The following is a 57,671-nucleotide window of genomic DNA, read 5'->3' as shown; positions in this document are numbered from 1 at the left end:
TCGAAGTAGGCGTAGACCTTGTCGGTGGAGACCACGCTGGTCAGGATGGTGGTATCGGCGGTGACCAGGTTGCCAGCGGTGATTTCCGCGCGGCTGACGCGACCACTGATGGGCGAAGTGACGCGGGTAAAGCTCAGGTTCAGCCTGGCCAGGTCCAGCTGCGCCTGGATCCCGGCCATGGCGGCGCGGGCTTCCTGGGCGGCGGTGGTGCGCGAGTCGGCCAGTTCGGCGGAAATCGCGTTGCTCTGGCGCAGGCGTTCGCCGCGCTGAGCTTCGTTTTCACTGCGGGTGGCGGCCGCCTTGGTTTGTGCGAGCTGGGCTTCAAGACGACGCACTTCAGCCTGGAAGGGGCGAGGGTCGATCTGGAACAACAGGTCGCCTTTCTTGACCAAAGCGCCTTCTGTAAAAGCGACTTGGTCAATCTGGCCCGAGACCCGAGGACGAATCTGCACGGTTTCCGGCGCCTCGAGGCGCCCGGTGAATTCGTCCCACTCGTTGACCGGCTGCTCCAGTACCTTGGCTACGCTGACCTTGGCCGGGGGCATGGCGGCCGCTTGATCCGGGGTCTTGCCGCACGCGCTCATCACCACCACGGCCAGGATCGCCAAGGGGAAGCGCAAATGTTTGAGTGACTGTTCCATGAGGTGCATCCGCCAATGTATTTGAGATGGGCGGATCATGCGCGGCGAGGCGGTATGTCACGAATCGAATGAAGCAAAGGTAACTATCATTCGGAATGATATAAGCGCGCACTTAGCCCTCTAGCATGGGGGTTTCGTTAGGGTGCTATCAATGGGCGTGATGACAAAAGACTATTGCCGAGCGTGCAAGGAACCTTTGCGGCCTTTGGTCTTCCGCTTTTCTGCACGCCAACGCTGAGAATGGAGCGGGTGCGGTTGTGGAGCAAGGTCAAGAGCCAGACTTGACTGAGTCGGCTGCATCGAACGCCTCGCCCAGGAAGTCGATCAAGGACCGCACCGAGGGCATCAGCCCACGCCTGGACGCAAAGACGACGGTAATCACACCTTCGGCGGGCTGCCACTCAGGCAGCAACGCAATCGGGCGTCCATCGGCGATCTCAGCGGCCACGGCGGCGGTCGGCAGGTTGGCGATGCCAACACCGCGCAGCCCCGCCGTTTCCAGGGCCTCCTTCTCAGGAATGCTCTATCACCATCACCGCCGTGGTATTCGCCTCGAGTGCTTCGAACACATGCGGCACATTTGCCAGGTAGCTGATGTAGTCGCCAGCGTTCAGCAATACAGGCCCGCTTGCCGGGCCTATATGGGCGCTGCCACTGCACAACACCACGTGCTCTATGGTGCCCGAAGGGTGAGGCTGAGACAGCCGCACTTCGCCGGGCTGCACCTTCAGCCGGTAGATGTCGCGCTGTACCCCCGCAGGGCAATCGGCAAGCAGTGTCGCTGCGTAATTGGCCGTCTCGGCATAGGCGGTCATGCCCTCGTTGGCGCGGATCACCCGCAGCGTCTGCTGGGGTTGCTCGAAGAACCGGGTGACTTGCAAACCCATTGCCATCGCCAGCGCCCATAAGGTCTCGATGCTGGGGTTACCGATGCCCGACTCCAATTGAGACAAGGTCGACTTGGCTACCCCGGCGCGTTTCGCCAATTCGGTCAAGGAAAGCCCGGCGGCCAGGCGTTCGCGTTTGATTGAGAGTGCCAGCAGGTCGATTCGGCTCGGAGTGTTTATGGTGTTCGGTATGTCGGTCATTTGTTTTATAAATCATCCTTTAATGAGTTGACGCTTTTGAACGCCTTGTTCAGTATAGCGTTCGATAGTTCATTATAAAGTTCAACTTTGCGGCTGGGCTGCCTATGGCGGCTCAGGTTACTGCAATGTCGAGAGCAAGGAAGCAGTGAGTGATGAAGGCGCAAACGCGCGGAACCCTCGAAATGATCTCGGCCATGGTGATCTCCGGCACAGTGGGCTGGTTCGTCGTCATGTCGGGGCAGAGCCCGGAGGCCGTGGTGTTCTGGCGTTGCGTGTTCGGCGCCATGGCGATGCTGATGGTGTGCCTCGTGCTTGGGGTGCTGCGCCGCTCTGTGATCAGCCTGCGGCAATTCATGCTGGTGTGCCTGGGCGGGCTGGCACTGATCCTCAACTGGGTGCTGCTGTTCAGTGCCTACAAACACTCCTCCATCGCCGTTGCCACGGTGGTCTACCACGTCCAGCCGTTCATGCTGGTGGGCCTGGGTGTAGTGTTTTTTGCCGAACGCCTCAGCGCCGCCAAGGTCGGGTGGCTGCTGTTGGCCTTCGCCGGCCTGATGCTGATCGTTTCCGCCAAGGGCAATGGCCAGGCCACGGGTGCCGACCACGTGCTGGGCGTCTGCCTGGCCCTGGCTTCAGCCTTCTTCTACGCGGTGGCGGCAGCGATCACCAAACGCCTCAAGGACCTGCCCGCGCACCTGATCGTGCTGATCCAGATGGTGGTCGGTGCGCTGGTCCTGGCCCCGTTCGTGGACGTGGGCAGGGTCGATACGGTGGAGGGCGCCTGGACGTACCTGATCATTATCGGCGTGGTTCATACCGGGCTCATGTCCACCTTGCTGTACAGCGCCATCCAGAAAATCCCCACGGCGCTGGTGGGGGCTCTGTCATTCATCTATCCGATCATGGCGATCCTGGTCGACTGGGTTGCCTTTGCGCATCCGCTCAGCGTCCTGCAAGTGATCGGAGCGAGCGCCATCCTGCTGGCGGCCGCTGGGATGAACTTCGGTTGGTCGCTGGGCCGCGCTCCGCGTCAGGAAGTGACGTAGGGGCGCACTGAGGCCCTCACGGCATCAGCTGAGTGTTGGACAGCCCGTATTCCCCCAACGAATACAGCAAGCTTCCATACCCCAACTGATCGTAGCCACCGCTGTTCGGCCCGTAATCTCCGCCACCACCTTCCACCTGGGCCTTCTGCGCGAAGGCTTTCACGTACGGCGCCTTGAGGCCTTTAAGCACGACGTAGTGGTTGTAGAGCAGTTCCCAGATCGGACGGATGTCGCCGCGATGTTCTGGCGAGATAACGGTTTGCTTGAAACCGTTGTTGATAAAGGGGGTGAAAGGCACGTCGTGGCCCAGGTTGTACTTGGCCACGTACTCGGCGCCTTGTAGCACGCGGTTGTTCTGGTAACCGAACAAGTCCTCACCCTGACTCCAGGCCATTTGGCAGAAACTGCCGAGCAAGGCGATATCAAGCAATGTATGCGCCTGGTCACGCCCGCTTTCCTGGACCTGGCCCAGGCCATTGCCGTAGAGCTTCCAGACCACGTGCTCAATGGCACCGTTGCCAGCGCCATGTTTGAAATAGTTGACCGCTTCATCATAGACATCGCGGCGGTCGGTCAGTACGCCAATCGCCAGCATCGAGTTCATGTTGGCCAGGTCCCAGTTCGCCCAATAGTGGTCGACCAGCGCGTTATTGTGACGTACCAGGAAATCATGATTCATCGGGTAGAAGACCGTGAGCATCATGCGCTGGAATTGATGAAAGTCCGCAGCCGTCCACCTTGAATAACCGCGCAGTAACTCTGCGGCATTGGCGAGTTGATAACCATACAAACCGGATGCCAGGAAACGTTCCGATGTGCCTTCAATCGCCGTCAGGGTGGTGGACCATTGGTTCAACATCGCTACGGCTTTGTCGGCATACGCGGTATCGCCCGAAAGCTGCCAGCGCAGGGCCAAGGCGTACGCGGCGGCAGCATCGTTGAATAACCTGGCGTAGTTTTCCGGATGTCGACCATCCGCCCCCCGATACACCACCGCAACCGGGCTTGGGTTCCAGGCCAGGGATGCGTGCCGGTTGGCGATCAGCTTCTGCCAGCCGGCCAGCCACGGCTGGTTATGGTTGGCCAGTTTTTCGCGGATGCGTATGAAGTCTTCCTCGGTCTGCAACAGGCCCGGATGGACGAACGCGGAGGCTTGGGCACCGATACTCAGCGACAGCGCGCCGAGCATCAGGAGACGGCCCCAAGCACGGAACAATTGTGCAAAACCCTGCATGCCTGGCGCCTCGTTATCAGAAGATGTAGTTGATGGCGAACATGCCCAGGCCGGCGCTCTCACGCCGGACCAGCGGGCTGTTACGGGCCTGGTCGGCGTACTGGGTCAGCGTCAGGCTGACCAGCGTCGACCAGTGTGCGTCCAGGCTGTGCTGCCAGTTCATGGTGGCGGAGTAGGCGTAGATCCCGGCATCGGCGCTGTATTTGCCATAGAGCGAACGCTGGCTCTGTGCCTGGGTGACGCCGAAGAAGGTTTGGTTGTAGCGGCCATCGCCGGCATGGGCGTCAATGTCCAGAGCCAGGGTGTCGCTGTCGGTATGAACCAGGATGCCTTCCAGGCCAAAGCGGTAACGGTTGCCACGGTGCTCGCCGGCCATGCGCAGTTCGGCTTCGCCGCTGACCGACAGCCAGTCAAGCAGTTGCTGGCTGAGGGTGAAGTCGGCGACGGTGGCGCCGTTGACATCGCCCATGCCGTTCAGCTCGCGGTCGCCCGGGCGGCTGGCGCTGTCCTTCTCCTTGCGACCCAGGTCGTAGTTGATCGCCGCGCTGGCGCCAAAGCCGCTGTCGGATTGATATTGCAGGCCCAGCCCACGGGTGGTGTCGGCGAACAGCACGCCACGCTGGATACTGAACATCGGCAGCACAAGCGCGCGGTAGCGGTCGGCGCCCATGTAGCGCGGCGTGATCCCCATGCCAAGGCCCAGGGTAGTGGTCGTTTTGTCGGCTGCCGGGCTGGCGTCGGCCGCCTGTGCCGGGGCCGCGAGCGTGCAGGCCATCAATGCGGCGGCGCCCCATAGCACGGTACGGGTAGGAGGAGTGGTCAAGTTCATGGTGAAACCCTTTCAGCGGAGGAAAATAGCGGTGCGCCGGACAGCGTGGCGACCCGTAGCAAAACCGCGCCAAGACGTTCAGGCAGCTGGATAGGCTTGGACAGCGATGCAGTGGTCGGCATAGGATCGGCTCGCGAAAGCCGGGCGTAGGGCAATACTGCCCGCGGACTTTCAATAAACCGTTCGTGAATTATCAAGGTTTCATCAAGAGGCTTCTTTGTGTCAGGAAAACGTATCCTCATCGTCGAAGACGACGCCGACAGCGCCAACATTCTCGAAGCCTATCTGCGTCGGGACGGTTTTGAGGTGGCCCTGGCCGAAGATGGCCAGCGCGGTCTGGACCTGCACAAAAGTTGGCGGCCCGACCTGATATTGCTCGACGTAATGCTGCCGCGCTTGAGTGGCACCGAGGTGTTGTCTGCGGTGCGGCGCAGCAGTGACACGCCGGTGATCATGGTCACGGCCATGGGCGACGAGCCGGAAAAACTCGGCGCCTTGCGCTATGGCGCGGACGACTATGTGGTCAAGCCCTATAGCCCACGCGAGGTGGTGGCGCGGGTGCATGCGGTGTTGCGGCGTACCACGGGCAGCCAACCGGTGGAACAGTTACTGCGTCATGAAAACCTGCGAGTGGACCTCATCGCCTTTACCGCGGCCATTGAACACCGCGATGCGCCGTCGCAGTTGCTGGACCTGACGCCGACGGAGTTCAAACTGTTGGTCAGCTTGCTGAAGACTCCCTCCAAGGCCTTCACCCGTAATGAGCTGCTGGAAATCTGCCTGCCGGAAAGCGAAGCCCTGGCCCGCGTTGTCGACGCCCATGTGCACAACCTGCGGCGCAAGCTCGAAACCCATGGCATCGTCGGGGTACTGGTGACGGTGCGCTCCATTGGCTATCGGTTCAGGTGAGCACCATGCTTGAGAACTCACGGGTCAACGACAAACCCCTGTGGCGCTGGGTCGGCATGCGCATGAGCCTGTTGGCGATCGGCGCGGTGGTGGTGATCGCCATCTGCATGTGGATCAACTTCAGACTGTCGGACCAGTACTTTTTGCGGCACCTGCCGCCAGCGGCGCGCGAGGAGTTGCTGCAGTTGCGCGTCGAGCCGCAGCTCAATGAGACACGCTTGCGCCAACTGGTTGCCGAATACTATCCGGTGGAATTCTTCCTGCCGGACATGGCCAACCGCGACTGGCTGATTCTGGCTTGCCTGGTGCTGGCGGCTATTCCGATCATCATCGCCTGTGGCTTGTGGTTTTCGCGGCCCTTGTCCAGCCAGTTCTCGGCGATTGCCCAGGGCGCGCGACGGGTTGCCGGCGGTGATTTCCTGACGCGCCTGCCGGTTCACCGCGACGCACCCGATGAGCTGCAGCGACTGATTGGCGACTTCAACAGCATGACCACGCAACTGGAGCGCTATGAGCGCGATGTACGCGAGTCCAGCGCGGTCATCGCCCACGAACTGCGCACGCCATTGAACGCCGCCATGGGCCGGGTGCAGGGCATGCTCGATGAGGTGTTCCCCAGCGATGCCGCGCAGTTGGGCATGGTCAAGCGCCAGCTCGATCAACTGCGAAAACTGGTGGATGACCTGCACCTGTTGTCGATGGCCCGGGCCGGCCGGTTAGTGCTGGAGCGCAGCGAATTTTCCCTGGCGGCCCTGGTCGCCGAACGACTGGCCTGGTTCCAGCCGCAACTGGATGAGGCCCGCGTGCGTGCGCAGGTCAGCATTGCCGATGGGTTTCGTCTGCATGCCGATCGCGATCGCCTGGGCCAGGTGATCAATATCCTGGTGGATAACCTGCTGCGTTACGCGGCTAGCGGGGGCGAATTGAGCGTCATGGCGCATAGAGTCGAAGACCGGGTGGTGTTAGAGATCGGTGACCGCGGCCCAGGTATCGAGGTTCAGCACCTGGACAGCGTATTTGACCGCTTCTGGCGGGCGGAGCGCTCCAGGGCGCGTTATTCAGGCGGCAGCGGGCTGGGCTTGTCCATCGCCCGCGCAATCTGCCAGGCCCATGGCGGAGCCATTACCGTCAGCAATCGCGCCGAAGGGGGCACGCTGATCCGGGCGGAGTTTGCGCTGTAGTTTTTTCGGGCTATATGTCTGTGGCTGGATATAGGTAAATATGCCGTCGATGGCAGTCATTCGAGCGCCTGCATTGACGGGGCATTGTGCGTGGAGAGGAAAACGTGGTGCGGGGCGGTAGGGGACGTCGGTGGGGGCAGCTTTTTTTAAGGAACCGGAATTGCCCCCCCCAATCAGATGAGACGTGGAGGGCATTGTGATGAAAGGCTTCGGCGGCTCAAGCTTCATGACATGGCTACAGCGCATCGTTTGTACCGCAGAAATATCATTTTATGCTCCCAGCTTTGCTCGGTAGTCTGTGCGGTCGACTTGCGATTTTGTTGCAGAGGGCACGATGCAGATAAGAAGTGAGCGGGCGGCCACTATGTGCGGTTTGGTGGCAATCCTTTTGTGGAGCACCGCCGCCGGATTGATCAGAGGCGTCAGCGAACAGTTTGGTCCGCTGGGCGGTGCCGCGATGATTTGCAACATGTCGAGAATTAGCTGCATCGAGCTCCCCCCTCGCATGCAGCGCTAGATACCAGCCGACCCACGACAGAGGTGCGGCCTCGGATTTCTTCATTATCGGGGCTGAGTCCATGGGCTTGTATTACGCGTAAAACGTTGGTGGCAGCTCGACGAACCTGTATAAGGGGATAGGTTATACCGCACCAATTCCCCGCCATGCGCCTTTTAGTCGTATAAGTCGGTCGGGAAATGCTCTCTCGTAACAGAGCGCTGCACTGAGGACGTCTGAGTCCGCTCCACGTGATCCAATGATTTGCAAACCAATTGGCAGCCCCTCTTTGCTCAAGCCACATGGCACAGAACAGGCTGGCTGCTGACTGAGATTGATGGGGAAGCTAAATGAGCACCATTCAGTCCAACTTTTTGCATCGCTGGACCGAGGAACGTCTTTACCCACCTCAAAGGGAAGGATTGGGACGGATGGAGACATGATAAAGTCGAAATCAGAAAGTAAATTATCCATCGCCGAGCCATATCTGTTCCGCCAAACCTCTGCCTCCAGCCTCTCGACCCCACTGTATCTGCGCCCAACGATAGCGGCCCGGAGGAGTCCTGGGTCAAGATTGGCATGGTTTCGCGTGCTGATTGATGTCAGAAGATTTGCCGCCCCGATATACCAGTGTCGGTTGTACATCTCGAGGAGCTCATCCTGATAAGGGAGCCGCATCTCAGTCACCGACGCCCCTGCCGCTTCCAAACCTACGAGTGTTGCTTCAATAGCCGTGGCCACTTGGCCATCCACGTTTCCGATGCAGGGTGTACGCCAGTATCCGATTCGTTTGCCTCTCCATGTGAATGGCGCCAAAGAAACGTTCGGGAACGCCATCGGCGGTTGCGTCCAATCACGTAAATCTCGACCTGATAGAACCCGAAGCATCGCCGCAGCGTCAGCGACAGTACGCGTAATTGGACCGATGTGCGCTACTGTGCCGAACGAACTAGGCGGGTAGACAGGAACGCGGCCGTGACTGGGCTTTAGCCCAAAAACTCCGGTGAAGGACGCTGGTATCCGGATGGAGCCACCACCGTCCGTACCGAGGTGTAACACACCCGCCCCGCAGGCCGCTGCCACAGCCGCCCCTCCCGAAGAGCCACCTGGTGTACAGGTTGGATCCCACGGATTACGCGTTACACCGAACGCTGGGCTGTCAGTAACCGTTTTCCAGCTGTATTCCGGAGCGGCAGTTTGGCCGATGAACACTGCCCCGGCTTCGCGCAGCCGAGAAACGGACGGTGCATCTTGGTTGTTCGGCGTTCCCGGCGTTGTCATACTTCCATAGCGGACGCTCCATCCCTCAACGTGGAAGATGTCCTTAAGGGTCGTCGGGATACCATCGATAAGCGAAAGCGGCTTCCCATTCCGCCAACGCTTTTCAGATGCCTTGGCTGCTGTCAGCGCACCATCGAAATCAATATATGTAAAGGCGTTCAACGCATCTTGAACTTTTATGCAACGATCAAGCGCCGCACGCACAACGTCAACAGGTGACAGATGCCGACTTTTATAAGCTGCCAATAGCGTCGCGCTGTCCAGCTCACACAGATCCGGCCAATCAATGTCCATTCTCAAATTCCCGTACTCAAATGCTTCTTTACGCTTCGAGCGCACGACCCTCACCCATTTGGGAGGGGCAAAAAACTTAATACATTCTGATATTGGCCTTGCATGGCATTGGTGTTTTGGCACGAGCCAGTATGCGCAATTACTTCGGCACTACAGCCAGCACTGGAAACCTATAAAGTTGATTACCTGGTCGATAAGTACAGAGCAGCCTTTGAGTCTCGAATTGAAGCGCCCCGTTAACAGATGACTTTAAGAGCGCTTGAGACACTGCCCTGTCTATTATCAAATGATTACGCCAAATGCGCTTGCCAACGATTGATAAATTCCAAAGTAAGCTTATTAACTTCGTTGGGGTTCGTGGCGCTCAAAAAATGGTGTCCACCTTCTACAGAAGCCAGTTCTGCGCTGCGCGAACGAGAGAACATCTTGATTTCCTTCTCAGCATGCGAGACAGAGTATACGACGTCGTTTGTGCCATGCAGCCACAAGACTGGGCAAGTTATCGAATCCAGACGACCACGCAAACTATCTCGGTCGCGCAAGTTGATTGTGCACATGCGCAGGCGCGCTCTACCATCGTCGCCATTGTAATTCTCTTTCAAGCGAGCCGTCCAAAATGAACGCATCTGCGCATCTACGGTTGCGCCGAACGCTGGATCAATGAGGTCATTGCAGTATTGGTCGGACAACGTCCAGTCAGTATCGACTTGCTCAGCTAACTCAGATATCCACGGACTGCAGAATTGATCTGCGTTCCAGCAGCCGATCTCTCGACTTTCGGCGCTTTCATAATCCATCGAGGTGCCAAGCAAAATAATCCCGTTGATTTTGGTTGGCGCGAGCAGTGCCATGCGCGCCGCAATCCATCCGCCCTGCGATGTGCCTAGGGCAAACGCTGAGCGAATTTCGAGGTTTTCCAGAACTTGAAGGTTAGCGGCTGCACTATCCCAATAGGTGAACTGCTCGCTGTTTGTACGAGTCGCTCCATGTCCATAAGGCTCAATGGCGAGCAAGTTCGTGCTGCCGCTCAAGCTACTATCTGAAAACTGCGCGCAAAAAAGCTCCGATGAAGTAGTAAAGGAGTTTATAAGCACAAGGGTTGGAAGAGCTGGATCAAAGTTTGCGCTTAGCCTGTATCCTATTTGGGAGCCGCCCAAATGAGTAATATCCATCGTCTTCAAAGTCGTCATCGTTGGTTTCCTTAATTTGTTCGAGATACGGAAACTAATCTTAGTCCGCCAAAAAAACGCACGCCACACTAAAATTGCTGACTTATGCAGCGAATCTTGCGGTTCTGCGTTCTCTTGCCAAAAGTTACCAGTCCGAGCAGTATGATGGTAGCCGCTTACGGATTGTCGGCTATTCCAAAGAGCGAATCTGCGTTACTTAATGGGCCCGTCGTAGCCTCACTGTCTACACGTCGGCGTCACTCAGCCAAGAGGTTGATAAGCCGCCTTCAGTGACTGCTGGTCTCGAATGGAATGGCCTTCTTTACGATGCTTACAGTCTCGTGTCTTTAATGGCGAATCACTTAACACGGAATTCGGGGGGGCAGAATGAAACTTAGGGAGGATAATGGCTTAATATCCGGACTGACGGAGCTAATTAAGAGCGGTGCTACGACGGCCACCGACATCGCTCATGCCACATTTCACGCGATCGCCAATTGCGACGACACCGCAATATTCACTTCAGTTACTCCCGAGAGGGCTTTCAGAGAGGCTGAAGCCTCTTCCAAGCGAATCTTAGAAGGTCGTTCCCTTGGAGTCCTTGATGGCATCCCTGTGGCGTGGAAGGATCTTTATGATTTGAAGGGAATGGTCACGCGCGCGGGGTCTCGCATTCTTGACCAAGGCCCGGCTCTTGTTGACGCTGAATTGGTGCGTCGCTTAACAGATGCGGGCGCGGTGACGGTGGGGAAGCTGAATATGACTGAGTTCGCTTTTTCAGGGCTTGGGCTCAATCCTCATTATGGCACGCCAAGGAATCCTTGGGACCGGAAAGAACCACGCATTCCGGGGGGATCTTCATCAGGGTGTGGCGTCGCCGTAGCGCTTGGCCTTGTATCCGCAGCTATCGGAACAGACACAAGTGGCTCAGTGCGGATACCCGCTGCGCTCAATGGCATCATTGGATTTAAGACTTCGAGCGGGCGGTGGCCTCTTAATGGTTGTTACCCTCTTTCGCGCACTCTTGATACGGCTGGAGTCTTGACACAAACGGTCGTAGATGCAGCCATTATTGATGCTGCTGCTCGTGGACTCGCCATAGCCGAGCGACCCCGCCGAACCGTTCGGGGCATACGGCTGGTTGTTCCCACAAACGCGGTTTGGGATGGCGTGGAGCCGGCCGTCCTCAGTAACTTTGAGTCCGCGATCGGCCGTCTAAGTGATGAAGGTGCCGTTATAGAACGTCGGCGGTTGCCAGTTTTGGACGATGTGCTGTCACTAGGGGCTAGATACGGCACACTCGTTGCCATTGAAGCCTATGAGCTTCACGGCCACCGCTTGCTTACAACCGCAGCCAACCTGATGGATAGAAGAGTGAAGTCACGTCTAGTAGAGGGGGGCAGCATCAGCACTGAATCGGCGGCAGCACTACGTACCTCGCGTGGATGCTTAATTGAATCCTTGGCTGCGCTATTTGATGGCAATACATTTGTCGCATTTCCAACAGTCCCCATTGTCGCTCCCCTCCTAGTGCTCCTTGAAAACGATGACGAAGCATTTGCCGCGACGAATGCGCTTATGCTCAGAAACACGATGATCGGCAGCTTTTTGAATTGGTGTGGCGTGGCCATTCCTAGCGGATTCGATGCGACTGGTCTTCCGACATCTGTTCTTTTCTCAGGTGGGCCGGGCGATGACAGCCAATTGTTGTTGGCGACAATCGCCATGGAGCCCTTGGTCCGTTCTAGCAGTTATTACTAACTGGGCTTGACAAAAGATAGGAAATAGAGACAGCGTGGTCAGTCGGATTGATAAGGTATGTCAAATTCAAGCGGGTACTTTGTCAAAATCCTTAATGGATGCATAAGATTTGCAAACCCAAACCTTATCCATCATTAGCGCTAGAAGTTTTGTGTAGTCAGGGGAGAGCTCATGAGTGGAGGTTTTGGAAGCAAATACCTAGACGGCGGAAGTAATCTGTTGAAATCATCGGCGGATCTAGGGTGGACTAGCGTACTGACGGCAGAAATGTATCGGCACGTGACGCTTGAATGCTCCGATTTTCTGCAGCCAGTGACAGAAGTCGTTGTCAATATTGCCGGCACAGCATATTTTCGCAGAAGGGCAGCGGGAACTGAACAGAGATTCGTTTCTCATACAGGTTCTGCCAGCATCTGTCCCCAGGGAGTCGCCGTTAGATATCTACACCTTAATTCTGGTCCCGTGGACTTACTGCACATTTATATGCCGCCAGATCTCTTTGGAACTCTACGTCAGCGGGAAGAAAGTACAATGAACCCTAGCTTTGAATATGTAGGGGGGCTCCATGACCCACTCATTCAAGGAATTGGTTTTGCTGTGGCCGAGGAACTTGTAAGAAGAGACTCACAGGAAGCGACAAGCCGATTAATGTTGGATTCGTTAGCCGTCGGGCTGGCGGCACGACTACTGCAGCGATACCGTATTGATGACCGTAAAAACTTTACTGAATCATACTTTGATGCTAATTCGGGGAGAGGCTTAGACCGAACGCGGCTCAAACGTGTACTAGAGTATATACAACACAACCTGGACAGAGATATTTCGCTCGACGATCTGGCTAACGCAGCCTGCCTTAGTGTTTTTCATTTTTCGAGGTCATTCAAAGTTGCGACTGGCGCATCTCCTATCAGATATATATCAGACCTGCGCATTAAGCGCGCGCAATCTTTGCTTATTGATAAAGATGTAAGCATTAGCGAAATTGCGATGCAATCAGGCTTTACCTCTGCAGCTAATCTTGCTCGATCTTTCAGAAAAACTGTTGGCGTATCGCCGAGCGAATACCGATTGCAGCGCACGTGCAGATAGGACGGGCCGCTGGCCGGTAAGATGACGCATCTAAATATTGTAGATTGCTTCAATGCTGCAAGGTAGTAGACGACATCGGCGCGCCCCCACGGCGTGGCCCAACAGTCATCACGAGGGCTCGTGGCCGATAACTGCCTATCGATCTATGCTGCAATCAAGGACGCAGCTCGTCGTCGTCTATCGACCATTTGTTGTCACATTGCGCGCCTGACGACTGCCTGAGCCTGACGTTCGCGGGGTTGCTCGTCCTTGCGCGATGGCGGCCATCATATCCACCAACATTGAGTTGATGGCTCCCAGCATCCGCCCGGAGAACTCGTCGCCCTCCGGGGGCATCGGTGGGGGCATCCTTTTCAAGGAACCGAAATTTGCCCCCCAACTATGTCCCCATGAGTCGTGGAATCCATTGGATTTAGACAGGCGACAATGAACTTAAATTGCCAATAACCTATTGTTATAAAACAGTTTTATGGGATTCACTGGGGCTCCATTACAGGCTATCGGGGTCCCCGAAGAACATTTTGACTAGGCTCTGGGACGATGTTTTCAGGTCGATAACACTTTCGTTTGCCCCCACTTTTGCCCCCCATTCATACCGAGTGTGCGAGTGATCGCAAATGGCGATCTCCGACGGACTTCGCTATTCCTGGCCAGTTAAGCCGTTGGGCCAGGTCGCTAATCAGTCGTTAGGCAAGTGCAACTGCACTTCCATGGCGTCATGAAGGAGTCTGACGACCTCGATCACGTCGTCGTTTGTCACACGATAGAACACTATATGGCGTGGGCTTTTGACCGTTCCATGGGTTTGTTTGGCCTGCTGGCGTGAATAGATGAGGTGATAGCTGCGAAGGCCCGGTGCAAGTTCATCGCGGTCGTGGCTGCCAATGCGATAAGGCGTGTCGGCAAGCGCTTGCAGCGCCGCGAGGATCAGCGCCTGGTAGCGCTGGCGTGCTTGATCGCCGAACTGCGTCTGGGAGAGCCTGAGGATGTCGACAATGTCGGCGCGCGCCGCGTTGGAAATCCGATACTGCGGCATGCTCAGTGTTTCTCTCTCGCGGGGAGGGTTGCCTCCAGGCTCAAGCCCTCGAGGTAGTGCTCCATATCCTCTTCGTTCACCTGAGTAAAGCGCCCGTGTTCAAGATCCATGATGCCAATCGAGGTCGCCTGACGCAGGGCTTCAATTTTGGCGGTGTCTTCGGCGACACGCTGCTCCAATAAACGTAAACCTTCTCGCATCACTTCGCTGGCATTCTGATAACGGCCGGACTGCACCAGATCCTGGATAACCTGTTCTTGGTGAGGGGTAAGTACAACGTTTCTCGTTGCCATAATGAGCTCCAGCTTTCGGTAAACAGTTTCTTCTGATCATTGGCATATTATGCCATTTTGCTTGCGAACACATGGTTTGGGATTTTAATCTGAAGGACTGTGTCGTACGGCTTCATCCTTTGCTCCATTCGAAAAAAGGCTGTCGCAGGGGGGCGTTGTGGACTGAGCCCCCAACGCAGCCCTACAGGCAGTCAGCAAGCTACCTCCTTCGTTGATGAAGAACGCATAAATCACCTCCCTCGATGCCTGCTGCCAGAATCAAAACTTGTCTTAGAGTTTCAGCAGCAAACGCATGTAACCCATTTGAATCGTATTTGCATTAATTGGAATGCGTGAGGCGTCAGTACCTGGACAGCCGCTTCAGTCCTTCAAGAATTTGCTCCAGGTAGCTTTGCGACCCAAGTGCGAACCCTGCTGCCAGCAGCGGGGCCCTGTACTCGTTGGTCGCATATTCGTGAGCGAAGCGGTTGATGGTCTCTGAATGCCAGGAAAGCCGGCCCAATGCGATTCTTTTGAAATCGTGGTTTTTCACGGCATCCGCGAGCGACTCTTCACTGACTCCGCGTTGCTCGCAGAAGAACAGGAAACTGAAAAACTCAAAACGTTCGTAAAGCAGCCCGTGATCCTGCAGACCTGCGAAGTCAGGCGCCCACCGAGACGCAAGACGGTCATGGAGTCGGTTGCACAAGGGGGTAAGAGCTCTACTTTGGTCTTCGAAGCTCCTCCATAATTCAAGCAGGCCATTGGCTCCCTCAACGTAGAACGGTGATAGATCAACTCCCACAGGGAAAGGCATTTCGCGCCGATTGATAAGGGTCGTGTTAAACAGCTCGTTTAGCTCGCTCAGGCGATTGGCCCGCACAAGTCCCATGCCATACGCATAGGTAACAAGTGCTATCGGGTAACTCTTCAATGCAAGTCCAGCTGCCCAGCCTGACTGCTCGACTTGAGACGCAGCGTGCAGGCCCTTGATCGCATCCAAAACGATCAGATGCTCAACACCTGCACCCCATCGCCCTAACACTGCACAAAGGCGTGCTAGTGGCTCGATGGCCGCTTCGTATATCTCAACCAGATCGATAAAGTCCTTGGACGTGCTGCCCTGAGGTCGTTCTGTGAAGAGAGGAGCCAGATGGCTGATCGCTTGATGAGCCTGGCTTGTCACTAAATCATCGAGCTGAATCCTGTGTTCGGGTCTGGCCATAAAGCGTTTGGCCATAGCGAGAGTCAGCTCGATGCCGGCTGGGTTCTGCAGGCGGGATTGCTGGATGGTTTCCAGTTTGAGGTTCAGCCCATCGAAGAAGGTGTCGGCATCAAGGCCCGTCACGACGTTGGCGCGCCGCTGAGTGATGAGCTCTTGGCCACGCTCGCTCAATTTTCCTCGCGAAAGCCAGTAGGTCGGGTAGCGACGGGAGGGCGCCCTCAAAAAAGCCGCCCTCAGCGCATGATCCCACTCACCTGACCAGCCCGCGACGATCAGCCCAAACTCATCGATGATGCGGTCAAGCAGCGTATTGAACGCTGGCGGATACTTGCCCAGCTCCCCATCGGTATTGAGGATCCTGGCATCCTTGTAATCACCATGGATCTTCAGGATGTAGCAGGACGCATGAGTGAGTGGCTCCGCTCCTCCGAGGGTGTCTTCTGAGCTGACTACAGTTGGCTCAACGCCGACATCGCGAAGTGCATTTTCCATGAGTCGGTCGAAGTTCGTCGTGATGATCACGCGCACATAACCCGCTTTGATCATCGCAGCGATCGCTCGATGTGCGGGGGTAGGCAGTTTAAGGCCATCCTCTAACTCGTCTTCGCTAGGTTCCAGAAAGCCTTGAATGATGGCTCGCCGCTCAGTCTGGGTTGTCGCCAGGCGTTCGAGCAACGTGGAGTAATTGGGCTGCTCTCCTGTTTGACCTACGTACCACGCGAGCCAATCTTCCTGTTCGCCGGTACCAGACGCTATGCCCCATCGTTTCACCAGCTCCATAGTGATTTCCCAGCCGGTCGGTATTCCCGCCGAGCGTGATACCCCCGAGCCAAGAAGCACTGCGTAGACGCCTTTGTTTTCAAACATTGAAAACGCGATTTGGGCTGTTGAATCACTGATGGCAGCAGTCATGCACATTCCTAAATTTCAGCGGGGAGGTGAGGTTTCTGCGCGAGCATCGGCTTATCTAAGAGTAGTCAGATCCGTGTCGGTCGGTGGCAGCGACGGTGGCTGGTGACGACTTGCTGCATCTCCAGCCAATCGACCTATTTGCGGTGCAAGATAAGCCCATGATTGTCGGCGCTGATGCGATTTTGACCCTGGTTGCTGATTTTGACTGGCCCACACGCTGCCTCCGAAATCACCCGCAAGGTAATCATTTCTTGAGTACTCGGGTGGGTCAATGAGTTCCGGTAGCCTGGGTCAAAAATCGCATCAGCGTCAACAACTTATGGAATCTTGATACCCAACGCATTCAGCGAGGCCGTATCCATCCGGCCATTCACGGTCAGCCCACTGTCCATCTGAAAGGCCATCAACGCACCACGTGTTGCTTTGCCCATCACCCCATCAATGGCGCCTTGGTAATACTGGCGCACCATCAGCGCGGTCTGCACTCGGGTGACCAGGTTGCTTTTCTGCTCATTGGTCGCGCGGCTCTTTGAAGTGCTCGAACTTGTCCCGCTGGTAGTGCCAGACGACTGATAAAGGCTGTTGCTGCTTGGGGTGCTGCTCGAAGCACTCGGCGCGCTGTAGCTTCGGGTGCTGGTAGCGGGTGGGCTGTAGTAGCGAGGTGCGCTATAGCCACCCGAGCCGCTGTAGTGAGAACTGTGCGAACTGTGGGACCGGTGAGAACTGTGCGAGCGATGTGCCGCATAGATGTTGACGGTGTCTGGCGCATTGAGCGTATCGGCAAATACTGGGGGCTGTAGCTTGTCGTTGGGTTGCCAGTTCGCATCGGCGAGCGACAGTTGGCCCGCCTGTGCCAGAGTCGTACCTGCCATTGGCAGCAAGCTGATCCCACTGATCAGGACTTTCCAGCGGTCGAGCAATTTCACTGTGCACTCCTTGTATAGGCGCTAAAGGCCTCGGGCGATAGTAGTTGTACGCCGCGGCTCTGCCAGCGGTCGGTGTGGGATTTGAAGAAGCCAGAGCAATGTTTGACGGCAGCGCATTGCTGGCAGGTATCGATGAACAGGTTCTTCCAGTCGGAGATGCTCTGGCGGGCGAAACGCGAGAGGTGGGCCGGGATCAGGCACAGGGGCAAGTTGTAGATCGAAACCGGAACTCCGCGGTTGAACAGGAAATACACGGCCTGGCTCAACGACTTTTGATAGTCCAGCGGGTCAATCCACAGTTCTTCGTAGTTCTTTCTGGCCAGGCCGGTACTCTCGATACCCATCAGCGCAACATGCCGCACGAAGGGCAGGTTCCTGAACACGTAGTGGGCGAGCTCGGGCAAGCGTGGCGTGGTCAGGCGATTGAGCACCACGCGTATCTCGATGATCTGGTTGGCGCGCGCCAGATTGTAAAGACCTTGCAGGGTTTCACTAAAAGCGCCTGGAGCCTGCACCACATGGTCATGGTCTTCGGCATTGTCGGCATACAGCGGGATGCCCCAGCTCAACTGAGGGTGACCGATGGAAGAGAGCGCAGCGATCCAGCTCGGGTCTTGGAACAGACGCCCGTTGCTGAGTACATGAATGGATTTCTGTGGCAAAACGGCTTTGCACTTGGCCAGGATTTCGAGCAGGCCGTCGCGATAAAGCGTGGGTTCTCCGCCGCTGATTCCCAGATTCTCCTCGCCCGAGTCCATCAGGTCGATCAGTCGTAGGTTCTCCTCGATGTGCCAACGGTCATCGATATCTTTGGGCGGCTGCGAGCACATCAGGCAGAGGCTGTTGCAACGATCGGTCATGAACAGCAGGTTGCTGTCTGAGCCTCGTCGATAGAGCACTCGCACCAACGCGCTGCCTGGTGTGATGGCAATGACATCGCCGGGCTGCACGACATCCGCATCGTTGGGGGTGTGCAGGTATGGCCGCGCGCAGTCGAAGTCGCCGATCAATGGCTCCGGGATCAAGAATCCACCCACTGGTAATGAGAGCAGATGCGGGCTCCGTAGCCGTTCTTCGTTTGGCAGCCAAAGCAGCAAGTCACCGAATTCAGCGCTTCCGGCACAAACAGCCAGGCCTTGTTCGATGAATTCATCCAGAGTGATGACTTTGAGCAGTTTCGGCTCATTCAGGTGATGGATTTCGAAGCGGGTATCTTTGCGCAGCATCGCCATCAGCCCCTGTAACCCGGAAATCGAACATCGTTGTAAGCGCGCCTGTTCAACCAAGACAGCAGCACTCTCTGCACGTTGTCGTCGCCATCGCAAAGCAGGCCGAAAAGATGCTTCAGCAGCCCCATGTTCTTCTTGCAGAAGCTGCTGAACACTCGGTGTCCGATTGGGTCAGCTTGGCGGGCATAGTGTTCGACGGGGTCAGCACCACAGTACGGGACAAGTGCGCAGTCGGAACAGCCCGGCAGCGCCTCTGCTACACCACTGGCGAGCAACGCATTCATAACGGGCGATGCGAGTAATTCAGACAAGGGTTGCTGTACGGTGCCGAGCCTCAAGCCGTCTTCACCCATCTCCAGCAACATTCGGGCTTCGTCCGAGGGATAGACGTAACCGTCATAGTTGTAAACCAGCGCTGCAGTGCCTGCGCCAGCAGGGGAGCGCAGGTCTACATAGCCGGAGGAGAAGGGTGTTAGGATATTTTTCAGCAACAGGCTCGTATAACTCTCTGAGAGGTATACGCTCTGTTGGTTGATATGCAGCAAATAGGCAAGTGCCTTCTTGTAGAAGGCCAGGTATCGCTCAATAGGGTAATCAAGTCGAAGGGCACTCTTGGTGGCAAACCCATAAGGGCTCAGAGGCCGAAGCGAGATGCTGGAGAAGCCCTGGCTTACATACTCATCGATGATCGCTTCAGGTTGTTCGAGGCTTCTTGAAGTCAGCGTGGTCAGCGCGGAAACCGCATCATGGCCAAGGCGCTCACGGACCCACTGGATGCCTTTTACAGTGCGCTCGTAGGAGTCTCGTGACGGGGTTGGGCGGTTGGCATTGTGCAAGGGCGCCGGCCCATCGAGCGAGGTCGAAAACTGGATGCGATTTTGTTCTGCGAAGTCGAGTATTTCCTCCGTCAGGTGGTGCAGCGTGGTGGTGATGACGAACTGGATATCCCGTTGTTCGACCACGTTTCGTTCGACGACCCATTCGACAATCTGGCGGACGCGCTCGAAGGCCAGAAGCGGCTCGCCACCCTGAAACTCCACAGTCAAGGCGGGAGCGTTCGATTCGAACAGGCGATCGACCGCCGCTTGCGCATCCGCTTCCGACAGATCGTGGCCGGATCCTCCCAGAGGGGCCCGCGACACCTGGCAGTACTGGCAGGTGTGGTTGCAGCGCAATGTAACCACGAACAAGTGCAGAGCAGGGCCCTGGAAGAGGAAGTCCTTGCGGCTGCGATACTGCGCGGCCATTTCCGGGAACGGGTCGTGGCAGCCTGGTTCGTAGATGAAGTGGCGGGCCAGCAGGTCCTTGTAAAAAGGCGTACTTGGTTGAACGTCGAAGTAACTGAGGGCTCGTAATTGCGCGTCGTTCACGTGCATGTACTCACCGGTATCGGAGGTGAGCAGGATGTCACGGTCATTTCCCGTGTTCATGCGCATGAATCGAAAAGGCAGCAAGCGGTAGTGCTTGGCGTCTGTCGCAATCAGTGTCACTGGGAAATCCCACATCCAGCGAGAGCGGCTCGGGCCAGGACCTCGCGCAACCCTACTGTTTCGCGGTTGATATGGTCGCGTAGGGCGAAGTCGTTCAGATGCTGAAGGATCAGCGAGTGAGCCTGCTCCGGGGAAAGCGTTAGCCTTGATTTAGCGGGGTAGGCCGTGAGGCTTATCTGATTTGCTTCAATACCGACCTGGATCGTGACAGTGTCGGCTAGGGAATAAGCGGCGCGTTGCACCACGCTGAGCGGGTAGGCTGCGCTGTCGAGTTTCAGCGTGACTGGCCATGTCATCGGAACCGCTCCTTCAAATCCGTTGGAAACGTGTGGATTTTGCAGGTTGCCGAGGCATTATGCCATCATAATTTTTTACATTTGCACGCATTTGTCCAGCGTGGTGGGTGGTGCGCTCACTACGGCTCGGCCATTGATACGGGGTAGGGCCGAGGGTTCATATCTCCCTTAGTCCACCCATCCTCATCAATAGCTTGCTTGGCCCCAGGCTGGGGGCATCCTTTTCAAACCATCCAAAGCATGCCCTCAAATATGCCCCCAATGTAGCAATCCACCGGAAGTGAATGGAGCTCCATGGTTTGTCGAAAGGCAAAATTGATCAGATAAACAGCCTGCCCGACAACGCCTAAAGACTCTCAGGATCCCCAAAAAACATCTGAATCCGCGACCTCAACCACCGCTCACCCGGGTCATTGTCCTGCGACCCACGCCAGGCCATGTGCAGCTCAAACGAACGCACCGGCAGCGGCGGGTCTTCGGCGCGTAAGCCACCTGCCGACGTCAGCGCCTCGGCGGCGTAATCCGGCACGGTGGCCAGAATGTCCGTACCCGCCAGCAGCGTGCCCAACCCGTTGAACTGCGGGACCGCCAATACCACATGGCGTTTGCGGCCGAGCTTCTCCAGCTCTTCATCAATAAACCCGCTCAGGTCGCCGGCGAAGGACACCAGGGCATGGGGGCGTGAGCAGAAGTCGTCCAGGCTCAATGAGCCTGGCACGCTGTCGGCACGCAGCAGCTTCGGCAGGCTGCGGCGCAGTACCTTGCGCTTGGCGTTGGCCGGCAGATCGGCGGTGTAGCTGACGCCGATGGAGATTTCACCCGAGGCGAGCAAGCCGGGCATCAGGATGTAGTTGACGCGGCGCACCACCAGCACGATGCCCGGGGCTTCGGCGCGCAGGCGCTTGAGCAACTGCGGCAGCAGGGCGAATTCCACGTCGTCGGACAGGCCGATTCGAAACACCGCAGTGCTGGTGGCCGGGTCGAATTCGGCAGCGCGGCTGACGGCGGTGGAGATCGAGTCCAGGGCCGGGGAGAGCAGGGCGAAGATCTCTACGGCGCGGGCCGAGGGTTCCATGCTGCGCCCGGTGCGTACAAACAGCGGGTCATCGAACAGCCCACGCAGGCGCGATAGGGCCGCGCTGATGGCCGGCTGGCCGAGGAACAATTTCTCGGCGGCGCGGGTCACACTGCGCTCATGCATCAAAGTTTCGAATACGATCAAGAGGTTAAGGTCGACACGACGCAGGTCGTTACGGTTCATCTTGTGTCCTGGAAGAGTCTGTAAACTTGACGTGAGCGGCCATATCGTACGATTCAGCAGCATGACCGGCATGAATCTTACGGGGAAAGGCTGGTACTCTGCACCGGCTAATTGATTTTTCCTACGATAGTTGAGGTCTGCTCCTCCTTCGCGAAATCAATGACAGGCATGTCGACTATTAATGGCGACCGGTGGCCTTACTTGGAAAGCCCAGATAGAGTTCATGGCATTAGAGGTTACTTTGACGAGGTTTGCGATGTCCCGCACGATCCGTTTTCACAAGTTTGGTCCGGCCGAGGTGCTCAAATGCGAAGAGCATGCAGCCGCGCAGCCCGCACCGGGCGAAGTGCAGGTGCGTGTCGAGGCGATTGGCATCAGCTGGTACGACATTCTATGGCGCCAGAACCTGGCGTCTTCCCATGCTCGCCTGCCTTCGGGCCTGGGGCATGAGATGGCGGGTGTGGTTGTCGCGTTGGGTGACGGCGTGGATGACCTGGCTGTGGGCGACAAGGTGGCCAGTTTTCCGGCCGAAAGCCCCAACGATTACCCGGTGTATGGCGAGCAGATCATCTTGCCGCGTTCTGCCCTGACCCGTTACCCGGATGTCTTGAGCCCGATTGAAGCCAGCGTGCACTACACGCCGTTGCTGATTGCGTATTTCGCCTATATGGACCTGGCGCGGGTCAAGCCCGGGCAGTTTGCCCTGGTGACCGATGCCAGCCACTGCTCCGGCCCTTCCTTTGTGCAACTGGGCAAGGCCCTGGGTGTGCGGGTGATTGCCGCGACGAAAAACAGCGCCGAACGCGAATACCTGCTCTCCCTCGGGGCGGAAAAGGTCATTGTCACCGAGGAACAAGACCTGCTGATGCAGATCAACAAGTTCACTGACAACCGTGGCGTCGACGTCGTGTTCGATGGCCTGGGGGGCCCGCAGATGTCGTTGCTGGGTGACGTCCTGGCGCCCCGTGGCAGCCTGGTGTTGTATGGCTTGCAAGGTGGCAACCAGACGCCATTCCCGGCCTGTGCAGCGTTCCAGAAGAATATTCAGTTCTTCGTGCACTGTATCGGCAACTTTACCGGCAAGCCGGAGCTGGGCATCGTCCAGGATCAGGTGGCACTGCAGCGTGCCTTGCGTGATATCAACCAGTTGACGGCCGACCGTGTGCTTGTCCCACTGAAAACCACGGTATTTGCGTTCGATCAGTTCGTTGAAGCCCACCGCTATATGGACGAATGCCCATGCCGCGAGCGTGTCGCCTTGCAGGTTGAAGCTGTTTGAGCTGTAGGAGTATTCGCAAATGAATACGCTGGCGTCTGAGCCGATGAGGCAAATGCGCCATTTGACAGGGCTTAACCCACCCCCGGGTTGAGCCTGGCCAGGGGGGCTCCACCCCGCAAACAATACCTTTTTTCCCTTACGCCGCCCTGAAACCCAGTGCGGCGCTGTCGTGTGGGCGCCATTAATGTCTGGGACCTGGCAAATCTGAACGGGTTTTCGGCGATAGTCTGTATCTGTTAATCATTACTTGAGCGCCGATAATTGTGCCTAACCTGTCATCTCAAGGATTGAGCAATGATTGATAACCTGATATTCCCGCAGCGTACTTCAGGAACTAAGCAAGGCGTCTCTGTGCACCCTGAAAGTGTACTGAAAGCGCCCGGTTGTTTTGCAAGGAGCAGATTGAAATGGGTGATTAATACTCGTCAGATGTGTCCCTGGTTTTTTAGTTAAAACAGTGTAGGAAGTTGTCGGAGTATTCCTAGGGCCGGTAACCCAACGCGTCTATGTCAAGCTGGAACGCGATTTTCCCGGGGTTGGGCCACAGTGGGAAGGCATGGGGGGTGCCGGTGCTTTTATTGCAAGGTGCTAATGTTTAATTGTCTTTGCGCCGTGTGGCAGCCGACACACCTACAGTCGTAATGGGTCGAGCAATTCATATTGATAGTTGCTTGAAACTGACACTTCAACTCAGGTAGTAGAATAATGAGCGCAATTCATGAGCAAGCCATGAACTATGTTTACCAACAAGTTCTGCAGCGTATGATCGGGCATTTCACGCGGGCCGAGCGGACTGTACTTCAATTGTTGGTCCAGCGAATTGTGGTGGCAGCCGGCGGCATGGAGCAAGTGGGGCACTACAAAGTGCTGATCACCCACGGCGGCGGCGAGGTCAGCAGTTACACACTGGCAATGTTGCGAGCCGCGCAACTGACCATCGCGGGGCGCGCGCCCAAGACGTTTCACCTGCGGGTTGCTACCCTGCGCTATGCCGGCATGACGCAGGCCACCCTCGACAACTTGAACCAAGGCTATAGCGCGCTTTTCTTTCATGACGACCCGCGTGTGGAGCTGTTGATGGTCGAGAACCGCGACGTCCAGCCTTTCAATCCGCAACGCCCGGCTTCCAGCGTCGGGCGTGAGGTCAGTCAGCGCAATATGCTGCTGCTGGGCCACCTGACGTCCGGCGATATCCGCGCCACACTGTGCAACGACACCTACTTGGCCTTCGGTGAGTTCTACCAATGCGTCGCCACCTGGAACGGCGGTGTGCATGCCATGGTCAGCGGTGACTCGCCACGCAAGCAAAGCCAATACCTGGCGTGGCTGAAAAAAACCGCGCTGGCAACCGGCCTTGATTTCGCGCGTGGCAAACCGATGTCGCTCAACCGGCTGTTTGCACGCATGGAGGAGTGGAGTATCGCTTGCTACCGTGATCTCTATGGCGAGCATTATGTGGGTACAGAGGAGCTGGGCCGGGGCGGGTACCGTCATCTGGCCTATATCGGCATTGCCGACTTGCTCGATGATGTGGATGTATCCCGATCTACGCTGCTGACTGACTTCCTGGCGCACAAGCAGGACCCGTTTGATTTTCACTTCAGCCATCCTGCCGCCCCCAATCCATTACTCATGGCTCACTTGCACGGCTTGCAGGCCCAGTGCCTGCGTGAGCTTTCTTATGAGCATGGCGTCGAAAGTTTTATTCGCCAGGCGATGGACTATATGCGCCGTAGGAAAATCCCAAATGCATTGATCGCCGAGGCGTCAAGCGAGGATGGGCGCATCCTGTCCACCACCTATGCCCAAGAATTTTTCGGCTTGGACGAGGGTCAGTTGACCTGCCTGCTGTTCGCACCCTTCATTGAGCACGGCGAGCGGCTGGAGGGCTTCTTGCGTCAATGCCATCCTGGCATGTTGGTGGCGCTCCCCGAACTGCACAAGGCGCTCCAAGGCAAGCCCGCGCCAGACATGCTGCAACAGTGGCTGGTGGATACCAGCGGATTGCCGTTGCCGATATTGCAGCACGTGTACCGCAAGCGCCCGCTGCAGGTTGAGCGTGGCATCCTGGCACGCAAGCCGCGATTCACGCAGTCCGAAGCACCGACTGCACGGTTATCGGGGCGTTAGCGTGTATTCGTCTGTACGGGCCGGTGAGCGGCCATGAACCTTCGGGGAGAGCGGCAGGCAGACTTTGCCTATCAGGCGGTCTACCGCTACATGATCAACCTGATCAACGAAGTCAGCCTGGAAACACCTGTCAAGTTGCCATCCTTGCGACAGCTGTCGACACGCTTGAACGTGTCGATCTCGACGATCCAATACGCCTACTCGCTGCTGGAGAAGGAAGGGCGGGTGTACTCGGTGGCCAAGTCCGGATACTTCGCCTGGCCGGTAGCCGCCAACCCGCAGCTGATGGCGGGCGCTGACCTGCTCGAAAGGCTCTACGCGGCGGCGCGGCGGCCGGCCATGGTCGTGCTCAGTGGGGATGAACCGGCGCTGCTGGGCTCGCTGGATGGTGACTTGCTGACACTGGAGCGCAAATTGGTGCGCCGCTACCCGCACCAACTGCAGCCCTGGTCGCAACCCTGTGGCGTGTGGGAGCTGCGCGCAGCGTTGGCAGCACGTTATACCTCGTCGCCTACACGCTGCTGGCAGGCCGACGAGGTATATATCGGGGCAGATCTACAGGGTGTACTGGAGATACTGATTGACGCCCTGGGTCTCAAGGGCACTGTGTTGGTGACCGAGTCACCCTGTGATTATCGGGTCTTGCGCCTGTTGCAGGCTGCTGGTGTACGGGTGATCGAATTGCCCTGGCTCGCCGATGGCCGCTTCGACCTGGCGATGTTCGAGCACCTGTTGCGCCACGAACCCGTGCACCTGGTGCTGCTGTCATCGGTGGTGAGCATGCCGTCAGGTACGGCGTTATCGGTTCCGGAGCGGTTGCAGATTGCGCATTTGCTCGAGCAATACGGTTGCTGGCTGCTGGAGAACGACACCTTTGGTGAGCTGAGCTATACGCCATCCCAGGCGGCTTTGCGTCATCTGGTCAACCCGGAGCGGCTGATGGTGTTCTCGTCGTTCGAGAAGGTGTTGGGTCCGGAAGCGCCCTTTGGCTATTTACTGTCGCATCAAATGAGCAGTGAATTGCAGCGCCAGTTTTTACTGCGCTCATTTCGTTTGTCCTCAATCCGTCAGCGGGCCATTGCCCGGCTTTATCAGAGCGGGCGCTTTGACCAGCACCTGCGGGCATTGCGCCAACTTCTACAGGAGCAAGCGCAAGCCATGAGCCAGCGACTGGACGCACGCATGCAAGGGCGCGTGAGCTATCGGGTGCCCATCGCCGGGGCGAGTTTCTGGCTGGAGTCGGTGGCTCCAGTGGATATGCGCCTGATCTTTCAGCGGATGCTCACGCAACAGGTCGTGATAGCGCCGGGTGAGTTATTCAGCCTCAGCGGCTTGCACCATCAGCATATGCGCTTGAGCCATACGTTCGCCGGGCAGCCCAATCTGGATGTCACCTTGGATGCGCTGGCTCAGGCGTTGCTCGAGGCGCAGACCGCCTAGTGTTTGAAATTTCTCTTCAGGCTGTAGGATCGATACCGTCGCGCAGTAGTCCAAGTCCCAGTAAACTGACACTTTTCCGAATCCTTCTTTTCGAGGTTTATGCATGACTATCAGTCCTTTTGCGGGCAAACCGGCGCCGGCCCAGTTGCTGGTGGATATCCCGCGACTGGTCACGGCCTATTACACCGGCCAGCCTGATGCAGCAATCTCTACCCAGCGCGTGGCCTTTGGCACCTCCGGGCACCGGGGCAGCTCATTCGAGCTGAGCTTCAACGAATGGCATGTACTCGCGATCAGCCAGGCCATCTGCCTGTACCGCGAAGCCCAAGGCATCAACGGGCCGTTGTTCGTGGGCCTGGACACCCATGCGCTGTCCACACCTGCCGGTGCCAGTGCTCTGGAAGTATTGGCCGCCAATGGCGTACACGTCATGCTGGCCGAAGGCGATGAATACACGCCGACCCCGGCGATTTCCCACGCGATCATCTGCTACAACCGTGGTCGCACCAGCGGCCTGGCGGACGGTATCGTGATTACACCGTCCCACAACCCGCCGCAGAGTGGCGGTTACAAGTACAACCCGCCTAATGGCGGCCCGGCCGATACCCACGTCACCAAGTGGATCGAAGCCAAGGCCAATGAATTGCTCGCCAACAAGTTGGCCGGGGTCAAGCGCATCACCCACGCCCAGGCACTCAAGGCGGACACCACCCATCGTCATGACTACCTCAACAGCTATGTGGCCGACCTGGTCAATGTGATCGACATGGATGCGATCCGCAGCGCCGACCTGCGCCTGGGCGTGGACCCATTGGGCGGGGCCGGGGTGCGCTACTGGTCGGCGATTGCCGAGCACTACCGTCTGAACCTGGAGGTAGTGAACACCGAAGTCGATGCGACTTTCCGCTTCATGAGCGTCGACTGGGACGGCCAGATTCGCATGGACCCGTCGTCCAGCTACGCCATGCAGGGCCTGATCGGCCTCAAGGAGCGTTTCGACGTCGCGTTCGCCTGCGACCCGGACCACGACCGCCACGGCATCGTCACCCCGTCCGGCGGCCTGTTGGCGCCGAACAACTACCTGGCGGTGTCCATTGATTACCTGTTCCAGAACCGCCCTGACTGGCGCGCTGATGCTGCCGTGGGCAAGACCGTGGTCAGCAGCGGCTTGATTGATCGCGTTGCTGCGCGTATCGGTCGCCGTTTGTACGAAGTGCCGGTGGGCTTCAAATGGTTCGCCGACGGCTTGTTCGAAGGTTCGTTGGGCTTTGGTGGTGAAGAAAGCGCCGGTGCCTCGTTCCTGCGCAAGGACGGCACGGTATGGAGCACTGACAAGGACGGCTTGATCCCGGCTTTGCTGGCGGCGGAAATGACCTCGCGCAAAGGCCAGGACCCGAGCCAGATCTACCGCGGCCTGACCGACGCGCTGGGCGAGCCGTTTGCCATTCGCGTCGATGCCAAGGCGACCCCGGCGCAGAAAGCCCTGCTGGGCAAGCTCGCGCCGGAGCAGGTGACGTCCACGCAATTGGCCGGGGAGAGCATCCAGCAGATTCTCAGCCATGCACCAGGCAATAACCAGGCAATTGGCGGCTTGAAGGTCATGACCGAAAATGGTTGGTTTGCCGCACGGCCATCGGGCACCGAGGACATCTACAAGATCTATGCCGAGAGCTTTATCGGCGAAGATCACCTCAAGCGGTTGGTGGAGGAGGCGCAAGTACTTGTAGACGGTGCGATCGCCCAGTAATCACACCGAACCCAATGTGGGAAGGTCCGTGCCCCGATGGCGGTGAGTCAGTCACAGTTGCATTGACTGACACCGCCTCACCGGGGCATGGGTATCCACACCTTTGGGTGCGCCGCAGGACCCTGTGGGAGGGGGCTTGCTCCCGATGGCGATGGGGCAGCCACAGATGCATTTACTGATACGCCCTCGTCGGGGCATGGGTATCAACGCAACTTTTTAGCAGTCAACAGTAACCCTGGATGGGGCGTATATGTACTCGGTCTAATCCAACATCAGGCCGCCATCGGGAGCAAGCCCCCTCCCATATTGGATCAGGGCGTCAGTCAGATAGCGTTCTGCTGTAAGGCCAGCATCGGGCGCAAGCTCAGGCCAGGTCGACCAACACGATCTCGCTGTCCTCGATCGCCGTCACCCGCAACACCTGCTCATCCTCAACCGCCACGCCATCTCGCGCCTGTGCCCGCAAACCATTGACGTCAATCACACCCGTGGCCGGCACCAGGTACGCCCGGCGGCCGCTGTCCAGTCGGTACTCAGCGCTTTCCCCGGCTTTCAGGTTCGCTGCCACCAAGCGTGCATCGGCACGAATGCTCAGGCTTTCACTGTCGCCGGCCTTACCACTGGCAAGTGTCACAAATCCCTCACGGTTACCTTGTGGAAACGGTTTGGCGCCCCAGGACGGCGGTAGCCCAGCCTGATTCGGGATAATCCAGATCTGGAAAATCTTGGTCGGTGTAGCCTCCAGGTTGTACTCGCTATGGGCGATCCCGGTGCCCGCACTCATCACCTGCACATCACCAGCCTCGGTGCGGCCTTTGTTGCCCAAGTTATCAGCATGACTGATCGCGCCTTCACGCACGTAGGTGATGATTTCCATGTCGCGGTGCGGGTGCTGGGGGAAACCGCTGCCCGGGGCGATGATGTCGTCGTTCCATACCCGCAGGTTGCCCCAGTGCATGCGCTCGGGGTCGTGGTATTCAGCGAAGGAAAAGTGGTGATGGGCGTCAAGCCAGCCGTGATGGGCGCCGCCCAGGGTGTGGAAAGGTCGAAGTTCAAGCATGATCGTCTCCTGTTGATGGGCCTATCATCCGGCACTGCAACATCGATAAAAAGCGTAAAAACTGCCTGATTCCTATCCATATATTCGATAGATGTCGTCTGTAACAACTTTCACTTCATCGCCTAACTGCATGACAGCAAAGCAATTGGCTGGAACTGAGCGCCGATTCCGGCGACCATGACGCCCTCATCACAGCTAATCTCATCGCAGGAGTCCGCGTGCCGCAACACAAGCCTGATCTGCCCCCCGAACTGCGCCCCTTGGCCGAAATGCCGCTATTGAAACGACTGGCTGCTCGCCTGTTCGGCCACGGCCTCACTCGTTTGCGCGCGCAGCACCGGTTCTCTTGGTTGCATGGCCAAGCCGACGGCTTTCGCAGTGGGCACGAGGCGGGTGTGGAATATGGTTATCGCGAGGGCAAGGCCGATGGCATTGAGGAGGGCCGGCAGGTCCTGTTGATCCGCGACTTCCGCCCCGACGAACACCCTGCGCCGGGGGTGGATGACAGCCTGTTCGATGATTGGCGGCTGCCGCTCACGGCGGATGTGAAGAAACGCATGAAGGCGGATGTGGCGCGGCTGCTGCCGGCCCATGCGCAGCCAAGTGCCGCGCAATGGAAGATGATCTTCAGCGATACGCCCTCGACTTCGGTGATCGCCGGGGCCGGCGCGGGTAAATCCACATCCCTGGTGCTGCGCATCCTGCTGCTGACCCATTACCTGGGCTTTGAGCTGAGTTCGATGACGGTGGTGACCTTTACTCGCGAGTCGCGTAAAGACTTCATTCACAAGCTCATGGATATTCTCAGCTTGTGGGGCCAACCCCTTGGCATGAAGGAAGCCCAGGCTGTAGTGCGTACCTTCCATTCGCGCATCCTGCCAATGGTGCGCAGCCTGCCGGGCTTCGAGCGTCTGCAGGCCTTTGAAAACCTCAGCGACGGTTTTGCGGACGCCGACAGCAATCCCTTCGATCTGCGCATCGGCGACGCCCAGCGTCAACAGATGAATGCCTGTTATCACCGCCTGTATGGCCACCACCAGCGTTTTCGCGAGCTGATTGCGCCGCTGGCCCGCCAAGGTCTGCAACTCAAGGAGCTGGAGCGCGATCATCCGGACGTGCAAAAACGCATCGCGGTGACAGAACTGGCGGCCAAACGTGATGACGAACTTTGCGATGTGATCGAAGACCTGTGGTTTCGCGCCGGGGCGTGGCCGATAAAGGGCATAGAGCCCAGCCGCCAGACCTTTGAAGTCAACGGTGCGCAATTTCATTGTCACGGCTATATCCCGGCGCTGGATGCGTGGGTGGTGCTAGGTTTCGATGCGCGGGAAAACGCCCAGCTCAGCCGACCGAACTCCAAACTATCCGTACGTGCCGAGTGGGCGGTCAAGCGCACACTGTTTCAAGCTTTCTGTCGTAAACCTATGATCTGGCTGGATAACTATGAGGCTTCAAAGCGCTTGATCAGCAGCCTGGCCGGTGATGCAACGGCCGGGCCTGGGTTTGATTACAAGGTCAAAGGCGAACTGGCCTCGGCGCCGCTGTTGGATAGTTTTGTGATGGCTGCCGGGTTTATCGAGAACCTCGGATTGGACGTACCGACGGCCGTGGGCCAGATGCGCTTTGCCAAGGACGATCCGGATCGGTTGTTCTTTGAGGCCCTGAGCATTTTCTGGAAGGCCCTGGAAGATCACCTGCTGGATCAATCGCCGCCGATCATGACCTACAACCGGATGTTCTCCCTGTTCGGTGAAAACACCCCGGAAAACCTCAAGTTGCTCAGCGATCCGTTGCTGCGACCTATGTCGCACTTGATGATCGACGAATTCCAGGATGTTTCGCCACAGATTGTCTCGTGGATACGCGCAAGCCTCAGGGAGATCCGCAGTCGCGGCCCGGCGATGCATGTGGGGCGCGGCGCACAGCGTTCTTCTTTGCTATGCGTAGGGGATGACTGGCAATCAATCTATGGTTGGCGTGGCAGTTCGCCCAAGTACTTCATGGACTTCAATAACGAGTTTGCTTCGCCAACTACCACCCGAGTGATGCTGGCGGAGAACTATCGCAGCCACCAGCACATCATCGATGCGGCCGAACATGTCGTGCGCAGCGCACCGGCGATTCCCGGCAAGAAGGCCAAAGCCAGTGGCGCACCCAAGGCGCTCGTGCCTGTGACGGTACTCGAACGCGACGATGCGGCGCTGGGCCGGCGATTGCTGGAGCACTATCAGCGGGGCGAGACGGTGCTGATGCTGTATCGAAAAAGCAGCGATAAGCTACTGATTCAGGAGCATATTCAGTCTGTAGTTAATGTAGATTCTAACTTGCCGCCCCACGAGCGCAGATTGAAACAGCTGACCTATCACAGCGCCAAGGGCCTGCAGGCGGATGCGGTATTTCTACTGGGGGACTGCCAGCATCTCACCAGCTCGCCGTACAAGAATCAGGTCTACCGCATGGCAGGCCTGGGCAAGGACGGTGATAGCGAACCTTATGACACTGCGCAGAAAGAAGAAATATTGCGCCTGACCTATGTCGGTATTACCCGAGCGGTCAGCCATTGCTATTGGTATGTGGAAAAGCCGGAAGGCCAGGGCGTGAATGTGCCCAGGGCCTCAGAGCGGGTGGATGGCAAAAAAGCCTTTTTCGATGACCAGCGTTGACCTCACAGCTGATACACAGCTGAATGAGGGAGGGGGCTGAAAAATAGTATTCAGGCCCGCAACGACAACGGCGGCACGAAACATTCCAGCTCATCCTCCACCGCCTCGATGATGCGCTCCACATCTGCGGCGTTCATCACGGTGGCGCAGGGGATGCCGGCGATGGCGATCAATGTCTCGCCGCTGGCCCGGTCAAACAGGCGGGCGACCATGCTACCGGGGGCGTCCATGCTGCCCTCGAAGCCTAGCGGATGGAAATGCCAGCGCATCAACTGGCAGGCGTTGGGAAATGTCACTTTGTTCATGTTGCCCACCTTGTTCATTGAGCGCTTCCTTTAGCTCGCGGCAGGGGGCCAGGACCTTCACTGGTCATGGCGTTGAAGAGCTTTAAAAATAGCATTCGTTCGCAAGTACAAGGTGACTTTTTTCACCCCGTTCGGCGGTTCTTTTCCGGGGTCTTGACCTGGGTCATGTCCTACCGCAGAACAGGCAAAAGGCCATTATCCAGAAGTGCCAATTGGCCATTGAAGGCGCCGGCAAAATTCGGCACTCTCAGCTGTTTACGCGTCGCAGAGCCGAATATGCCCGACATCGCCCCAGACGATGACCGCCAGAACACCCTCGCCACCGGCGAGTTGGTGATGCGTCACCACTTGTGCTGGCGGCATCGCGATCTGGACGGGGTCATGGCTTATTACCACCCTGAGATTCAGTACCACGACTTCTTCCAGAACCGTGTGATGGGTTATGCCGAACTGCGCGAGTACCTGAAGGCCAGCATGCCCCGTGAAGCAGACGAGGCGATTGAGCATACCGACCGTATCCGTGCCGATGGGGACACTGCGTTTATCCAGTACCGCATCACTTTGCGGGGCGGCCAGGGCCTGGTGTCGTTTCGCACCAGCGAAGCCATTACCGTGCGCGACGGGTTGATCTGGAGGGTCAATGAATATGCATCCCTGGTGCATGAGCAGCCTGCCCAGTCCATGCGCCCCACGGTCAGTCGCCTGGGCCTGTCGCCCCAGCAATTGGGGCATATGGCTAATGACCTGCAGCAGTACTTTGAATCCAGGCAACCCTATCTGGATCCGGACCTGGACCTGCAACGGGTCGCCAAGGAAGTTGGCTACAGCCGCAATCAGATCTCCTACCTGCTCAATCAGGTGCTGGGGCAGAGCTTCTACCGCTACGTCAACCAGGCGCGGCTCCAGCATCTGCTGGCCGCGCTGGACAGTGCCACTGCCCCTGTCAAAGTCGATGAGCTGGCTTTTGCCGCCGGGTTCAATTCACTCTCGGCGTTCTACAGTGCTTTCCGCCAGCACACCGGCCAATCGCCCAAGGCTTACGTTAAACAAATTTCCCTGCGTGCACGCGCGCAAGACAGCCCCTGACGCCGCGCTCTAGGATCGACCCTATCGAAACGAGGTAGGAGAACCTGGCATGCCGGCATGGCGCACTATCAGTCTATGGATGGACCAGCTGGACGACCCGCTGGAGGCGCGGCCATGTCTGGAGCATGACTTGGATGTCAATGTGGCGATCATCGGCGCCGGCTATACCGGCCTATGGACCGCCTATTACCTTAAACGCCAGGCTCCGGAGCTGAAAATCGCCATCATTGAGGCGCAGACCGCCGGCTTTGGCGCATCCGGGCGCAATGGAGGCTGGCTGATGGGCAATCTGCTGGGCGAGGACCGCCTGCTGGCCGGCCTTGCCCCGCAACAACGGCGAGCCTCGTTCGACCTGTTGCACGGCATCCCTGATGAAGTGGCGCAGGTGCTGGCCCGCGAAGGAATCGACTGCGATTACCGCAAAGGTGGCGCGCTGTATTGCGCCGCACGTTACCCCGAGCAGGAGGCCAGCCTGCGCCAGTACCTGGACAAGCTGTATGCCCAGGGCCTTACCGAAGATGACTACCGTTGGCTCAGCCCGCAGCAGTTGGCCGAGCAGGTCCGTATCGCCAAGCCCTATGGCGGTATCTATGCACCCCATGTCGCGACCATTAACCCGGCCAAGCTGGTGCGCGGCCTGGCGCGGGCCGTTGAAAACCTGGGTGTGAGCATCTACGAGAACAGCCCGGTGACCCATTGGCAATCCGGCAGCCTGCGCACGGCCAAGGCCAGTGTGCGTGCCGCCTGGGTAGTGCCAGCAGTGGAGGGTTACGCCAATACCTTGCCGCTCCTGGGCCGTTACCAGTTGCCAGTACAGAGCCTGATCGTCGCCACCGAACCCTTGCCCGCCAGCACGTGGGATGAAATCGGCCTCAACCGGGGCCAGGCGTTTGGCGAGAGCAGCAGGCAAGTCACCTACGGCCAGCGCACGGCCGACAACCGCCTGGTGTTCGGCGCCCGAGGCGGCTATCAATTTGCGGGCCGGTTGCGCCACAACTTTGATCTCACCGACAGCGAAGTGCAGCTGCGTCGCTACCTGTTTGGCGAACTCTTCCCACAGCTGAAGAAGGTAAGGATTACCCATTCCTGGGGCGGCAACCTCGGCATGTCGCGCAATTTCCGTCCGCACATGCTCTGCGACCATAAAACCGGCGTTGCGCTTTCCGGCGGCTATGGCGGGGAGGGCGTAGGCGCCACCAACCTTGGCGGCCGCACCTTGGCCGATCTGATACTGGGCCTTGAAACGCCTCTGACCCGTCAACCCTGGGTGATTCGCGAACGCGGCCTGCAAGCCCTCAAGGCCTGGGAGCCCGAGCCGTGCCGTTGGCTGGGCTATAACGCGATCATCCGCAGCTTTGTCCATGAGGACCAGGTATTGGCCAACCCCAATAGCGCGCCCTGGCGCCGCAGGCTGGCAACCGGCATCGCCGGGTTCATGGAAGGCTTCATGCACTAAGTCGTTCCACTCACACGGGGAAAGCCCATGAGCATCACGCAATTCAAAGACGCACTGAACACCCGTCTGCCGGACTCCTCACCGGTCGCCGCGCCCCTGGGCGAGCCTATCGCCGTGGCCTCGACCTTGAGCGTGGAGCGCGATGATGGGGTCGAGACCGGTATCTGGGAATGCACCCCGGGGCGCTGGCGCCGGCAGATCAAGTCCCAGGAGTTTTGCCATTTCATCCAGGGCCGCTGCACCTTCACCCCCGATAACGGTGAACCCCTCCATATACAAGCCGGCGACGCACTGATGTTGCCGGCCAACAGCACCGGCACCTGGGATATCCAGGAAACCGTGCGCAAGACCTACGTATTGATCCTGTAACGCTTTGATCCTTGATCGCCTGCCATAACAACAGCCCTAAAACCGCCAGGAAATCGAACCATGAAAGCCATTGCCCTGTTGCCCTTGATGTTGCTGGCCTCCATCAGCCAGGCCGCCGAGACCGTGAAGATCTACAACTGGTCGGACTACATCGCCCCGGACACCACCAAGAACTTCCAGAAAGACACCGGCATCGGTTTCACCTACGACCTGTACGACAGTAACGAAACCCTCGACGGCAAGTTGATGACCGGTAAATCCGGCTACGACGTGGTGTTCCCGTCCAATCACTTCATGGCCCGTCAAATCCAGGGCGGCGCCCTGAAAAAGCTCGACAAGCGACAGTTGCCCAACTGGAAGAACCTCAACCCGGTGCTGCTCAAGGCCGTGGAAAACAACGACCCGGGCAACGAGCACGGCTTCCCGTACCTGTGGGGCAGCACCGGCATCGGCTATAACATCGACAAGATCAAGGCCGTGTTGGGCGATAACGCGCCGGTGGATTCCTGGGACCTGATCTTCAAGCCGGAAAACATGGCCAAGCTGCAAAAATGTGGCGTAGCCATCCTCGACAACGGCCCGGAGCTGCTGCCGGCAGCGCTGAACTACCTGGGCTTGCCGCACCATAGCAAAAAGCCCGAGGACTACAAAAAGGCCGAAGACCTGCTGATGAAAGTGCGGCCTTACGTGGCGTATTTCCACTCCTCGAAATACACCGCCGACCTGGCCAATGGCGATATCTGCGTGGCCGTCGGCTTTTCCGGCGACATCCTGCAGGCCGAAAGCCGCGCCAAGGAAGCCGGGAACGGCGTGAACATCGGCTACAACATTCCCAAGGAAGGCGCGGCCATCTGGTTCGATATGGTCGCCATGCCCGCCGACGCGCCCGATGAAAAAGCCGGCTATGCCTTCATGAACTACCTGCTTCGCCCGGAAGTGATGGCCAGCATTACCAACTACGTGCATTACGCCAACGGCAACGCGGCGGCCGATAGCCTGGTGGATCCGGCGATCAAGGCGGACACCAAGGTGTATCCGAGCCCGGATATGATGGGTAAGTTGTTTGCACTGGAAGCCATGCCGTTGAATATTGATCGGATTCGCACGCGAGTGTGGAATACCATTCGCACAGGGCGCTGATCAAGTGGGCTGGCTTACCCTGTAAGCCAGTCTTTTGCATATCCGTTGGCAGGCATTAACCGTCGAAAGCGCTTGAATAGATAATGACGTCATATTTAAGACATTTGATGTCAAATATTACGCATGGAAAGTGTTGTTTGCAGTGTGAGAGATTTCGGTCCGCTGCACGTAACACTTTCACATAAACGCATTATCTAAAAGGTGATTTAAATGTCTTCCATACAAAGCCTTCCAACAGGTGGCACGTGGACCCAGCCAGAAAATAGCCATCCTGTCTTGCGCGGCACAGACCAGCGCGAGCGCCTGGAAGCCCAGCGCGGCGAGCCCTCAGTGCTTATCGGCGGCGGTGGCGCCGACCAACTGGTGGGCCGGCAAGGTGAAAATACATTCAAATATGAGCAAAGTACCGACTCCCTCAGCGATGATCCGGACACGATCTTGAACTTCAACCCCAAGGAAGACGAGATCGATGTGTCATTGGTACTAAAAGATCACAATATATCGGCCATTAACATTCAACCGGGCCCACCCGTGGACGTCGGTGATGTGCAGTTGAGTCATGAGTTTGGCGTGAGTACCTTGAATATCAAAGTCACCCCTGAGGGTCCGAACTTTTCTGTGCGCGTTGACGGTGTCAATCTATTGCCGGAGCATATCAACTTCTTTCATTCGGATTAAACCTACGGATTATCCAGGTCGTGCCCCAATGATTGGATGAATAATGAAAATAACTCGGGCTGGGACGAGATGTCCAGCTTGGCGTACAAATGCCTACGATGCACTTTCACCGTGTCCGGCGAGATCTTGAGGCGTTCGGCCATGGCCTTGGAAGAAAAACCGCGTAATACCAGGCGGGCGATTTCCAGTTCGCGATCCGAGAGCACACCACTGCCAAAGTGGCTCAATGCGTCTCGGATCTGGCTGTCCATCGCCGGAGCCCGCTGAGTGCTTTGTTGCCAGTGCTGCAGCATCAGCGGCAGCACCCAGGCCGCCAGCGTGGTCAACAGCCCGGTTTCCTCGAAACTGAACCGTCGCTGCATGCCCAGCGACAGTGACAGCGTGCCCGCGCCGGGCAATTGCAGGATAAATTGCACCTCGTCTTCCAACACGTTGTCGTGGAAGTAGTTGAGGAAGTACTCACTCTGACGGAAATGGTCCGGCGCCACTTCCTCCAGGCGGTAAACGCCGCTGGCATATTGCTCGCGGCACGCCTGGTAAAACGGATCGAGCAGGTACAGGCCATTGAGGTACACCAGCATCGAAGCAGGTTTGCTGCTGGGTTGGGCGTCGTATTCCTCCAGGGCCTGGGGCGGGCCATCCAGCGGGTAGAAAATCGCCAGGGCATTATCGAAGGGTAGGCATTGGTGCAGCAACAGCACCAGCTGTTTCCAGAACCGCTCAGTGCCGATCTGGGACAGGGTGCGACCCAACCCCGCATGCATGCCGATTTCCCTGAACAGATGCATGTACCTGGCTCCATCATCGAAATATCGGCCAAGGGTTCGGCTTTTAGCGGGCATCGTCAAGGGGAGTACGCCAATAGGGGAATTGGCTGATAGATCCAGGGCCGATAACGTCGCAGTCATCCAACGGGAAGCATATCCCGCAAAAACATCATTTTTCGTTTCTGCCTCACACCAAAAACAACGACAGAGGATAACGATATGAGCGCTACTCCCGCGCCCGATGGCGTGCTCAAGCCCACCCTGAGCGTCTTTGATGTAGTGGCGATTACCGTTTCCGCGGTAACGCCGGCCAGTTCCGTATTCGTGATCGCCCCGTTTGCCATCCAGCAGGCGGGCAGCGGCGTGTTCCTCGCTTTTGTGATGGCCGCGTTGCTCGCGCTGATGTTCGCCTTCTGTTACGCGGAGCTGGGCCGTGCCCATAACAGCGCCGGGGGTGAGTATGTGTATGCCAAGCGGGTGTTTGGCGGCATGGCCGGCTACGCGACGTTCCTGACCGTGCTGGTGATGTTGTTGTTTATCCCGCCGGTGCTGGCAACGGGGGCGGCCACTTACCTGAATAATGCCCTGGGCACGAATTTCGACTCACAGACCGTCGCCCTGGTAATTGTGGTATCCAGCTATGCCCTGGGTATTCTCAATATCAAGCTCAATGCCTGGATCACCGGCACGTGCCTGCTGTTGGAAGTGGCGGCCCTGCTGGTGATCGTGGTGATCGGCTTCGGCAACCCGGTACAGCCGGCCAGTGTGTTGTTCCAGCCGCAGATCGTCGAAAACGGCGTGTTGCACCTGGCGCCCTGGGCCCTGGTGATCGGCGCGGTTGGCATCGGTCTGTTCTCGTTCAATGGTTACGGCCCGGCGGTGTTGCTGGCCGAAGACATGAAATGCGGCGGCAAGGGCGTACACAAGGCGGTGTTGTGGTCCCTGGGCCTGGTGGTGGTGATCGAGCTCGTGCCGATCACGGCATTGTTGATTGGCGCGCCGTCCCTGAGCGCGATGATCAGCAGCCCCGATCCCATCGGTTACCTGTTGACCAGCCATGGCAATGAAACCCTGTCGCGACTGGTCAGTGCCGGGATCTTCCTGTCGGTGTTCAATGCCATTGTCGCCATCGTCATCCAGATTGGCCGGGTGGTGTTCAGCAGCGGTCGTGATGCGTTGTGGACGCCGAGCATCAACAAGCTGTTCACGCGCATTCACCCGCGCTGGGATTCGCCGTGGCTGGCGACGCTGTTCCTGGCGATTCCTTCGGCGCTGTTGAGTTTCAGCTCGAACCTGGCCGACCTGACCTCGTTCAGCGTCTTGCTGATCATGCTGGTGTACCTGGTGGTGGCGCTGAGTGCGCTGATGAGCCGGGTCCTGCTGCGTGATCGCGAGCATCCCTATCGCATGCCGTTGTGGCCGCTGCCGGCCTTGCTGGCGGTACTCGGCGCGGGGTACCTGCTGGTGACCTTGATCCTGGAGGCATCGGTGCGCGACATCATGATCATCATCGGCTTGCTGGCCTTGTCGGTGATTCTGTATTGCATCAGTGGCCGGTTGAGCCCGGCGTTCCAGAAACTGTAAGGAGTGGGTATGCGTGCACGTCAATTGGGCATCACGTTGGGGCTGGGCACGCCCGGCGAATTGAATGCCATCACCGATGTTCCCGGGGTTCGCGTGGGTCACACCACGCTCAAGGCAGAGATCGACGGCAAGCAGGTGCGAACCGGGGTCACGTTGATCCAACCGCGTGCCGGCGAGGCGCGGCACCAACCTTGTTTCGCCGGTTACCACGTGCTCAATGGCAACGGCGACGCCACCGGCCTTGAGTGGATCAGCGAGGCGGGTCTGCTGACCACGCCGATGGCGATTACCAACACCCACAGCATCGGGATTGTGCGTGACACCTTGATCGCCCTGGAGCGCGAGCGCCTGGCGGACCCCGCGGTGTACTGGTGCATGCCGGTGGTCATGGAAACCTACGACGGCTTGCTCAACGATATCTGGGGCCAGCATGTGCAACCTGAGCATGTACGCCAGGCCCTGGAAAACGCTGAAAGCGGCCCGGTGCAGGAGGGCGCGGTGGGCGGCGGCACCGGCATGATCTGCCATGAGTTCAAGGGCGGCATCGGCACGGCGTCACGGCGTTTGCCGGCGGAGCAGGGCGGCTGGACAGTCGGCGTGCTGGTGCAGGCCAACCATGGCAAGCGCCAGGAGCTGCGGGTCGATGGTTATCCAGTGGGGCGCCACTTGATGGATATTGCCTCGCCTTTCGCCGAGCAGGGTACGCCCGGCATGGGGTCTATCGTGGTGATTATTGCCACCGACGCACCGTTGCTGCCCCACCAATGCCAACGCCTGGCGCAGCGTGCATCCATTGGCATCGCGCGCACCGGGGGTGGCACCGAGGATTCCAGTGGCGACCTGTTTTTAGCCTTTGCCACCGGTAACCAGGATTTGCCGCCGGCAGACTACGGGCGTAGAGACCTGCCACTGCAAACGGCGCTGCACATGGTCAATAACGATCATATCTCGCCGCTGTTCAGCGCTGCGGCCGAGGCAGTGGAAGAAGCGATCATCAACGCGATACTGGCGGGCGAAGACATGAGCACGCAAGAGGGCGTCAAAGTGCCTGGGCTGACCGGCGAGACGCTCTTTGAAGCATTGCACAAGTGCGGGCGGTGTATGTCCCGGTAATAGGGGACAACGCACTTTAGTAGTGCGAATGATGGCTCTTTAATGCTGCCATTGACACCGTGACAATATATTGGATCCATTATTCAAGTGCGCCGCTCAACTCGAGCGGCTTTACTGCTATTTAATATTTAAATATCACGGCGTCAAACGAGGCAGCTAAAAAGCAAGGGTTCCCAGTAAACACTGCGTGCGAGTTACTCAAGTTGAACCTGCGTCACATTTTAGCCGTGGAAATAGTGGTAGACGAAAGATTTCAAGTTGTGTCAGTTTTCTTACGCCTTCAAAAGAGGTGAGTGATAGGACTATCCTCGCCCGCGAGGTTCCTATCGAACAAAGACTGATGCACTTGCAAACAAGGAAGTACGTTTATGTCAAAAGTAAAAGACAAGGCTATTGTATCTGCCGCGCAAGCCAGCACTGCTTACTCGCAAATCGATAGTTTCAGCCATTTGTATGACCGTGGCGGCAACCTCACGGTCAATGGCAAACCGTCCTACACCGTCGACCAGGCAGCTACCCAGCTGTTGCGGGATGGCGCCGCGTACCGGGACTTTGATGGCAACGGCAAGATCGATCTGACCTACACCTTCCTCACCTCGGCTACCCAGAGCACCATGAACAAACATGGCATCTCAGGGTTCAGCCAGTTCAACGCCCAGCAGAAAGCACAGGCCGCACTGGCCATGCAATCCTGGTCGGACGTTGCCAACGTCACCTTCACCGAGAAAGCCAGCGGTGGTGATGGTCACATGACCTTCGGCAATTACAGCAGCGGCCAGGACGGCGCGGCGGCGTTCGCCTACCTGCCCGGTACGGGCGCAGGCTACGATGGCACCTCGTGGTACCTGACCAACAACAGCTACACGCCGAACAAGACCCCGGACCTGAACAACTATGGCCGGCAAACCCTCACCCATGAAATCGGCCACACCCTGGGCCTGGCTCACCCTGGCGACTACAACGCCGGGAATGGCAACCCGACCTACAACGACGCGACCTATGGACAGGACACGCGCGGCTACAGCCTCATGAGTTACTGGAGCGAGAGCAACACCAACCAGAACTTCAGCAAAGGCGGCGTCGAGGCTTACGCTTCCGGCCCGCTGATCGACGACATCGCCGCGATCCAAAAGCTCTACGGTGCCAACCTCAACACCCGTGCCGGTGACACCACCTACGGGTTCAACTCCAACACCGGGCGTGATTTCCTCAGCGCCACATCCAATGCCGACAAGCTGGTGTTCTCGGTCTGGGACGGTGGTGGCAATGACACCCTGGACTTCTCCGGTTTCACTCAAAACCAGAAGATCAATCTCAATGCCACCTCGTTCTCCGACGTCGGTGGCCTGGTGGGCAACGTGTCCATCGCCAAGGGCGTCACCGTCGAGAACGCCTTTGGTGGCGCGGGCAACGACCTGATCATTGGTAACCAAGCCGCTAACCTCATCAAGGGCGGGGCCGGCAACGACCTCATCTACGGTGGTGGCGGTGCGGACCAACTGTGGGGCGGCGCCGGCAGCGATACCTTCGTGTACGGTGCCAGTTCCGACTCCCGGCCGGGCGCTGCGGACAAGCTCTTCGACTTCACCTCGGGTTCGGACAAGATCGACCTGTCCGGTATCACCAAGGGTGCGGGCGTGACCTTCGTCAATGCATTCACCGGGCATGCCGGCGATGCTGTTCTGTCCTACGCCTCAGGCACCAACCTGGGTACGTTGGCCGTGGACTTCTCCGGGCACGGCGTGGCGGATTTCCTCGTCACCACCGTAGGCCAGGCAGCGGTCAGCGACATCGTGGCGTGATGTGAAGCGCGCGGTGCTTCGGCGCCGCGCTCTATGATGGAGCTTGAAATGCCGCGTTTTTCCCATTTGATCGCCTGTGTATCGCAGGTGTTGTTCGTGTCGGCAGGAGCCCAAGCAATGGCGAGCAGTCTGGTTTTACCCACCACCGCGCAATTGGCCGGGCATTGGGAGTTGAAGCAGCAGGATAAGGTGTGTGCCCTTGAGTTGCTGGAGCAGGCCAATTCCCTGGATGGCGATATCGCGTGTGCCGCGCAATGGCTGGGCGATAAGCCACTGACCTGGTCGCCCACACCGGATGGTATTTGGCTGTTTAACGCTGAGGGTTCAGGGATTACGCACTTGAATCGTCAAAGCGAGGGTGCATATCAAGCCCGCACTAAAGCCGGGGAAGTTGTCGAGCTGAAACGGATGCCTTAGTTCAAGTTATAAGCATATAACTAGATTTAATAGTTAGCCGAGCCCTGTTTGGGGCAAGGGTGATTATTGCGCGTCATTCGCTCCAAGGAAGATCAAATAATATGGCGAAGTCCCATGGGGTTGCGCCCTTATTCAGGGCGTTGGGTGAATACAAGAGTATTTTGATCAGCGTCGGCTGCTTTACGGCGCTGATTAACCTGCTGATGCTGGTACCCTCGATTTACATGCTGCAAGTGTATGACCGTGTGTTGTCTTCCCAGAATGAAACCACGCTGGTGATGTTGACGCTGATGGTCGTGGGCTTCTTTGCGTTTATCGGCCTGCTGGAAGTGGTCCGCAGTTTTGTCGTGATCCGTATTGGCAGCCAGTTGGAGCGGCGTTTCAATTTGCGCGTCTACAAGGCCGCGTTCGAACGCAACCTGCAGCGCGGCCAGGGGCACGCCGGGCAGTCCCTGGGCGACCTGACCGCTATCCGCCAATTCATCACCGGGCCTGCGCTGTTCGCATTCTTCGATGCGCCGTGGTTTCCGATCTACCTGTTCGTGATTTTCCTCTTCAACGTGTGGCTCGGCGTGCTGGCCACGGCCGGTGCGGTGCTGTTGATTGGGCTGGCATGCCTGAATGAATACCTGACGAAAAAACCGTTGGGCGAAGCGAGTATCTTCTCCCAGCAATCCACCCAGTTGGCCACCAGCCACTTGCACAACGCCGAGACAATCCAGGCCATGGGCATGCTCGGCGCGCTGCGCCAGCGTTGGTTTGGCGTGCACGCGCAATTTCTCGGTTTCCAGAACAAGGCCAGCGATACCGGTTCAGTGATCAGCTCCCTGAGTAAATCCCTGCGCCTGTGCCTGCAATCCCTGGTATTGGGCCTCGGCGCCTTCCTGGTGATCAGGGGTGAAATGACCGCCGGCATGATGATCGCAGGCTCCATCCTGATGGGCCGCGTACTCAGCCCCATCGACCAGCTGATTGCCGTGTGGAAGCAATGGAGCTCGGCCAAGCTGGCCTACCAGCGCCTCGACGAACTGCTGCGCGAATTCCCCCCGGAAGTCGAGCAGATGGCCTTGCCGGCACCCAAGGGCCAGGTCAGTTTCGAGCAGGTCAGCGCCGGTCCGCCGGGGCGACGCATGGCGACTTTGCATCAGGTCAGCTTCAACCTGGCGGCCGGGGAAGTGCTCGGTGTGCTGGGCGCGTCGGGCTCCGGCAAGTCCACCCTGGCTCGGGTGCTGGTGGGCGTCTGGCCGACCCTGGCCGGCACCGTGCGCCTGGACGGCGCGGATATCCATCGTTGGGACCGCGACGACCTCGGTCCGCATATCGGTTATTTGCCCCAGGACATTGAGCTGTTCAGCGGCAGCATCGCCGACAACATCGCGCGCTTTCGCGAGGCAGACCCGGAATGGGTGGTCAAGGCGGCGCAACAGGCCGGTGTACACGAACTGATCCTGCGCCTACCCCAAGGCTATGACACCGTGCTGGGCGACAACGGCGGCGGCCTGTCCGGTGGCCAGAAACAACGGGTAGCCCTGGCCCGCGCCCTGTACGGCAACCCGCGCCTGATCGTGCTGGATGAGCCCAACTCCAACCTCGACACCGTCGGCGAAGCCGCCCTGGCCAGCGCCATCATGCAGATGAAAGCCCAGGGCAGCAGCGTGGTACTGGTGACCCACCGTTCCTCGGCGCTGGCCCAGGCCGACAAGCTGCTGGTGCTCGGCGAAGGCCATTTGCAAGCGTTCGGGCCCAGCCAGGAAGTGCTGCGCGCATTGTCCGGCCAGCAGGAAGCGCCGAAAGAAAAAACCGGTGTCAGTTTCAGTCGTCAGTACCAGGCCGGAAGGAATCCAGGCGCATGAGCAGCATGACCGTTGAACCTCGCTTTAAAGAACACGACGCTGGCTTCTTCGTAAAAATGGGCTGGCTGCTGACCATTGTCGGTGCCGGTGGGTTTTTCCTCTGGGCCAGCCTCGCGCCGTTGGACCAGGGCATTCCTGTCCAAGGTACCGTGGTGGTGTCCGGCAAGCGCAAGGCCGTGCAAACCTTCAGCCCCGGCGTAGTCAGCCGGATCCTGGTGAAGGAGGGGGAACTGGTCAAGCAAGGCCAGCCGCTGTTTCGTCTCGACCAGACCCAGAACCAGGCTGACGTACAATCCCTGCAAGCTCAGTACCGCATGGCCTGGGCCAGCGTGGCGCGTTGGCAGAGCGAGCGCGACAATCTTGCCAGCGTCACCTTTCCCGCTGAGCTGAGCGCCAACCCCGACCCGGCCCTGGCGTTGGTACTGGAAGGCCAGCGCCAATTGTTCAGCAGCCGCCGCGACGCGTTTGCCCGTGAACAGGCCGGGATTCGTGCAAGCATTGAAGGTGCCACCTCACAGTTGGGCGGCATGCGCCGTGCCCGCAGTGACCTGACTGCGCAGGCCCAATCCCTGCGCGATCAGCTCGGCAACCTGCAACCTCTGGCCGACAACGGCTATATCCCGCGCAACCGCCTGATGGAATACCAGCGCCAGTTGTCCCAGGTGCAACAGGATCTGGCGCAGAACGCCGGGGAAAGCGGACGCATCGAACAGGGCATCCTCGAGTCGCGCCTCAAGTTGCAGCAGCACAGCGAGGAATATCAAAAGGAGGTGCGCAGTCAATTGGCCGATGCACAATTGCGCAGCCTGACCCTGGAACAGCAACTGACCTCTGCCGGTTTCAACCTGCAACACAGCGAGATCAACGCGCCGGCCGACGGCATCGCAGTCAACCTCAGCGTGCACACCGAAGGCGCCGTGGTGCGCGCCGGTGAAACCCTGCTGGAGATCGTGCCCCAAGGCACGCGCCTGGAAGTGGAAGGGCATCTGCCGGTGCACCTGGTGGACAAGGTGGGGCCCCATTTGCCGGTGGACATCCTCTTCACCGCCTTCAACCAGAGCCGCACGCCCCGCGTACCGGGAGAGGTCAGCCTGATCTCCGCCGACCAGATGCTCGATGAAAAAACCGGTGCGCCGTATTACGTGCTGCGTACCAGCGTCAGCGAAGCGGCGATGGAAACACTCCATGGCTTGGTGATCAAGCCGGGCATGCCCGCCGAGATGTTCGTGCGCACTGGCGAGCGGTCGTTGCTCAATTACCTGTTCAAGCCGCTGCTGGATCGCGCCGGCTCCGCGTTGACTGAGGAATGAGCATGAAGTCAGTGTTCATTTCGCTGGTGCTGGTGTGTGGCAGTGCCCAGGCCGCCATGGGCCCGTTCGATGTGTACGAGCAGGCGCTTCGCAACGATCCGGTGTTCCTCGGCGCCATCAAGGAGCGCGACGCCGGCCTGGAAAACCGCACCATCGGCCGCGCCGGGCTGCTGCCGAGGCTGTCATACAACTACAACAAGGGCCGCAACAATTCCGAGGCGCACCTGCCCGATGGGCGTGGTGGTAGCTATCGCGATGATCGCAACTACAACAGTTATGGCTCGACCTTCAGCCTGCAACAGCCGCTGTTCGACTACGAAGCCTATGCCAACTACCGCAAGGGCGTGGCCCAGGCGCTGTTCGCCGACGAAAGCTTTCGTGACAAGAGCCAGGCGTTGCTGGTGCGGGTGCTGAGCTATTACACCCAGGCACTGTTTGCCCAAGACCAGATCGACATCGCCCGCGCCAAGAAAAAGGCCTTCGAGCAGCAATTCCAGCGGAACCAGCACTTGTTCAAGGCCGGCGAGGGCACGCGCACAGACATCCTGGAAGCCGAATCGCGCTATGAACTGGCCACCGCCGAAGAGATCCAGGCCCTGGATGAGCAGGACGCCTCGCTGCGCGAGCTGGGCGCGTTGATTGGCGTGCAAAGCGTCAATATCGACGACCTGGCGCCGCTGAACCAGAGCTTTGCCGCCTTCACCCTGGCCCCGGCCAACTACGACACCTGGCATGAACTGGCGCTCACCAACAACCCGGTGCTGGCCTCCCAGCGCCAATCCCTGGAAGTAGCGCGCTATGAGGTAGAACGCAACCGCGCCGGGCATTTGCCGAGAATCACCGCCTATGCCACTTCGCGCAAACAGGAATCCGACAGCGGCAACACCTACAACCAGCGCTACGACACCAACACCATCGGCGTCGAAGTGAGCATGCCGCTGTATGCCGGTGGCGGCATCTCGGCCTCCACGCGCCAGGCCAGCCGCGCCATGGAGCAGGCCGAGTACGAGCTGGAAGGCAAGACCCGCGAAACCCTGATCGAATTGCGGCGTCAGTTCAGTGCCTGCCTGTCAGGGGTGAGCAAGCTGCGCGCCTACCAGAAAGCCCTGGTTTCGGCCGAGGCCCTGGTGGTATCGACCAAGCAGAGCATCCTCGGCGGCGAACGGGTCAACCTCGATGCGCTGAATGCCGAGCAGCAGCTGTACAGCACCCGCCGCGACCTGGCCCAGGCGCGGTATGACTACCTGATGGCCTGGACCAAATTGCACTACTACGCGGGCAACTTGCGCGACACCGACCTGGCCAAGGTGGACGAGGCCTTCGGCCCTGTGAAATGAGCATCCATAACAACAAATAAGGATGGTTTAAATGATCACTGATTCACCGCGTTTCAAACCCTTCACCGCCGGCTCCTTGCTGCTGCTGTCCGTTGCGGCACAAGCGCAATACACCGAGACCGGCCAACCGGGTAACCCGGTCAGCTGGCGCTCGGCCGAATACCAGAGCGACTGGGGCCTGGGGCGGATGAAGGCCGATGAAGCCTACGCTGCCGGGATCAGCGGCAAAGGTGTGAAAATCGGCGCGCTGGACTCGGGTTTCGACCCCAACCACCCCGAAGCCGCCAAGGACCGCTTCCATGGGGTGACCGCCACCGGCACCTATGTCGACGGCAGCGCCTTCAGCACCACGGGCGCGCTCAACCCCAACAACGACTCCCACGGCACCCACGTCACCGGCACCATGGGCGCCGCCCGCGACGGCGTGGGCATGCATGGGGTGGCCTACAACGCCCAAGTCTATGTGGGCAACACCAACGCCAACGACAGCTTCCTGTTCGGCCCGACCCCGGACCCCAAGTATTTCAAGACGGTGTATAGCGCCCTGGTGGATTCCGGCGTGCGCGCTATCAACAACAGCTGGGGCAGCCAGCCCAAGGACGTCAGCTACCAGACCCTGGATGACCTGCACAAGGCCTATGCCCAGCATTACAACCAGGGTACCTGGCTGGACGCCGCGGCGGATGTGGCCAAGGCCGGCGTGATCAATGTGTTCAGTGCCGGCAACAGCGGCTACGCAAATGCCAGCGTGCGCTCGGCCTTGCCGTATTTCCAACCGGAACTGGAAGGCCACTGGCTGGCGGTGTCGGGGCTGGATAAAGCCAATAACCAGAAGTACAACAAATGCGGCATCGCCAAATACTGGTGCATTTCCACTCCAGGGGCACTGATCAACAGCACCATTCCCGACGGCGGTTATGGGGTCAAGTCCGGCACCTCGATGTCGGCGCCCCATGCCACCGGGGCGTTGGCGCTGGTGATGGAACGCTATCCCTATATGACCAATGAGCAGGCGCTGCAGGTGCTGTTGACCACCGCCACGCAGCTCGACGGCTCGATCACCCAGGCGCCCAACGCTATCGTCGGCTGGGGCGTGCCGGACCTGGGCCGGGCAATGCATGGGCCGGGGCAACTGCTCGGGGTCATGGATGTGAGCCTGGCAGCCGGGCAGGGTGATGTATGGAGCAATGGCATCTCCGACCAGGCCTTGCTCCAGCGCCAGGCCGAGGACCGTGCCGAGCACACCGCCTGGCAGCAGACCTTGATCGACAAGGGTTGGCAAAACGGCGTGGGCGCCAATGCCAGCCAGCAGGACCAGACTGACTACGCCATCGGCAACGCCCGCGACCAGGCCGCCGCCAAACGCGTATACGAGGGTAGCCTGATCAAGTCCGGCGCCGGCAGCCTGGTGCTCAGCGGCGACAGCACTTATCGCGGCGCGACCACCGTCAACGGCGGCCTGCTGGCGGTCAATGGCTCGCTGACCTCGGCGGTCACGGTGAACAACAGCGGTACTCTCGGCGGCTCCGGGCGCATCGCCGCGCTGTCGGTGAACAGCGGCGGCCGCGTGGCACCGGGCAATTCCGTGGGCACCTTGCAGGTAGCGGGGGATGTGAACCTCGGCGCGGGCTCGACCTATGCAGTGGAACTGACGCCCACCAGCAGCGACCGCATTGTTGCGGGTGGCAAGGCGGTATTGGGCGGCGGCACCGTCACCCTGGCGATGGAAAACAGCCCGACGCTGCTCAGCCAGAGCCAGGTGCAAAGCCTGATTGGCCGGCAATACTCGATCCTGGATGCGGCGGGCGGTATCCAGGGTCAGTTCGGGCAAGTGCTGCCCAACTATGTATTCCTTGGCGGCACCCTTGACTACGCCGCCAACGCTGTACAACTGAACGTCGGGCGCAACGACGCGAGTTTTGCCAGCGTTGCTGCCACCCGCAACCAGCGCAACGTGGCGGCGGCTGCCGAGCAACTGGGCGCTGGCAACCCGGTGTATGAAAGCCTGCTGCAGTCGCAATCAGTTGCCACCGCGCAACAGGGCCTGCAGCAACTGTCCGGTGAAATCTACCCTGCGGTTGGCGCGATGCTGATCAACGACAGCCTGCAACTGCGCAACGCTGTGGGCGAGCGCCTGCGCCATGTGCCGGTGAGCGGTGAAAGCAACCTGTGGTTCAAGGCCCTGGGCGCCTGGGGCAAAAGCGACAGCCGCAGTGAAACGGCGGGTTCCACCACCTCCATCGGTGGCCTGCTGGCGGGCGTGGATGGCGCGCTGGATGAGCAGACCCGCGTGGGTGTGGTCGCCGGCTACAGCGACAGCTCGCTGAACATGGGCAGTGGCACGCACTCATCGGCGTCCATCGACAGCTACCACTTCGGCGCATATGCCGGGCGCGAACTGGGCGACTGGCGCCTGAGTGTCGGCGGTGCCTACAGCTGGCACCGCGGCGATGTGAAGCGCGACCTGCAACTGGGGGACGTCAGCGGCAAGCAAAAAACCAAGCTGGATGCGACCACCACGCAACTGTTCACCGAAGCGGCGTACCGCATTCACTTGCAACCGCTGGCGTTGGAACCGTTCGCCAACCTGGCCTACGTGCATCTGGACAGCGAGTCATTCCACGAAAAAGGCGATGCCGCCGCCCTGGAGCGTGGCAGTGACCGGCGCGATGCGGTGCTCAGCACCCTCGGCGTGCGTGCCTTGAAAACCCTGGCCCTCAATGACCACCAGCAACTGGAACTGTCCGGTTCGTTGGGCTGGCAACACAGCCTGACGGCGGTGGAGTCGGAAGAACATTTGGCGTTTGTCGCAGGCGGGCCTTCATTTGCCGTGCGCAGCGCGCCGTTGCTGCGTGACGCCGCCCTGGTGGGCGTACAGGCCAGCCTGGCGCTGAATGCGTCGACGCGGGTCAACCTGGATTACAACGGCCAATTGGGTGGGCGCGAGAAAACCCAAGGCGTGGGCTTGAGCCTGAACTGGCAGTTCTGAGGACACCGCGAACAAAAAATGTGGGAGCTGGCTTGCCTGCGATAGCGGTGGGTCAGCCAGCAGAGGCGTGACTGGCCGGACGCCATCGCAGGCAAGCCAGCTCTCACATTGAATCGGCGCTGTTCTGGAGAAAGTGATTTACACACGTGCAATAAGAAAACTAAGGAAGGTCACCGTGAAAAAACGCAAGTCAGGGTTAACCATCGCCATCCACACCGGCCCGGGCTACCCGCTCAAGGCGCTGAGCTGCGTACCATATGGTGCGCTGCTGTGTTGCCTGGCCAGCCTGGGAACCGCCCAGGCCGCACCCTACGTAGAAACTGGCAAACTCGGCGACGCCGCCAGTTGGCGCAGCAATGAGTTCAAGGCCGATTGGGGCCTGGGCGCCGTGCACGCCGACACCGCGTATGCCGCCGGCTACACCGGCAAGGGCGTCAAGCTTGGGATCTTCGACCAGCCGGTGTACGCCCAGCATCCGGAGTTCGCCAGCCCCGACAAGGTGGTGACGATTGTCACCGAGGGCATCCGCCAATACACCGACCCGTATATTCCGGTGAAGGCGGGTGATGCGTTCCGCTACGACGGCACGCCGTCCAAGGACTCCAACGGCAAGCTGGGTAACCACGGCACCCACGTCGGCGGCATTGCTGCGGGTAACCGCGACGGCGGGCCCATGCATGGTGTGGCGTTCAATGCGCAAATCCTTACCGCCGAAAACGGTGACCCGGGGCCGGAAGACGGGATCATCCTCGGCAACGACGGCGCGGTGTACAAAGCGGGCTGGGATGGGCTGGTCGCCAGTGGCGCACGCATCATCAACAACAGCTGGGGCATTGGCATTGGTGATCAATATGCCAAGGGCGGCCGCGATCCGGCGTTCCCCAATTTCACCGTCAATGAAGCCCAGGCGCAGTTCAATACGATCCGGCCGATCCTCGGCACGATCGCAGGCGGTGCTTATCAAGGCGCCATCGATGCGGCGCGCAGCGGTGTGCTGACCATCTTTGCCGCCGGTAACGACTACAACCTCAACAACCCGGATGCGATTTCCGGCCTGGCCTATTTTGTGCCGGAGATTGCGCCGAACTGGCTGTCAGTAGCGGCGTTGCAGCAGAACCCGGACACCACCAGCCCCAATCCCTATGTGATCAGCACCTTCTCCTCGCGCTGCGGCTATGCAGCGAGCTTTTGCGTGTCGGCACCCGGCACCAAGATCTACAGCTCGATCATCAATGGCACCGACCTGAACAACCTGACCACCGACTGGGCCAACAAAAACGGCACCTCCATGGCCGCGCCCCATGTGGCAGGTGCAGCAGCAGTGCTGATGGAGCGTTTCCAGTACATGAGCGGCGACCAGATCTCCACGCTGCTCAAGACCACCGCCACCGACCTCGGCGCGCCGGGCATCGACTCGCTGTATGGCTGGGGCATGATCAACCTGGGCAAGGCGGTCAACGGGCCGGGGATGTTTGTTACCGCAGAGGATATTCCCGCCGAGTTCCGTATCGATGGCGCTTACGGCAGCGGCCAGTTCGTGGCGGACCTGCCAGGGATCGGCGCAGTGGTAGATGCCGGTAAGCCGACCCAGCGGATTTGCAACGATGTGCACTGCGGGCTGGATGTGTGGAGCAACGATATCTCGGGCCATGGCGGCCTGACCAAGCAGGGCATCGGCACCCTGGTGCTGACCGGCACCAACACCTATAGCGGCCCGACCCTGGTCAACCAGGGCTTGTTGGCGATCAACGGCTCGCTGGCTTCCGACGTCAGCGTCAGCCAGGCCGGCGTGCTCGGTGGCTCGGGGCGCATCGGTTCGCTGACCGCAAAAAACGGTGGCACCGTGGCGCCGGGTAATTCCATCGGCACCTTGAATGTGGCGGGTAACGTCACTTTCGATGCGGGCTCAACCTACGCCGTGGAGTTGTCGCCCACCAGCAGCGACCGCATCGTCGCCGGTGGTACCGCCACGCTTAACGGCGGCACCGTGACCCTGGCCCTGGAAAACAGCCCGACGTTGTTGAGCGCGACCCAGGCCCAAAGTCTGATCGGTCGCCAATACAACATCCTGCAAGCGGCAGGCGGTGTGACCGGCAGCTTTGGTGCGGTATTGCCCAACTACCTGTTTGTTGGCGGCACCTTGAACTACGCGGCCAACGGCGTGCAACTGGACGTGGCGCGCACCAACAGCTTCGCCAGTGTGGCCGCTACGCCGAACCAGCGCGCCGTTGCCGCCGCTGCCGAGCAATTGGGCGCGGGCAATGGTGTGTATGAAAGCTTGCTGCTGGCACCCACGACCGCCTCGGCCCAGGGTGCATTCCAGCAACTGAGTGGTGAAGTCTACCCAGCGCTGCAAACCGCATTGGTCAATGACAGCCGTTACGTTCGCGAAGCGGTAGGCGAGCGCCTGCGCAATGGCGAGATGGGCGCCACCAGCCAAGCCATCGACACCCGCGGCAACGTGTGGGTCAAGGCCCTGGGCGCCTGGGGCAAGACCGACAGCCGTAGCGACACGGCAGGCTATAACACCTCCATCGGCGGCATGCTCGCCGGGGTGGATGGGGCGCTCGACGACGCTACGCGCATCGGCCTGGTGGCGGGCTACAGCGACACGTCGCTGAACATGGGCAGCGACACCCACAGCCGTGCCTCGGTCGACAGCTACCACTTCGGGGCCTATGCCGGGCATGAAATCGGCGCCTGGCGCCTGAGCGGTGGCGCAACCTACAGCTGGCACCGCGCCGATGTGAAGCGCGACCTGCAATACGGCGACGTCAGCGGCAGGCAAAAGGCCAAGGTCGATGCACACAGCACCCAGGTGTTCACCGAGGCGGCGTATCGCATCAACCTGCAACCGCTGGCCCTGGAGCCGTTCGCCAATCTGGCCTACGTGCACCTGGACACTGACAGCTTCAAGGAGAAGGGCGATGCCGCTGCGCTGAAAAGTGGCGATGACAGCCGCGACCTGGTGTTGAGCACCCTGGGTGTGCGTGCCTTGAAAACCTTCAACGTCAACGACCACCAGCAACTGGAGGTGTCCGGCACCCTGGGCTGGCAGCACAACCTGAGCAGCACCGATTCCGAGCAGCACCTGGCGTTCGCCTCCGGTGGCCCTTCGTTCAGCGTGGAAAGTGCGCCGATGGTGCGCGATGCCGCACTGGTCGGGGCACGGGTCAGCCTGGCGTTGAGCAAGGAGGCGCGGGTGAACTTCGACTACAACGGCCTGCTGGCCAGCAAGGAGAAAGTGCACGGCGTCGGTTTGAGCCTGGACTGGGCGTTCTAAAGGCGTCACTCCCCTGATGGGCCCACGGTGGCCATCAGGGGGCTACTGGTGTTTTGGCTTTCTCTACAAATCCAACAACAGAGAGGCACTACCAATGGGTATCTTTGACTATAAAAACCTCGGTACCGAGGACTCCAAGGCGTTGTTCGCCGATGCCATGGCGCTCACGGTGTATGCCTACCACAACCTGGATCACGGCTTTGCCGTCGGCTACCAGAACAATGGTCTCGGCCTTGGGTTGCCGGCCACACTGATCGGCGCGCTGATTGGCAGCAGCGACTCCCAAGGGGTGATCCCTGGTATCCCCTGGAACCCCGACGCGGAAAAAGCCGCCCTCGATGCGGTACAAAAAGCCGGTTGGACCCCCATCAGCGCCGATACCCTGGGTTACAGCGGCAAGGTTGATGCCCGGGGCACTTTCTTCGGTGAAAAGCCTGCCTACGCCACGGCGCAGGTCGAGGTGCTGGGCAAGTACGATGACGCTGGTAAATTGCAGGAAATCGGCATCGGCTTTCGTGGTACGTCGGGACCTCGGGAAAACCTGGTCACAGACGCCATCGGCGACGTGATCAGCGACCTGCTGGCCGCGTTCGGGCCCAAGGACTATGCGAAAAACTACACGGGCGAAGCCTTTGGTAACTTGCTCGGCAACGTCGCGGCCTACGCCACGGCCCAAGGCCTGAGCGGCAACGACGTGGTGGTCAGCGGCCACAGCCTGGGCGGCCTGGCGGTCAACAGCATGGCCGACTTGAGCGACGGCAAATGGTCGGGGTTCTATAAGGACGCCAACTACGTGGCGTATGCTTCACCCACCCAGAGCGCCGGCGACAAGGTGCTGAACGTCGGCTATGAAAACGACCCGGTGTTCCGCGCCCTGGACGGCTCGTCATTCAACCTGTCGTCCCTGGGTGTGCACGACACGCCCCACGAATCGAGCACCGACAATATCGTCAGCTTCAACGACCACTACGCGTCAACGCTGTGGAACGTGCTGCCATTTTCCATCCTCAACCTGCCGACCTGGGTTTCACACTTGCCCACCGGTTACGGCGACGGCATGACCCGCATCCTCGATTCCGGCTTCTACGAGCAAATGACCCGCGACTCCACGGTAATTGTCGCCAACCTGTCCGACCCGGCACGGGCCACCACCTGGGTGCAGGACTTGAATCGCAACGCCGAGGCACACAAGGGCAACACCTTCATCATCGGCAGCGATGGCAACGACCTGATCAAGGGCGGCCGGGGCGCGGACTTTATCGAAGGCGGCAAGGGCAATGACACGATCCGCGACAGCAGCGGGCATAACACATTTTTGTTCAGCGGGCAGTTTGGCAATGATCGGGTGATTGGCTATCAAGCAACCGACAAGCTGGTATTCACCGATGTGCAGGGCAGTACGGATTATCGCGAGTACACCAAGGTGGTGGGCGCAGACACGGTGATCAGCTTTGGCGCCGACTCGGTGACGCTGGTGGGAGTGAGCAGTGTGTCAGGGGAGGGGATTGTTATCGCTTAACTTGGAATGCGGTTGAAAACTGTGGGAGGGGGTTGCTCCCTCCCACATTTGATCATTAGTTTTCCTTGCGCACCGTGGCCACATCATCGGCCTTGATGCGAATGCGCTTGCCGGCAATATCGGTGAACTCATAGAAGCCGTCGGCTGTCTTGGCGTTGGGTGTGTCCTTGGTCAAATACTGCGTACCATTTTGCAATGTCACGACGGTTTGCGTGGAGCAACCGGCCAATACCAGAAAAGTGAGCGCAACCAGTGGAAGCCCCAAATTCTTCATGTTCATTACCCTTACCTTAACCCTGAAAAGTCCCGCCACCCATGGCTGGGGGCGATAAATATTACGCGATCAACTCCCTCATCTGATCGCTTTTTTACAAAAAGTTGCAGGGACCATTTATCTATTACCGATTGCAACAAGTGCTTAGCAGCGGCACTCTGTATGCATAACCAGTATTTGATTGCCTTGCGCCATGGTCAACACCCTCGAAAACCCCTTGTATTACTTGCATAACTTCCGCCAGGTGCTGGCTTGGCTGGGGCAGCGCTATGCCGATTTGCTCGAGGCCCACGAAGAGCATTTCATTCAGCAATTTGACAGGTTGCCCCAGGCGTCCCAGGCGTTATTGGTGCGCATGGTGATGCGCAAGGGCGTGCATTTTCGCGGCGCCAAGCTCAATTACCTGGAAATCGGTTGCCCCCATGCAGCGGCGGGCCCGTTGCGCGAACTGGGCTGGGTGGACGACCAAAGCCCGCTGCCGTTTGCGACCTTGTTCACCTTGCTGCAAAAGGGCGAAATCCTGAATGCGTTCAGGCCCTGGATCGACCAGCCCAAGGCCAACAAGGCCGCCTGGCTCGAGCCACTGGCCGCGCAGTTCAGCGAACAGCGCAGTTTTGCCCAGTGGTGTCCCGATGTAGACGATGTGCTCTATAGCCTCACGGTAATGGAGTTGTGTGATCGCCTGCGCCTGATGTTCTTCGGCAATCTGCATCAGGACTGGTCGGAATTCGTGCTGGCAGACCTAGGCATCTACACCTATGAAAAAGTCCCGTTCTGCGCCGAGTCCCGTGGTCTGCGCACCCGTGAAGACGTGCAGGGTTTCCTGTTCCTGCACCAATGTCAGCAAGCCTTTGAAGCCGGTGAGGCACTGGATGCGGTGCTGGCACAGATCGCCACGCTGCATACCGATAACCCCTGGCTGGAAAAACGCCGCGCCAAACTGCTCTTCCAGATCGGCCAGTATGGCGAGCGCTGTGGCGAGTTGGCACTGGCTGAACAGGTTTACCGACACTGCACCTATCCCGGCGCACGGGCGCGGTTGATCCGTGTATTGGAGCGCCAGGAGGATTACGCGCAGGCCATGACCCTGGCGATCGCAGCCCAACAGGCTCCGGAAAGTGCTGCTGAACACCAGCACCTGCTACGGGTGCTGCCCCGCTTGCGGCGCAAACTGGGCGAGCCGGCTCTGCCCAAGGCCAAGCCACAGGCCGTTGCGCGCCTGGACCTGGCACTGGAGCCGGAGCCGATGATGTCGGTGGAATTTTGCGTGCAGGCGCATCTGAACGAGCCGGACGCACCGGTGTATTACGTCGAGAACGGCCTGATCAATTCGCTGTTCGGCCTGTTGTGTTGGGACGCGATTTTCGCGCCGCTGCCGGGGGCGTTCTTCCACCCGTTCCAGCGTGGGCCGGCGGACCTGCACAGCGAGGACTTCCATCAACGTCGAGAAGCCTTGTTTGCTGCCTGCTTCGAGCAACTGGAGGATGAGCGCTACAAGGCCACCATTCGCCAACGTTACGCGGACAAATGGGGCATCCAGTCGCCGTTCGTATTCTGGAACCTGCTCAGTAAAGAGCTGCTGGAACAAGCCCTGGCCTGCCTGCCCGCCGAACACCTGCGCCATTGGTTTGCGCGTCTGCTGGTGGACATCCGTGCCAACCGCGCCGGGATGCCGGACCTGATCCAGTTCTGGCCCGCACAAAAGACCTACCGCATGATCGAGGTCAAGGGCCCCGGCGACCGCCTGCAAGACAACCAATTGCGTTGGCTGGCGTTCTGCGCCGAGTACCAGATGCCGGTCACCGTCTGCTACGTGCGCTGGGCGGAGCAGAGCGCTTGAGCTACAGCGTGGCCGTGCGGGCGTTGTGTGAGTTCACCGCCAAGGTCGGCGACCTTGACCTGCGTTTTACGCCGTCGCCCAGCGCCCAGGAAGGGATCGTCGGTCACCGCACCGTGGCTTCCCGGCGTAGCGCGCACTATCAGAACGAGGTCGCCCTCGAGGGAGAATACCTGCGGCTCAAAGTGCGGGGCAGGGCGGACGGCTACGATCCGGACGCCAACCGCCTGGAAGAGGTCAAGACCTACCGTGGCGATCTCGCCGCCCAGCCCGCCAACCATCGGCAACTGCACTGGGCCCAGGTCAAGGTGTATGGCTGGCTGATGTGCCAGAAACTCGGCCTCGACGACATCGACCTGGCGCTGGTGTACTTCGATATCGTCGGCGAAGGCGAGACCCTGCTGAACCAACATTTCAACGCGCCAGACCTGGAGCACTTCTTCAAGCAGCAGTGCGCGCTGTTCCTGGACTGGGCCCGGCAGGAAATGCAACACCGCACCGCACGTAACAGCGCCGCCCAAGCCCTGGCGTTTCCCCATGCCGAGTTTCGTCCTGGGCAACGTGCCTT

General features: G+C 59.0%; 47 protein-coding genes and 1 pseudogene (2 of these 48 running past the window's edge). 27 read left to right on the top strand and 21 right to left on the bottom strand.

What is annotated here, in order from left to right:
- The 3 genes from mexE to NMB39_RS15445 all read right to left on the bottom strand — a co-directional run.
- Window positions 1-641, bottom strand: partial view of a multidrug efflux RND transporter periplasmic adaptor subunit MexE gene (mexE, locus tag NMB39_RS15455; RefSeq protein WP_494340496.1) — the 5' portion only. It extends 601 nt beyond the left edge of the window; 641 of the gene's 1,242 nt are visible here — the first part of the coding sequence; the start codon lies at window positions 639-641; the stop codon falls past the left edge of the window.
- Between the two features lie 268 nt (window positions 642-909).
- Window positions 910-1,089 carry a hypothetical protein gene (locus tag NMB39_RS15450; protein WP_494340497.1) on the bottom strand — a complete coding sequence of 60 codons (180 nt, stop codon included), beginning with the start codon at window positions 1,087-1,089 and terminating at the stop codon, window positions 910-912.
- Between the two features lie 64 nt (window positions 1,090-1,153).
- Entirely contained in the window at window positions 1,154-1,729 is a 576-nt protein-coding gene (locus NMB39_RS15445) for a helix-turn-helix domain-containing protein (protein ID WP_494340498.1), read from the bottom strand.
- A 152-nt stretch (window positions 1,730-1,881) separates the two neighbouring features.
- Here NMB39_RS15445 and NMB39_RS15440 point away from each other — a divergent pair, with 152 nt between their 5' ends.
- Window positions 1,882-2,775, top strand: a complete 894-nt coding sequence (locus NMB39_RS15440; RefSeq protein ID WP_494340499.1) for a DMT family transporter — start codon at window positions 1,882-1,884, stop codon at window positions 2,773-2,775.
- Between the two features lie 16 nt (window positions 2,776-2,791).
- Here NMB39_RS15440 and NMB39_RS15435 read toward each other — a convergent pair whose 3' ends face one another.
- Both NMB39_RS15435 and NMB39_RS15430 read right to left on the bottom strand, forming a co-directional pair.
- On the bottom strand, window positions 2,792-3,964 hold the full coding sequence (locus NMB39_RS15435; protein WP_416146445.1) for an alginate lyase family protein: 1,173 nt from the start codon (window positions 3,962-3,964) through the stop codon (window positions 2,792-2,794).
- Window positions 3,965-4,025: 61 nt separating this feature from the next.
- On the bottom strand, window positions 4,026-4,838 hold the full coding sequence (locus NMB39_RS15430) for a MipA/OmpV family protein (protein WP_494340500.1): 813 nt from the start codon (window positions 4,836-4,838) through the stop codon (window positions 4,026-4,028).
- A gap of 219 nt (window positions 4,839-5,057) precedes the next feature.
- Between NMB39_RS15430 and NMB39_RS15425 the strand changes: the two genes are divergently transcribed.
- Complete coding sequence (locus NMB39_RS15425; RefSeq protein ID WP_494340501.1) at window positions 5,058-5,747, top strand: response regulator; 690 nt, start codon at window positions 5,058-5,060, stop codon at window positions 5,745-5,747.
- A 5-nt stretch (window positions 5,748-5,752) separates the two neighbouring features.
- The gene (locus NMB39_RS15420) at window positions 5,753-6,928 is read left to right on the top strand and encodes a sensor histidine kinase (RefSeq protein WP_494340502.1); all 1,176 of its coding nucleotides are present in this window, start codon (window positions 5,753-5,755) and stop codon (window positions 6,926-6,928) included.
- 270 nt (window positions 6,929-7,198) lie between these two features.
- On the opposite strand, the gene NMB39_RS15415 is transcribed toward NMB39_RS15420, so the two are convergent.
- The 3 genes from NMB39_RS15415 to NMB39_RS15405 form a co-directional block, all read right to left on the bottom strand.
- The gene (locus NMB39_RS15415; protein WP_156422412.1) at window positions 7,199-7,417 is read right to left on the bottom strand and encodes a hypothetical protein; all 219 of its coding nucleotides are present in this window, start codon (window positions 7,415-7,417) and stop codon (window positions 7,199-7,201) included.
- Between the two features lie 151 nt (window positions 7,418-7,568).
- Entirely contained in the window at window positions 7,569-8,999 is a 1,431-nt protein-coding gene (locus tag NMB39_RS15410) for an amidase (RefSeq protein ID WP_494340503.1), read from the bottom strand.
- A gap of 290 nt (window positions 9,000-9,289) precedes the next feature.
- Window positions 9,290-10,189, bottom strand: a complete 900-nt coding sequence (locus NMB39_RS15405) for an alpha/beta fold hydrolase (protein ID WP_057022377.1) — start codon at window positions 10,187-10,189, stop codon at window positions 9,290-9,292.
- Between the two features lie 366 nt (window positions 10,190-10,555).
- Here NMB39_RS15405 and NMB39_RS15400 point away from each other — a divergent pair, with 366 nt between their 5' ends.
- Entirely contained in the window at window positions 10,556-11,929 is a 1,374-nt protein-coding gene (locus tag NMB39_RS15400) for an amidase family protein (protein WP_494340504.1), read from the top strand.
- A 171-nt stretch (window positions 11,930-12,100) separates the two neighbouring features.
- Entirely contained in the window at window positions 12,101-13,018 is a 918-nt protein-coding gene (locus NMB39_RS15395) for a helix-turn-helix domain-containing protein (RefSeq protein ID WP_494340505.1), read from the top strand.
- A gap of 212 nt (window positions 13,019-13,230) precedes the next feature.
- Here the strand turns inward: NMB39_RS15395 and NMB39_RS15390 are convergent.
- From NMB39_RS15390 to NMB39_RS15350, 9 genes and pseudogenes are all read right to left on the bottom strand, one after another.
- Window positions 13,231-13,345, bottom strand: a pseudogene (locus NMB39_RS15390) (recombinase family protein); the annotation flags it as partial.
- Window positions 13,346-13,697: 352 nt separating this feature from the next.
- Window positions 13,698-14,054 (bottom strand): type II toxin-antitoxin system RelE/ParE family toxin, encoded by a 357-nt coding sequence (locus NMB39_RS15385; RefSeq protein ID WP_198720445.1) that lies wholly within the window; start codon window positions 14,052-14,054, stop codon window positions 13,698-13,700.
- Window positions 14,055-14,056: 2 nt separating this feature from the next.
- Complete coding sequence (locus tag NMB39_RS15380) at window positions 14,057-14,347, bottom strand: type II toxin-antitoxin system ParD family antitoxin (protein WP_057022374.1); 291 nt, start codon at window positions 14,345-14,347, stop codon at window positions 14,057-14,059.
- 340 nt (window positions 14,348-14,687) lie between these two features.
- Window positions 14,688-16,463, bottom strand: a complete 1,776-nt coding sequence (locus NMB39_RS15375; protein ID WP_494340506.1) for an SIR2 family protein — start codon at window positions 16,461-16,463, stop codon at window positions 14,688-14,690.
- Between the two features lie 317 nt (window positions 16,464-16,780).
- The gene (gene hxsA / locus NMB39_RS15370; protein WP_494340507.1) at window positions 16,781-17,389 is read right to left on the bottom strand and encodes a His-Xaa-Ser repeat protein HxsA; all 609 of its coding nucleotides are present in this window, start codon (window positions 17,387-17,389) and stop codon (window positions 16,781-16,783) included.
- Window positions 17,386-18,621 carry a His-Xaa-Ser system radical SAM maturase HxsC gene (gene hxsC / locus NMB39_RS15365; protein WP_057022371.1) on the bottom strand — a complete coding sequence of 412 codons (1,236 nt, stop codon included), beginning with the start codon at window positions 18,619-18,621 and terminating at the stop codon, window positions 17,386-17,388. The genes hxsA and hxsC overlap by 4 nt, the downstream gene beginning before the upstream one ends.
- Window positions 18,621-20,108, bottom strand: a complete 1,488-nt coding sequence (gene hxsB / locus NMB39_RS15360; protein ID WP_057022370.1) for a His-Xaa-Ser system radical SAM maturase HxsB — start codon at window positions 20,106-20,108, stop codon at window positions 18,621-18,623. The genes hxsC and hxsB overlap by 1 nt, the downstream gene beginning before the upstream one ends.
- The gene (gene hxsD / locus NMB39_RS15355) at window positions 20,105-20,404 is read right to left on the bottom strand and encodes a His-Xaa-Ser system protein HxsD (RefSeq protein ID WP_494340508.1); all 300 of its coding nucleotides are present in this window, start codon (window positions 20,402-20,404) and stop codon (window positions 20,105-20,107) included. Before hxsD ends, hxsB begins: the two co-directional genes overlap by 4 nt.
- 346 nt (window positions 20,405-20,750) lie before the next feature.
- Window positions 20,751-21,665 carry a LysR family transcriptional regulator gene (locus NMB39_RS15350; RefSeq protein WP_046068070.1) on the bottom strand — a complete coding sequence of 305 codons (915 nt, stop codon included), beginning with the start codon at window positions 21,663-21,665 and terminating at the stop codon, window positions 20,751-20,753.
- 256 nt (window positions 21,666-21,921) lie between these two features.
- Here NMB39_RS15350 and NMB39_RS15345 point away from each other — a divergent pair, with 256 nt between their 5' ends.
- The 4 genes from NMB39_RS15345 to pgm all read left to right on the top strand — a co-directional run bounded on the left by NMB39_RS15345 (window position 21,922) and on the right by pgm (window position 28,261).
- Window positions 21,922-22,944 (top strand): zinc-dependent alcohol dehydrogenase family protein, encoded by a 1,023-nt coding sequence (locus NMB39_RS15345; protein WP_043049405.1) that lies wholly within the window; start codon window positions 21,922-21,924, stop codon window positions 22,942-22,944.
- Between the two features lie 705 nt (window positions 22,945-23,649).
- Window positions 23,650-25,074, top strand: coding sequence for a hypothetical protein (locus tag NMB39_RS15340; RefSeq protein ID WP_124356121.1), 1,425 nt, complete (start codon window positions 23,650-23,652; stop codon window positions 25,072-25,074).
- A gap of 33 nt (window positions 25,075-25,107) precedes the next feature.
- The gene (locus tag NMB39_RS15335) at window positions 25,108-26,514 is read left to right on the top strand and encodes an aminotransferase-like domain-containing protein (protein ID WP_057022367.1); all 1,407 of its coding nucleotides are present in this window, start codon (window positions 25,108-25,110) and stop codon (window positions 26,512-26,514) included.
- Between the two features lie 103 nt (window positions 26,515-26,617).
- Window positions 26,618-28,261 (top strand): phosphoglucomutase (alpha-D-glucose-1,6-bisphosphate-dependent), encoded by a 1,644-nt coding sequence (gene pgm, locus NMB39_RS15330; protein WP_124400599.1) that lies wholly within the window; start codon window positions 26,618-26,620, stop codon window positions 28,259-28,261.
- A 364-nt stretch (window positions 28,262-28,625) separates the two neighbouring features.
- Here pgm and NMB39_RS15325 read toward each other — a convergent pair whose 3' ends face one another.
- A complete protein-coding gene (locus NMB39_RS15325; protein ID WP_056845915.1) occupies window positions 28,626-29,321 on the bottom strand; it encodes a pirin family protein in 696 nt (231 codons plus the stop codon).
- A 218-nt stretch (window positions 29,322-29,539) separates the two neighbouring features.
- On the opposite strand from NMB39_RS15325, the gene NMB39_RS15320 reads away from it, so the two are divergent.
- The gene (locus tag NMB39_RS15320) at window positions 29,540-31,984 is read left to right on the top strand and encodes a UvrD-helicase domain-containing protein (RefSeq protein ID WP_494340509.1); all 2,445 of its coding nucleotides are present in this window, start codon (window positions 29,540-29,542) and stop codon (window positions 31,982-31,984) included.
- 50 nt (window positions 31,985-32,034) lie between these two features.
- Here the strand turns inward: NMB39_RS15320 and NMB39_RS15315 are convergent, their stop codons facing one another.
- Window positions 32,035-32,307, bottom strand: a complete 273-nt coding sequence (locus NMB39_RS15315) for a DUF1652 domain-containing protein (RefSeq protein WP_043049399.1) — start codon at window positions 32,305-32,307, stop codon at window positions 32,035-32,037.
- A gap of 258 nt (window positions 32,308-32,565) precedes the next feature.
- On the opposite strand from NMB39_RS15315, the gene NMB39_RS15310 reads away from it, so the two are divergent.
- The 5 genes from NMB39_RS15310 to NMB39_RS15290 all read left to right on the top strand — a co-directional run bounded on the left by NMB39_RS15310 (window position 32,566) and on the right by NMB39_RS15290 (window position 37,018).
- Window positions 32,566-33,375, top strand: a complete 810-nt coding sequence (locus tag NMB39_RS15310) for an AraC family transcriptional regulator (protein WP_057022363.1) — start codon at window positions 32,566-32,568, stop codon at window positions 33,373-33,375.
- Window positions 33,376-33,424: 49 nt separating this feature from the next.
- Complete coding sequence (locus NMB39_RS15305) at window positions 33,425-34,831, top strand: NAD(P)/FAD-dependent oxidoreductase (protein ID WP_494340510.1); 1,407 nt, start codon at window positions 33,425-33,427, stop codon at window positions 34,829-34,831.
- A gap of 27 nt (window positions 34,832-34,858) precedes the next feature.
- Window positions 34,859-35,200: a cupin domain-containing protein gene (locus NMB39_RS15300; RefSeq protein WP_057022361.1), complete on the top strand. Its 342-nt coding sequence runs from the start codon at window positions 34,859-34,861 to the stop codon at window positions 35,198-35,200.
- A gap of 60 nt (window positions 35,201-35,260) precedes the next feature.
- The gene (locus NMB39_RS15295) at window positions 35,261-36,340 is read left to right on the top strand and encodes a polyamine ABC transporter substrate-binding protein (RefSeq protein WP_057022360.1); all 1,080 of its coding nucleotides are present in this window, start codon (window positions 35,261-35,263) and stop codon (window positions 36,338-36,340) included.
- A 210-nt stretch (window positions 36,341-36,550) separates the two neighbouring features.
- Window positions 36,551-37,018 carry a M10 family metallopeptidase C-terminal domain-containing protein gene (locus tag NMB39_RS15290; RefSeq protein ID WP_057010967.1) on the top strand — a complete coding sequence of 156 codons (468 nt, stop codon included), beginning with the start codon at window positions 36,551-36,553 and terminating at the stop codon, window positions 37,016-37,018.
- Between the two features lie 2 nt (window positions 37,019-37,020).
- On the opposite strand, the gene NMB39_RS15285 is transcribed toward NMB39_RS15290, so the two are convergent.
- A complete protein-coding gene (locus tag NMB39_RS15285) occupies window positions 37,021-37,806 on the bottom strand; it encodes a helix-turn-helix transcriptional regulator (protein WP_494340511.1) in 786 nt (261 codons plus the stop codon).
- Window positions 37,807-38,004: 198 nt separating this feature from the next.
- On the opposite strand from NMB39_RS15285, the gene NMB39_RS15280 reads away from it, so the two are divergent.
- From NMB39_RS15280 to NMB39_RS15235, 10 genes are all read left to right on the top strand, one after another.
- Window positions 38,005-39,369: an APC family permease gene (locus tag NMB39_RS15280; RefSeq protein ID WP_043049392.1), complete on the top strand. Its 1,365-nt coding sequence runs from the start codon at window positions 38,005-38,007 to the stop codon at window positions 39,367-39,369.
- Window positions 39,370-39,378: 9 nt separating this feature from the next.
- Complete coding sequence (locus NMB39_RS15275; RefSeq protein WP_494340512.1) at window positions 39,379-40,482, top strand: DmpA family aminopeptidase; 1,104 nt, start codon at window positions 39,379-39,381, stop codon at window positions 40,480-40,482.
- A 368-nt stretch (window positions 40,483-40,850) separates the two neighbouring features.
- Window positions 40,851-42,284, top strand: a complete 1,434-nt coding sequence (locus tag NMB39_RS15270) for a serralysin family metalloprotease (RefSeq protein ID WP_057022356.1) — start codon at window positions 40,851-40,853, stop codon at window positions 42,282-42,284.
- Window positions 42,285-42,332: 48 nt separating this feature from the next.
- Entirely contained in the window at window positions 42,333-42,701 is a 369-nt protein-coding gene (locus NMB39_RS15265; protein ID WP_494340513.1) for an AprI/Inh family metalloprotease inhibitor, read from the top strand.
- Between the two features lie 101 nt (window positions 42,702-42,802).
- Window positions 42,803-44,554, top strand: a complete 1,752-nt coding sequence (locus NMB39_RS15260; RefSeq protein ID WP_198720466.1) for a type I secretion system permease/ATPase — start codon at window positions 42,803-42,805, stop codon at window positions 44,552-44,554.
- The gene (locus NMB39_RS15255; RefSeq protein ID WP_057022353.1) at window positions 44,551-45,864 is read left to right on the top strand and encodes an HlyD family type I secretion periplasmic adaptor subunit; all 1,314 of its coding nucleotides are present in this window, start codon (window positions 44,551-44,553) and stop codon (window positions 45,862-45,864) included. Before NMB39_RS15260 ends, NMB39_RS15255 begins: the two co-directional genes overlap by 4 nt.
- Window positions 45,865-45,866: 2 nt before the next feature.
- On the top strand, window positions 45,867-47,201 hold the full coding sequence (locus NMB39_RS15250) for a TolC family outer membrane protein (protein WP_494340514.1): 1,335 nt from the start codon (window positions 45,867-45,869) through the stop codon (window positions 47,199-47,201).
- A gap of 31 nt (window positions 47,202-47,232) precedes the next feature.
- Window positions 47,233-50,190, top strand: a complete 2,958-nt coding sequence (eprS, locus tag NMB39_RS15245) for an autotransporter serine peptidase EprS (RefSeq protein WP_494340515.1) — start codon at window positions 47,233-47,235, stop codon at window positions 50,188-50,190.
- A 175-nt stretch (window positions 50,191-50,365) separates the two neighbouring features.
- Entirely contained in the window at window positions 50,366-53,473 is a 3,108-nt protein-coding gene (locus NMB39_RS15240; RefSeq protein ID WP_494340516.1) for an autotransporter outer membrane beta-barrel domain-containing protein, read from the top strand.
- Window positions 53,474-53,567: 94 nt separating this feature from the next.
- Entirely contained in the window at window positions 53,568-54,992 is a 1,425-nt protein-coding gene (locus NMB39_RS15235) for a polyurethane esterase (protein ID WP_494340517.1), read from the top strand.
- Between the two features lie 55 nt (window positions 54,993-55,047).
- Here the strand turns inward: NMB39_RS15235 and NMB39_RS15230 are convergent, their stop codons facing one another.
- Complete coding sequence (locus tag NMB39_RS15230; protein ID WP_005788446.1) at window positions 55,048-55,272, bottom strand: YgdI/YgdR family lipoprotein; 225 nt, start codon at window positions 55,270-55,272, stop codon at window positions 55,048-55,050.
- A 187-nt stretch (window positions 55,273-55,459) separates the two neighbouring features.
- Between NMB39_RS15230 and NMB39_RS15225 the strand changes: the two genes are divergently transcribed.
- Together NMB39_RS15225 and NMB39_RS15220 are read left to right on the top strand one after the other, a co-directional pair.
- The gene (locus NMB39_RS15225) at window positions 55,460-57,106 is read left to right on the top strand and encodes a VRR-NUC domain-containing protein (RefSeq protein ID WP_494340518.1); all 1,647 of its coding nucleotides are present in this window, start codon (window positions 55,460-55,462) and stop codon (window positions 57,104-57,106) included.
- Window positions 57,103-57,671, top strand: partial view of an ATP-dependent DNA helicase gene (locus NMB39_RS15220; protein ID WP_494340519.1) — the start only. The gene runs 1,690 nt beyond the window's last position; the window shows 569 of its 2,259 coding nt (coding positions 1-569); its start codon is at window positions 57,103-57,105; its stop codon lies off the right edge, out of view. Before NMB39_RS15225 ends, NMB39_RS15220 begins: the two co-directional genes overlap by 4 nt.

The organism is Pseudomonas sp. FBCC-B545, assembly GCF_059134095.1.
This window is presented reverse-complemented; position numbering and strand designations above follow the sequence as displayed.

Bases quoted from the DNA above. Each gene is read 5' to 3' on its own strand.
- NMB39_RS15445 (WP_494340498.1), bottom strand. From the start codon at position 1,729: ATGACCGACATACCGAACACCATAAACACTCCGAGCCGAATCGACCTG.
- NMB39_RS15440 (WP_494340499.1), top strand. From the start codon at position 1,882: ATGAAGGCGCAAACGCGCGGAACCCTCGAAATGATCTCGGCCATGGTG.
- NMB39_RS15435 (WP_416146445.1), bottom strand. From the start codon at position 3,964: ATGCTCGGCGCGCTGTCGCTGAGTATCGGTGCCCAAGCCTCCGCGTTC.
- NMB39_RS15430 (WP_494340500.1), bottom strand. From the start codon at position 4,838: ATGAACTTGACCACTCCTCCTACCCGTACCGTGCTATGGGGCGCCGCC.
- NMB39_RS15420 (WP_494340502.1), top strand. From the start codon at position 5,753: ATGCTTGAGAACTCACGGGTCAACGACAAACCCCTGTGGCGCTGGGTC.
- NMB39_RS15415 (WP_156422412.1), bottom strand. From the start codon at position 7,417: ATGCAGCTAATTCTCGACATGTTGCAAATCATCGCGGCACCGCCCAGC.
- NMB39_RS15410 (WP_494340503.1), bottom strand. From the start codon at position 8,999: ATGGACATTGATTGGCCGGATCTGTGTGAGCTGGACAGCGCGACGCTA.
- NMB39_RS15405 (WP_057022377.1), bottom strand. From the start codon at position 10,189: ATGACGACTTTGAAGACGATGGATATTACTCATTTGGGCGGCTCCCAA.
- NMB39_RS15400 (WP_494340504.1), top strand. From the start codon at position 10,556: ATGAAACTTAGGGAGGATAATGGCTTAATATCCGGACTGACGGAGCTA.
- NMB39_RS15395 (WP_494340505.1), top strand. From the start codon at position 12,101: ATGAGTGGAGGTTTTGGAAGCAAATACCTAGACGGCGGAAGTAATCTG.
- NMB39_RS15385 (WP_198720445.1), bottom strand. From the start codon at position 14,054: ATGCCGCAGTATCGGATTTCCAACGCGGCGCGCGCCGACATTGTCGAC.
- NMB39_RS15380 (WP_057022374.1), bottom strand. From the start codon at position 14,347: ATGGCAACGAGAAACGTTGTACTTACCCCTCACCAAGAACAGGTTATC.
- NMB39_RS15375 (WP_494340506.1), bottom strand. From the start codon at position 16,463: ATGACTGCTGCCATCAGTGATTCAACAGCCCAAATCGCGTTTTCAATG.
- hxsC (WP_057022371.1), bottom strand. From the start codon at position 18,621: ATGGCGATGCTGCGCAAAGATACCCGCTTCGAAATCCATCACCTGAAT.
- hxsD (WP_494340508.1), bottom strand. From the start codon at position 20,404: ATGACATGGCCAGTCACGCTGAAACTCGACAGCGCAGCCTACCCGCTC.
- NMB39_RS15350 (WP_046068070.1), bottom strand. From the start codon at position 21,665: ATGAACCGTAACGACCTGCGTCGTGTCGACCTTAACCTCTTGATCGTA.
- NMB39_RS15345 (WP_043049405.1), top strand. From the start codon at position 21,922: ATGTCCCGCACGATCCGTTTTCACAAGTTTGGTCCGGCCGAGGTGCTC.
- NMB39_RS15340 (WP_124356121.1), top strand. From the start codon at position 23,650: ATGAGCGCAATTCATGAGCAAGCCATGAACTATGTTTACCAACAAGTT.
- NMB39_RS15335 (WP_057022367.1), top strand. From the start codon at position 25,108: ATGAACCTTCGGGGAGAGCGGCAGGCAGACTTTGCCTATCAGGCGGTC.
- pgm (WP_124400599.1), top strand. From the start codon at position 26,618: ATGACTATCAGTCCTTTTGCGGGCAAACCGGCGCCGGCCCAGTTGCTG.
- NMB39_RS15325 (WP_056845915.1), bottom strand. From the start codon at position 29,321: ATGCTTGAACTTCGACCTTTCCACACCCTGGGCGGCGCCCATCACGGC.
- NMB39_RS15315 (WP_043049399.1), bottom strand. From the start codon at position 32,307: ATGAACAAGGTGGGCAACATGAACAAAGTGACATTTCCCAACGCCTGC.
- NMB39_RS15310 (WP_057022363.1), top strand. From the start codon at position 32,566: ATGCCCGACATCGCCCCAGACGATGACCGCCAGAACACCCTCGCCACC.
- NMB39_RS15305 (WP_494340510.1), top strand. From the start codon at position 33,425: ATGCCGGCATGGCGCACTATCAGTCTATGGATGGACCAGCTGGACGAC.
- NMB39_RS15300 (WP_057022361.1), top strand. From the start codon at position 34,859: ATGAGCATCACGCAATTCAAAGACGCACTGAACACCCGTCTGCCGGAC.
- NMB39_RS15295 (WP_057022360.1), top strand. From the start codon at position 35,261: ATGAAAGCCATTGCCCTGTTGCCCTTGATGTTGCTGGCCTCCATCAGC.
- NMB39_RS15290 (WP_057010967.1), top strand. From the start codon at position 36,551: ATGTCTTCCATACAAAGCCTTCCAACAGGTGGCACGTGGACCCAGCCA.
- NMB39_RS15285 (WP_494340511.1), bottom strand. From the start codon at position 37,806: ATGCATCTGTTCAGGGAAATCGGCATGCATGCGGGGTTGGGTCGCACC.
- NMB39_RS15280 (WP_043049392.1), top strand. From the start codon at position 38,005: ATGAGCGCTACTCCCGCGCCCGATGGCGTGCTCAAGCCCACCCTGAGC.
- NMB39_RS15275 (WP_494340512.1), top strand. From the start codon at position 39,379: ATGCGTGCACGTCAATTGGGCATCACGTTGGGGCTGGGCACGCCCGGC.
- NMB39_RS15270 (WP_057022356.1), top strand. From the start codon at position 40,851: ATGTCAAAAGTAAAAGACAAGGCTATTGTATCTGCCGCGCAAGCCAGC.
- NMB39_RS15265 (WP_494340513.1), top strand. From the start codon at position 42,333: ATGCCGCGTTTTTCCCATTTGATCGCCTGTGTATCGCAGGTGTTGTTC.
- NMB39_RS15260 (WP_198720466.1), top strand. From the start codon at position 42,803: ATGGCGAAGTCCCATGGGGTTGCGCCCTTATTCAGGGCGTTGGGTGAA.
- NMB39_RS15255 (WP_057022353.1), top strand. From the start codon at position 44,551: ATGAGCAGCATGACCGTTGAACCTCGCTTTAAAGAACACGACGCTGGC.
- NMB39_RS15250 (WP_494340514.1), top strand. From the start codon at position 45,867: ATGAAGTCAGTGTTCATTTCGCTGGTGCTGGTGTGTGGCAGTGCCCAG.
- eprS (WP_494340515.1), top strand. From the start codon at position 47,233: ATGATCACTGATTCACCGCGTTTCAAACCCTTCACCGCCGGCTCCTTG.
- NMB39_RS15235 (WP_494340517.1), top strand. From the start codon at position 53,568: ATGGGTATCTTTGACTATAAAAACCTCGGTACCGAGGACTCCAAGGCG.
- NMB39_RS15230 (WP_005788446.1), bottom strand. From the start codon at position 55,272: ATGAACATGAAGAATTTGGGGCTTCCACTGGTTGCGCTCACTTTTCTG.
- NMB39_RS15225 (WP_494340518.1), top strand. From the start codon at position 55,460: ATGGTCAACACCCTCGAAAACCCCTTGTATTACTTGCATAACTTCCGC.